Genomic DNA, 57,094 nt, shown 5'->3' on the forward strand with positions numbered 1-57,094 from the left:
TGTCCAGTGAATCACCGGTTTTCACCACGTTGAAATTCCACTCCGGGTGATGGTGATGCCCGTTGATAGAGTCAATGGCGTTGGCTGTGCAGTAAATCGGCGTATCCGGGATGCAGGACATCAGCTCGGTCAGCGCCCCGGCATGGTCTTCTTCCGCGTGGTTAATGATGATGTAGTCGATATCCGCGAGGTCAATTTCACTGCGCAGGTTCTGCACGAATTCACGGCTAAACTTGTGGTCTACTGTATCGATCAGGACATTTTTTTCTTCACGGATGAGATAGCTGTTGTAGCTGCTGCCGCGCAGCGTTTTGTATTCAGTCCCGTGGAAATCACGAACTTCCCAGTCACGTTGGCCAACCCAATGAATGTTATTTTTAACCAGAATAGACATAGCAACCTCAGTAATTAATTCAGCGTTTTTCTAAAAAAGATGTTTTGCTTATTGCAGGTTGCGTGCCAACTTTTTATTTTATTGATTTTAATGGGTTTATTGTTTTCTGCTTATTAAGTGGTAGTCAAAATGACTATTCATTTTATTGTCAATATGACAATATGAATTGTCAAAATGACAATGAGGTAGTTATGAGCTTTTCCGTAGACGTGCTGGCGGGCATCGCCATTGAATTACAAAGCGGTATTGGACATCAGGACCGTTTTCAACGCCTGATAACCACCTTGCGTCAGGTGCTGGAGTGCGACGCGTCGGCGCTATTGCGCTACGAGTCGCGACAGTTTATTCCGCTGGCGATCGATGGGCTGGCGCAGGATGTCCTCGGCAGGCGCTTTACTCTGGAAGGGCATCCGCGTCTGGAGGCGATTGCCCGCGCCGGAGACGTGGTTCGTTTCCCTGCCGACAGCGATTTGCCAGACCCATATGATGGTCTGATTCCGGGGCAGGAGAGTCTGAAAGTGCATGCCTGTATTGGGCTGCCGTTGTTCGCCGGTCAAAATTTGATTGGTGCGTTAACCCTGGATGGCATGGAGCCCGATCAGTTCGATGTTTTCAGCGATGAGGAGCTTAGGCTGATTGCCGCGCTGGCGGCGGGCGCGCTGAGCAATGCGCTGCTGATTGAACAACTGGAAAGCCAGAATATGCTGCCAGGCTCATCAACGGCTTTTGAGCAGGTGACGGAAACCCAGATGATTGGCCTGTCGCCCAATATGATGCAGTTGAAAAAAGAGATTGAGATTGTGGCGGGGTCCGATCTCAACGTGCTGATTAGCGGCGAAACAGGGACCGGGAAGGAGCTGGTGGCTAAAGCTATCCATGAAGGTTCGCCGCGCGCGGTGAATCCACTGGTGTATCTGAACTGTGCGGCGTTGCCGGAAACCGTAGCCGAAAGTGAGCTGTTTGGTCACGTAAAAGGCGCATTTACCGGGGCTATCAGCAATCGTAGCGGTAAGTTTGAAATGGCCGACAATGGGACGCTGTTTCTCGACGAGATAGGCGAACTCTCGCTGGCGCTACAGGCTAAGCTGCTGCGCGTATTGCAGTACGGCGATATTCAGCGCGTGGGTGACGATCGCAGCCTGCGCGTGGATGTGCGGGTGCTGGCGGCGACGAACCGTGATTTACGCGAAGAGGTGCTGGCCGGGAATTTCCGCGCGGATTTGTTCCACCGTCTGAGCGTCTTCCCCCTTTCTGTACCGCCTCTTCGTGAGCGCGGCGAAGATGTGGTGCTGCTGGCCGGCTATTTTTGCGAGCAATGCCGACTGCGGCTGGGTCTTTCCCGCGTGGTGCTAAGCCCTGGCGCGCGTAGCCATCTGCTGAATTACGGCTGGCCCGGAAACGTGCGCGAGCTGGAGCATGCCATTCACCGGGCGGTTGTTCTGGCCAGGGCTACCAGGGCAGGGGATGAAGTGGTGCTGGAGGCGCAGCATTTTGCCCTGCAGGACGAAGGTCCGACTCCGCAGGCGGCGGAAGTTGTTGCGGAGATCCCGCAACATCACAATCTGCGTGAAGCAACAGAGTCGTTCCAGCGGGAGATGATCCGCCGGGCATTGGTGCAAAATAATCACAGTTGGGCGGCAAGTGCGCGGGCGCTGGAAACAGACGTCGCCAACCTGCACCGGCTGGCGAAACGTCTGGGTCTGAAGGATTAGATAATACCGGCCTGATAAAAATCCTGCAGGTTGATAGCACCGGTGAGTTTACCGTTTTCATCGACCACCGGTGCGGCAGTGATTTTACGCTTCATCAGGATCTCTTTGGCGTCAATCGCGCGGCTCTGCGCCTGTAGCGTAATGCCATTCTGAGTCATAGCTTCGCTAACCTGGGTGGTAAGCGCTCCGCCGCCAACCAGCCAGCGGCGCAGGTCGCCGTCGGTAAAGACCCCTTTCACCAGTGACTGATCGTCGCAGACCGCGACCAGGCCAAGACCCGTGCGGCTGAGTTCCAGCATCGCGTCCATCACGCTGGTGGTGAGCTTCACCTGAGGTATGGCATCGTCACGGCGCATCAGATGATGCACTTTATTCAACAGACGAGCGCCCAGCGCACCTGCCGGATGTGAGCGGGCAAAATCTTCTTCGTTAAAGCCGCGCGCCTGCATTACGGCGATCGCCAGCGCGTCGCCCATCATCAACGTATTTACGGTGCTGGACGTCGGTGCCAGGCGCATCGGACAGGCTTCGCGCTCAACGGAAATATCCAGCACGGCTTTGGCTGCCAGACCCAACGGTGAGGTCGGTTTTCCGGTCATTGCCAGCAGTGCGACGGATTTGTCTTCCAGGCGTGGGATGATGAGATCCAGCTCTTTCGCACCGCCGGAGTAGGAGATAAACAGCATGACATCACGGCTTTCGATCATCCCTAAGTCGCCGTGCAGCGCTTCCGCCGGATGCACAAAAAAGGCGGGTGTGCCGGTACTGGCGAGGGTCGCCGCAATTTTTTTGCCAATATGACCTGATTTACCAATACCGGAGACAATGACTTTGCCTTCACAGTGGATAATCGTATTGGCGGCGCGGACAAAATCATCGCCCAGGCGTTCTGGCAGTCGGCTGGCTTCCTGTAGTTCCAGCATTAACGTCTGACGGCCCGCGTTCAGTAGTGCATCACTCATTGGTTTCTCCGGTTATGATCACTTCAATCCCTTTTGCTTCCAGCGCCTGACGAAACGCAGGGTCGATGCCCGCATCGGTAATCAGCTTGTCGACGCTTTCCAGACTGCATACAACATTAGGGCTTTTGCGCCCAAATTTTGACGAGTCAGCCATCAGAATCACTTCGCGAGCGGCATTGCACATCGCTTTACTGACGCTAAACACCTCATTAAAGGTGGTCACGCCGGCATTGAGGTCAATGCCGTCGGTGCCCATGAAGAGTTTATCAAAGCTGAACTGCTCAAAGGCGTTTTCTGCCAGCTGACCGTGAAATGACGCAGATTTTTTGCGAAAGGTCCCGCCGGGCATCAGGATAGTTTGCTCGTTGTCCAGCTCCGAAAGGGCGTTAACAATGTGCAGACTGTTGGTCATGACGGTGATGTTGCTAAAGCGCGTGAGCATCGGCACCATCTGCAGTACGGTGCTACCCGCATCCAGAATAATAGAGTCGCCATCGTGTATAAAACGGACGGCGGCTTCGGCAATCTGCTCTTTTTTATGCGTATTGATTAGCGTTTTGTGATCGATTGGCGGGTCGGATTCGTCTTTATTTAATACTACGCCGCCATAGGTACGAATGACGGTTCCGGCATTTTCCAGAATGACCAGGTCTTTGCGAATGGTCGTGCCGGTCGTGTCAAAGTAGTGGGCCAGTTCTTCAACCGAGCATTTTCCCTGCTTTTGCAGATGCTCCAGTATGGCAGCCTGACGCTGACGAGGTTTCATAGGCGTGATTACCCTGACTTAATAGGTTGCAAAATGATAATTTCGCAAGCTATTAGCATTCACAACGAAATTACCCATGTTTCAGTTTAAGCGCCAATGATAGTGCATTCTGCGCTAATGGATCATGGGGAAAGATCACATCAGGCTGTAAATCATCAAGATGTTTGCCCATTATTGTGGCAATTTTGCCGGGTCTGGCGAATACCGTAAGACCTTTCATAAATAACGTATCGGTAACCCGTTGCTGCTCATCCAGCGCAATGGCTACCACCACGCGTGGTTTAAAACGCCCACCGGAGCGACCAACACCAACCCGACCTTGCTGGCAGAGTTGATCAAACGCCCGGTTAAAGCGGGATATTTGCCAGCCACCAAGCGCCAGTTGCAGGCACCAGGCGATAGCGGCGACGGTAATCAGTGCGGAAACCATTATGTACTCCTTTGATTTTGCCGGATAAGCGCAGCCGCCATCCGGCAATTCAACATTAAAACATCACCTGACCGCCGGTCACGTTGATGGACTGCCCGGTGCAGTAAGAGGCTTTTGGACTGGCGTAAAACAGCAGCATGTTCAGTACGTCCTGATAATCGCAGCCGCGCTTGAGCGGAACCTTATCAATGTAATACTGCTCAACTTCGTCTGGCTTAAGGCCAAGCTTGGTCGCATATTGCGGCAATAACGACTGAAACATCGGTGATTTCAGCAGATTACCGAGCATCAACGAATGCACGGTAATCCCGTATTCCGCCAGATCCAGCGCCAGCGACTGGGTTAGGCCCACGCCGCCAAATTTTGCCGCGCTATAACCTGAGTTGTGTTTACTGCCCACTTTCCCTGATTTGGAGTTGATCTGGATAATGCGTCCCTGCACGCCATCGCGGATCATCAGGCGTGAAAATTCACGTGCACAGAGGAAGTAGCCGACCAGATTGACCTGCAGCGAGCGGTCGAAATCCCCAAGCTGAAAGTCGCTGATAAACGCGGCTTTAGCGATACCCGCGCTGTAAACCAGAAGATCGACACGACCGAATATTTCATCCACTCCGCGCGACAGCGCCAGCACGCTCTGTTCGCTGGTGGCATCTGCGCCAAAACCGTACGCGGTACCTTCGCCAAACTCGGCGTTAATTTCTTGCGCGACGTTGGCAGCTTTATCGCTTTGAATATCCACCACCGCGACGCGGTATCCTTCTGTCGCAAGCCCACGGCAAAGGAATGCCCCCAGGGTCTGGCCTCCACCAATGACAACGGCAACCTGATTCATTTTTATCTCCTTCAATCTTAAGCAACAAACTTCAAAATACAGCCCGGGGCGATACCGTCCGGGACGGGGCCCGCAACGTGTACAGTGCCGGGGAATTCCGCTCCGCTCTGCCCGTCAAAGCGCAGGGTTATATGCCCGAGTTCACGTAAGTTTTGTTCCGCAACGCTGCCAACGGCGGTGACCGGGTAGTGGTGCTGGCCCAGTTCAAACTGGATCCCGGCTTGCAAAGAGCCGTTCAGCTCCCCGTGGCAATGGATGAAACAAAACTCTTCGATATCCGCTGGCGCGCCTTCACGAAAGGTAATCAGCATCTGGTCGCACAGTGCATCCGGGGCGCTCTGGCCGATACGGGTAATGGTGGTTTGATAAATTACGGTCATTTTTGAGTGCCCCTTATTGGTAAATAAAGCCAGAAACAAACCAGGCGATGAGAACGGTAGGCGCGCCGGTCAGAAAACGGCTCACCAGTACGGATGGCACGCCGACGCGGACCGTGTCCTGACGCGCTTCGGCCAGCGACAACCCAACCGGAATAAAGTCACATGCAGCCTGGGCGTTAATGGCGAACAGGGCAGGTAGCGCCAGATGCGGAGGAATGTTCCCCAGACCAATCTGTACACCGATCAGCACGCCGATAACCTGGGCGATAACCGCACCGGGGCCGAGGAAAGGCGACAGCAGCGGGAAAGAGCAGATCAGCGCCAGAGTAACCAGTCCCAACGGATGGCTGGCCAGCGGCGCGAGTCCATGGGCAATCCAGTCTCCCAGACCCGAAGCCATAATGATGCCGATCAGTGCCGAGACGAACGCCATAAATGGCAGAATAGTTTTCAGGACGGTATCGATGGTGTCGCGCCCGGACTGGAACAGAACCGCAACGGCTGAACCCATGCCCATTCCCACTTTTGCCAACAGGCCGTCGCTTTGTTCGGTAATCTTTTTACTGGTGTCGTAATCGCGACCGATAGTGCTGCTGGCAGGTTGCGGCGCAGCGGATGCATCGCCGACAATCGTGATGTTTTCTTCTTTCACGCCAGAGACATAGATATCTTCGACAATGTACTGAGCCAGCGGGCCGGATTTACCAGTAGCGTGAATATTCACCGTCGGTATACGGCGTTTGGGATAGATCCCACAGCGCAGCGTGCCGCCGCAGTCGATGATCGCCACACCAATTTCGTTCTCCGGCGGCTCGCCTTCTTTGAAGCCATCAATAGCCTGCCAACCGGTCAGGCTTGCTATCCTGTCGACTATTGCGGGGCGAGTTCCGGCGGTGATATAGACAATGTTCTTGCCCGGTTCGGCATCTAGTTCAAGCGGGCCGCCCCAGCCGCCGGTGCCTTTTTCAATACGAATACGCGTCATGATGTTGCTCCCGCCAGATGCACTTTCTGCTCAAGTTGAATGCCCATTTTTTTCTCAAAGATGGCGGTGGTGAAATCAGTCACCCAGCCGCGGAAGAAGTTGGTCACCAGACCGACCAGCAAATAGCTCACCGCTAGCGGGCCAAGCGGAAGCCCCAGCGTGGTCAGTCCGCTGGCGATCCCCAGATAGACGAACAGTTCACCAGGGTTGATGTGTGGGAATAAGCCGTTCATGGAATGGCAACTGTATGAGGCGGCGGCGTAGTAGCTGGGCTTGTACTTTTCTGGCATAAAGCGGCCCAGGCTCAGCGTCATTGGGTTACAAAACACAAATGTGCCGATGCACGGCAGCAGCAGATAGCGGGACAGCGGGTTTCCGGCGCAGCGCTGGGCAAAACGTTCAATGCGCTGCTGACCGATAAAGTTAATTAGCGCATTCATGATGACCAGCAGACTGATCAGCAGAGGCAGAATACCGGTTACCATGCCGGTAAAGACCTCTCCGCCTTTCTGGAACAACCCGATAAACCACTCAGCACCGAGTGTGATGGTGTCGATCATTATTCTCTCCTGTAGGGTTTTTAGTTATCTTGCCAAACGGTAACTAATTTTAATCAGATCGAAAGATTTAAAAGTGTTATTTTGATCTCAAAATGAAAGATAAATATTTTAATTTGAAAGGTTGTGCGTAAGAGATCGCAAATGTGCCGGCCGGGGGGGCAAGAGGGGGGAAATTCTGTGAAGGAGAGTGACTACTACTTCCTTGTATGGAGGAGGATGCTTTACCATACTTCTCCCAGGCTGAATTTGTTTAATGGATGTCTCATGTTCAAGCGTCGTTATGTAGCGTTACTCCCCCTTTTCGTACTGCTCGCTGCCTGTAGCAGCAAACCTAAACCTTCAGAGACTCAAACGACTACGGGGGCGCCATCCGGCGGCTTCCTGCTTGAGCCACAGCACAACGTCATGCAAACGGGCGGTGATTTTGCCAATAATCCGAACGCGCAGCAGTTCATCGAGAAAATGGTGAACAAGCACGGCTTTGACCGCCAGCAGTTGCAGGAGATCCTGTCGCAGGCCAAGCGTCTGGACTCGGTATTGCGTTTGATGGACCGCCAGGCACCGACGACTCAACCGCCAGCCGGTCCTAACGGCGCATGGCTGCGCTACCGCAAACAGTTCATCACGCCTGACAACGTGCAAAATGGCGTAGCCTTCTGGAATCAATATGAAGATGCGCTGAACCGTGCGTGGCAGGTATATGGTGTTCCGCCGGAAATTATCGTTGGCATTATCGGCGTTGAAACGCGTTGGGGCCGCGTGATGGGCAAAACCCGTATTCTGGATGCGCTGGCGACGCTGTCGTTTAACTATCCTCGTCGTGCGGAATACTTCTCTGGTGAACTGGAAACCTTCCTGCTGATGGCGCGAGATGAAAGCGACGATCCGCTCGATTTGAAAGGTTCTTTTGCCGGCGCGATGGGGTACGGCCAGTTTATGCCGTCTTCCTATAAACAATATGCCGTTGATTTTAATGGTGATGGCCACATTAACCTGTGGGATCCGGTTGATGCCATCGGTAGCGTGGCGAACTATTTCAAGGGCCACGGCTGGGTGAAAGGCGATACGGTCGCGGTTCCGGCAAATGGTCAGGCACCAGGGCTGGCGAACGGCTTTAAAACCCAGTACAGCATTTCTCAGCTTGCTGCCGCGGGTCTGACGCCACAGCAGTCGTTGGGTAATCATCAGCAGGCCAGCCTGCTGCGCTTGGATATTGGTACCGGCTATCAGTACTGGTATGGATTGCCGAACTTCTACACCATCACCCGCTACAACCACAGTACCCACTACGCGATGGCCGTGTGGCAACTGGGTCAGGCGGTCGCGCTGGCGCGCGTGCAGTAACCGCTCCACCGGCCTACAGGACGATATCGCTTGTAGGCCGGATAAGATGCCCTGACATCGTCATCCGGCAGGTCTTATTTCTGCAACGGAGCAATTTTTGGAATCCCCCTCGTAAAACGTTCTCTCCATCCCCACATTGGTTATGAAAGTGCTATCTTGTCCGGCATATTTTTTAACTGACAGAGGCTGAAATGACTGACAGTGAACTGATGCAGTTAAGCGAGCAGGTTGGCCTGGCGCTGAAAGCGCGTGGGGCGACCGTTACGACGGCGGAATCCTGCACCGGCGGCTGGGTGGCTAAAGCGATTACGGATATTGCTGGAAGCTCCGCCTGGTTTGAACGTGGGTTTGTGACCTACAGCAACGAAGCTAAAGCACAGATGATTGGCGTGCGCGAAGAGACGCTGGCCCAGCATGGGGCGGTGAGCGAGCCTGTAGTGGTGGAGATGGCGATTGGCGCGCTAAAAGCTGCCCGCGCGCATTTCGCTGTTTCGATAAGCGGTATTGCGGGACCGGATGGTGGCAGTGAAGAAAAGCCCGTGGGTACCGTATGGTTCGCCTTTGCCAGCGCGAACGGCGAGGGGATTACGCGTCGGGAATGCTTCAGCGGCGATCGCGACGCGGTACGTCGGCAGGCGACCGTCTACGCGTTACAAACCCTGTGGCAACAATTTCTACAAAATACTTGATACTGTATGAGCATACAGTATAATTGCCTCAACAGAACATTATCTATCACGTTTCGCGGTTTAACCCGAAAGCGGCATGACAGGAGTAATTAATGGCTATCGACGAAAACAAACAGAAAGCGTTGGCGGCAGCGCTGGGTCAGATCGAAAAGCAATTCGGTAAAGGCTCCATCATGCGCCTGGGTGAAGACCGTTCCATGGATGTGGAAACTATCTCCACCGGTTCGCTTTCTCTGGATATTGCTTTGGGCGCGGGCGGTTTGCCAATGGGCCGTATCGTCGAAATCTACGGGCCTGAATCCTCCGGTAAAACAACGCTGACCCTGCAGGTTATTGCCGCTGCGCAGCGTGAAGGTAAAACCTGTGCATTTATCGATGCGGAACACGCGCTGGATCCGGTCTATGCCCGTAAGCTTGGCGTTGATATCGACAACCTGCTGTGTTCTCAGCCGGATACCGGTGAACAAGCGCTGGAAATCTGTGATGCGCTGGCGCGCTCCGGTGCGGTTGACGTTATCGTTGTCGACTCCGTTGCCGCATTGACGCCGAAGGCAGAAATCGAAGGCGAGATTGGCGACTCTCACATGGGCCTTGCGGCGCGTATGATGAGCCAGGCGATGCGTAAGCTGGCCGGTAACCTGAAGCAGTCCAACACGCTGCTGATTTTCATCAACCAGATCCGTATGAAGATTGGCGTTATGTTCGGTAACCCGGAAACCACCACCGGTGGTAACGCCCTGAAATTCTATGCGTCTGTTCGTCTGGATATCCGTCGTATTGGCGCGGTGAAAGAAGGCGACAACGTGGTCGGCAGCGAAACTCGCGTTAAGGTTGTGAAAAACAAAATTGCAGCGCCGTTCAAACAGGCTGAATTCCAGATCCTTTACGGTGAAGGCATCAACTTCTACGGCGAACTGGTTGACCTGGGCGTGAAAGAGAAGCTGATTGAAAAAGCCGGTGCATGGTACAGCTATAACGGTGAGAAAATCGGTCAGGGTAAAGCGAATGCGACCAACTGGCTGAAAGAGAACCCGGCAACTGCGAAAGAAATTGAGAAGAAATTACGTGAGTTACTGCTCAATAACCAGGATTCAACGCCTGATTTCTCCGTTGATGACAGCGGCGAAGACGTAAAAGAAACGAACGAAGATTTCTGATAATCTGTTTTGAATCGCATGTTGTGAATCACATATAGTAAAGGGCTGCATATCATGCAGCCCTTTTTCATTTCTGAAGGCTTACTATGACAGAAGCAACTTCCCGCCGTTCTGCTTATTCCCGACTGCTTGACCGCGCCGTACGTATTCTGGCGATGCGCGACCACAGCGAGCAGGAACTGCGGCGCAAGCTGGCCGCTCCGGTGATGGGGAAAAATGGACCAGAAGAAATTGATGCCACGCCGGAGGATTACGACAAGGTCATCGCCTGGTGTATTGAAAGCCGTTATCTGGATGATGATCGTTTCGTGCGGCAGTTTATCGCCAGCCGTAGCCGCAAAGGTTATGGACCAGCCCGAGTGCGCCAGGAATTAAACCAAAAAGGGATCGCACGTGAAGCTATCGAGCGGGCCATGCGTGAGTGCGAAGTTGACTGGGCAGTGCTTGCACGCGAGCAGGCCATTCGGAAGTACGGTGAACCTTTACCTGTCGATTTTTCAGATAAGATAAAGGTCCAGCGTTTTTTGCTCTATCGCGGCTATCTGATGGAAGATATTCAGGCAATATGGCGAAATTTTGACGATTGACCGCATACGGGATTTTACTTCCCAGTAAAGAAAACTTATCTTATTCCCACTTTTCGATTGCCAGAGGCGCAGTTTGCGTGCCGATGCTGGTAATGACATTTCGTTAGCTTGATTTCTTCAGGATAATTATGAGCAAGAGCACCGCTGAGATCCGTCAGGCGTTTCTCGATTTTTTCCATAGTAAAGGACACCAGGTAGTTGCCAGCAGCTCCCTGGTACCGAACAATGACCCTACTTTGTTGTTTACCAACGCCGGGATGAACCAGTTCAAGGATGTTTTCCTTGGCCTCGACAAGCGTAATTATTCCCGCGCAACCACCTCGCAGCGTTGTGTACGTGCGGGCGGTAAGCACAATGACCTGGAAAACGTCGGTTACACTGCACGTCACCACACTTTCTTCGAAATGCTGGGCAACTTCAGCTTCGGCGATTACTTCAAACACGACGCTATTCAATATGCATGGGAACTACTGACCGGTGAAAACTGGTTTGCCCTGCCAAAAGAGCGTCTGTGGGTAACCGTCTATGAAACTGACGATGAAGCCTATGAAATCTGGGAAAAAGAAGTCGGTATTCCGCGCGAACGTATCATCCGTATCGGTGATAACAAAGGTGCGGCTTATGCTTCAGACAACTTCTGGCAGATGGGTGATACCGGTCCTTGCGGTCCATGCACAGAAATTTTCTACGACCACGGCGACCATATCTGGGGTGGACCTCCGGGAAGCGCAGAAGAAGATGGGGATCGCTACATTGAGATCTGGAACATCGTCTTCATGCAGTTCAACCGTCAGGCTGACGGCACCATGGAACCGCTGCCGAAACCGTCCGTGGATACCGGTATGGGTCTGGAGCGTATTGCGGCCGTGCTGCAACACGTTAACTCCAACTATGAAATCGACCTGTTCCGCTCATTGATCGAATCCGTGGCGAAAGTCACTGGCGCAACCGATCTGAGCAACAAGTCTCTGCGCGTTATTGCCGACCATATCCGTTCCTGTGCATTCCTGATTGCCGATGGCGTTGTCCCGTCGAATGAAAACCGTGGCTATGTGCTGCGCCGTATCATTCGTCGCGCGGTACGCCATGGCAACATGCTGGGCGCGAAGGATACCTTCTTCTACAAGCTGGTTGGTCCGTTGGTGGACGTCATGGGCTCTGCAGGTGAAGAACTGAAGCGTCAGCAGGCTATGGTTGAACAGGTTCTGAAAACCGAAGAAGAGCAGTTTGCGCGTACTCTGGAGCGTGGTCTGGCGCTGCTGGACGAAGAACTGGCAAAACTGTCTGGCGATACGCTGGATGGTGAAACCGCATTCCGTCTGTATGACACCTACGGTTTCCCGGTTGACCTGACGGCAGACGTTTGCCGCGAGCGTAACATCAAGGTTGACGAAGCGGGCTTTGAAGCTGCAATGGAAGAACAGCGCCGTCGTGCGCGTGAAGCCAGCGGTTTTGGCGCAGACTACAATGCAATGATTCGCGTTGATGGCGCCTCTGAATTTAAAGGCTACGAGCACCTGGAACTGAACGGCAAAGTGACTGCGCTGTTTGTTGATGGTAAAGCGGTAGACGCAATTAACGCAGGTCAGGATGCCGTTGTCGTACTGGATCAGACTCCGTTCTATGCGGAATCTGGTGGTCAGGTTGGCGACAAGGGTGAGCTGAAAGGCGCAGGCTTCGCGTTTGCCGTTAGCGACACGCAGAAATATGGTCAGGCCATTGGCCACATTGGCAAGCTGTCTGCGGGTTCTCTGAAAATCGGTGATGCGGTACAGGCTGATGTGGATGAAGCCCGTCGTGCGCGTATTCGTTTGAACCACTCCGCAACGCACCTGATGCACGCGGCGCTGCGCCAGGTTCTGGGCACGCATGTGGCGCAGAAAGGCTCGTTGGTTAACGATAAACTGCTGCGCTTCGACTTCTCTCATACCGAGGCAATGAAGCCTGCTGAAATCCGTGCCGTTGAAGATCTGGTGAACGCGCAAATCCGTCGCAACTTGCCGATTGAAACGAACATCATGGATCTCGAAGCGGCAAAAGCCAAAGGCGCAATGGCACTGTTTGGCGAGAAATATGACGACCATGTGCGCGTTCTGAGCATGGGTGATTTCTCTACCGAACTGTGTGGCGGTACTCACGCCAGCCGTACAGGTGATATCGGTCTGTTCCGCATTGTGTCCGAGTCAGGTACTGCGGCAGGCGTTCGTCGTATTGAAGCCGTAACCGGTGAAGGTGCTATCCAAACCGTGCATGCTGAGAGCGATCGCTTAAGCGATATTGCGCAGCTGCTGAAAGGCGATAGCCAGAATATTGGTGACAAAGTTCGTTCCGTGCTGGAGCGTACACGTCAACTGGAAAAAGAATTGCAGCAATTGAAGGAACAGGCTGCGGCGCAGGAGAGTGCAAATCTTTCCAGCAAAGCGGTTGATATCAACGGCGTGAAGCTGCTGGTCAGCGAACTCGCGGACGTTGAGCCGAAAATGTTGCGTACCATGGTTGATGATCTGAAAAATCAACTGGGGTCTACCGTTATCGTTCTGGCAACGGTAGTGGAAGGTAAGGTTTCTCTGATTGCGGGTGTGTCTAAGGACGTGACAGATCGCGTGAAAGCAGGGGAACTGGTTGGAATGGTCGCTCAGCAGGTCGGCGGCAAGGGTGGCGGTCGTCCGGACATGGCGCAAGCCGGTGGTACGGATGCAGCGGCTCTGCCTGCAGCGTTAGCCAGTGTGAAAGGCTGGGTCAGCGCAAAACTGTAATAATTATAAGCGTAAGTCGACGCTGCGGACTTCAATCCGCAGCGTTTGTATCAACGCTATCGACAACGATAAAGTCAGGTTGAAGTTGTGTATATCGGCTAAACTTAGGTTTAACAGAATGTGATGCCGTGACTGCTTACACTTAGGTGTTTGTCATCGCTTACTTTTTGGCGTTATATGATGGATAATGCCGGGATACAGAGAGACCCGACTCTTTTAATCTTTCAAGGAGCAAAGAATGCTGATTCTGACTCGTCGAGTTGGTGAGACCCTCATGATAGGCGATGAGGTCACCGTGACAGTTTTAGGGGTGAAGGGCAACCAGGTGCGCATTGGCGTAAACGCCCCGAAAGAAGTTTCTGTCCATCGTGAAGAGATCTACCAGCGTATCCAGGCTGAAAAATCCCAGCAGTCCAGTTACTAAGGTTTTCGCGTCTCACCTCTCTGGTGAGGCGCAACCTGATTGAGTGACCCTTTTTCTTCTCTTTTCTTCTTCGTCTTCCCCATTTTTTCGATTCCACTGCGCGTAATGCCTTTTCCTGCGAAGTTTCCGTTTGCTCACTCCTTCAGGAAATTGCCAATTTATCTGTTGATAAAACACTCTTTTTGTCGTTTTTGCAGACTAATTGCGCGTGAAATGTGCAAACGATAAAAGCTCTGGAAAAATTGTTTGACTTATAAGTCCCAGAAAGTAATATGTGCGCCACGCAGCGACGATGAGCAGAAACAAGTTCTTCGAAGCACTCGCAAGAGGCGTGTTGGTGAGGTGGCCGAGAGGCTGAAGGCGCTCCCCTGCTAAGGGAGTATGCGGTCAAAAGCTGCATCCGGGGTTCGAATCCCCGCCTCACCGCCATTTGCATCCGTAGCTCAGCTGGATAGAGTACTCGGCTACGAACCGAGCGGTCGGAGGTTCGAATCCTCCCGGATGCACCATATTAATTGATAGCGCTTTAGCAGCGACATCAAATCTGCAGTAAAGTAAGTTTCCCTGATGCATCCGTAGCTCAGCTGGATAGAGTACTCGGCTACGAACCGAGCGGTCGGAGGTTCGAATCCTCCCGGATGCACCATCTCTTACTTGATATCGCTTGTCATGATATCAATATCGGCAGTAAAGCAAGTTTTCCGATGCATCCGTAGCTCAGCTGGATAGAGTACTCGGCTACGAACCGAGCGGTCGGAGGTTCGAATCCTCCCGGATGCACCATCTCTTACTTGATATCGATTATCACGGTATCAGTATCGGCAGTAAAGCAAGTTTCCCGATGCATCCGTAGCTCAGCTGGATAGAGTACTCGGCTACGAACCGAGCGGTCGGAGGTTCGAATCCTCCCGGATGCACCATCTTCTCCTAAATAACAGCGAAACTGTTGTTTCATGGTCTGCGAGATAATCGCGAGCACCAGGGAGGATAACGTTGCTTCAGCAACGGCCCGCAGGGCGAACACGAGTGAGTAATCCTCCCGGATGCACCATCTTCTCCCTCCCTCTAAATCATTTCCACATACTCTCTGAACACCCCTCAATTCGCTGTCAGCGACAAAATCAATCAATTACGATAAAATAACGTCTGGTCACTCGGCTTGTGAGAAGACGATGTACGAACGTTATGCGGGTTTGATTTTTGATATGGATGGTACCATCCTGGATACCGAGCCTACGCATCGTAAGGCGTGGCATGAGGTATTGGGGCATTATGGACTACGGTTTGATGAACATGCCATGGTCGCCCTCAATGGCTCCCCAACGTGGCGTATTGCGCAGTCGGTAATTGAATTGAACCATGCCGATCTTGATCCTCATGCACTGGCACGTGAAAAAACCGACAAGGTGAGAAGCATGCTGCTGGATAGCGTCCAGCCTTTGCCGTTGGTTGATGTCGTGAAAGCCTGGCATGGTCGTCGTCCTATGTCGGTAGGTACGGGTAGTGAAAGCGCAATTGCAGAAGCGCTGCTCGCTCACCTTGGTCTGCGTCGCTATTTTGATGCTGTAGTCGCAGCCGATCACGTACAGCACCATAAACCGGCTCCTGATACGTTTTTGCTTTGTGCCGAACGTATGGGGGTTGTTCCGGCTCGTTGCGTCGTGTTTGAAGATGCCGATTTTGGAATACAGGCGGCGCATGCCGCGGGAATGGATGCCGTGGATGTCCGGTTATTGTGAGTGATGGACTGTCGCTCCTGTCACTGTTTGCCAGCAGTTTTCTCAGTGCCACGCTATTACCCGGTAATTCGGAAGTTGTTCTGGTTGCTTTGTTGGTCTCCGGGGTCAGTCATCCCTGGGTCTTAGTCTTAACAGCAACAATGGGTAATAGCCTTGGAGGGTTAACTAACGTTATCCTTGGGCGTTTCTTTCCATTGCGTAAAACATCGCGCTGGCAAGAAAAAGCCACTGGCTGGCTGCGGCGCTATGGCGCTGTCACACTATTATTAAGCTGGATGCCGGTTGTGGGGGATTTGCTGTGCCTGTTAGCCGGGTGGATGCGCATCTCGTGGGGCCCAGTTCTCTTTTTCTTATGCCTTGGCAAGGCGCTGCGCTATGTTGTTGTCGCAGCGGTTACGACACAAGGCATTATGTGGTGGCACTAATTGTGTTGTGGGATAGCCTTCAGGGTAACCAATACCATTATGCTAATTAAAACGATTTTGACAGGCGGGAGGTCAATTTGATCCCGGACGTATCACAGGCGCTGGCCTGGCTGGAAAACCATCCTCAGGCATTAAAGGGGATTCAACGTGGTCTGGAGCGCGAAACGCTGCGTGTTAATGCAGATGGGTCATTAGCAACGACAGGCCATCCTGAGGTGTTAGGCTCAGCGCTAACGCATAAGTGGATAACCACTGACTTTGCCGAAGCATTGTTGGAGTTCATTACTCCACCCGGTGACGACATTGAGAAAATGCTCACGTTCATGCGCGACTTACATCGTTATACCGCCAGAAACCTTGGCGACGAGCGTATGTGGCCGTTGAGCATGCCTTGCTATATTGCCGAAGGTCAGGATATCGAACTGGCGCAGTATGGTTCGTCGAATACCGGTCGCCTGAAGACGCTGTACCGTGAAGGCCTCAAAAACCGCTATGGCGCGTTGATGCAGACAATCTCGGGCGTACACTACAACTTCTCGCTGCCTATGGCTTTCTGGCAGGCGAAATGCGGTGTAACCGAAGGTGAGGATGCTAAAGAGAAGATCTCCGCGGGCTACTTCCGTCTGATCCGCAACTACTACCGTTTTGGTTGGGTGATCCCGTATTTGTTTGGTGCCTCTCCGGCCATTTGTTCCTCATTCCTGCAAGGAAAACCAACAACTCTGCCGTTTGAAAAAACCGACTGTGGGATGTATTACCTGCCGTACGCAACGTCGCTGCGCCTGAGTGACTTGGGCTATACCAATAAGTCGCAAAGCAATCTCGGAATTACGTTTAACGATTTGCATGAGTATGTGGCAGGATTAAAGCGCGCGATTAAGACGCCTTCCGAGGAGTACGCGGCGATCGGTCTGGAGAAAGACGGTAAGCGTCTGCAAATCAACAGCAACGTTCTGCAGATTGAAAATGAGCTGTATGCGCCTATTCGCCCGAAACGCGTCACTCGTCGTGGAGAAACGCCATCAGATGCGCTTCTGCGTGGCGGTATCGAGTACATCGAAGTACGCTCGCTGGATATCAATCCGTTCTCGCCTATCGGCGTGGACGAGCAGCAGGTGCGCTTCCTCGATCTGTTTATGGTCTGGTGTGCGCTGGCTGATGCCCCAGAAATGAGTAGCGATGAATTGCTGTGTACGCGTAAAAACTGGAATCGCGTGATTCTCGAAGGGCGTAAGCCTGGGCTGACGTTAGGTATTGGCTGTGAAACAGCCCAGTTCCCGCTGCCTAAGGTTGGGAAAGATTTGTTCCGCGATCTGAAACGCGTGGCACAAACGCTGGACAGCATCGATGGGGGAGAGGAGTATCAGAAGGTCTGTGATGAACTGGTTGCCTGTTTTGACAATCCTGAACTGACTTTCTCTGCCCGGATCCTACGGTCTATGATTGATGAAGGCATTGGCGGCACGGGCAAAGCGCTGGGTGAGGCTTACCGAAATCTGCTGCGTGAAGAGCCGTTAGAAATAGTGCAGGAAGCTGAATTTATTGCTGAAACCGAGGCTTCAAAGCGTCGTCAGCAGGAGATCGAAGCGGCTGATACTGAGCCGTTTAGTGTGTGGCTGGAAAAGCACGCTTGATACAAAAGAAAAAGGCCACTCGGGAGTGGCCAAAATTTCATCTCTGAAAACAGGGATGATGATAACAAATGCGCGTCTTTCATATACTCAGACTCGCCCCGGAACAAAGAGTTCAGATTATTTTTAAAAAATTTATCGGAGGTGGCTAAATGCCGTTGTTAGATAGTTTTACTGTCGATCACACCCGGATGGAAGCTCCCGCGGTCCGGGTTGCAAAAACGATGAACACCCCGCATGGCGACGCAATCACCGTGTTTGATCTGCGTTTCTGCATTCCGAACAAAGAAGTGATGCCTGAGAAAGGTATCCATACGCTGGAACACCTGTTTGCAGGTTTTATGCGTAACCACCTTAACGGTAACGGCGTTGAGATTATCGATATCTCTCCGATGGGATGCCGTACCGGCTTCTACATGAGCCTGATTGGTACGCCGGACGAACAGCGTGTAGCCGACGCGTGGAAAGCGGCAATGGCGGACGTGCTGAAAGTACAGGATCAGAACCAGATCCCGGAGCTGAACGTTTACCAGTGCGGTACGTATCAGATGCACTCTCTTAGCGAAGCACAGGATATCGCGCGTCATATTCTGGAGCGTGATGTACGCGTGAACAGCAATGAAGAGCTGGCGCTACCGAAAGAGAAACTGCAGGAACTGCATATTTAGTCTTATTGATTAGCTGTTCTAGTATTTATATTAACCCCGGTTTATGTCCGGGGTTTTTTATTGCTTAATATAATGTGTGCTTATTATATTTGCGGCGAGAATACATTTTAATTTAAGTGATGCCTGACCTGTCGAATAATAAAGTGTGATCTGGTAAACAGAAAGAGGCGGGTAATTAACGATGCCAGAGTGTATTGATCACATAAACTAAAAAACATAAATAATTAATAGAAAAACATAATGGAATGTGCCAGATATCCGGGTAATAACAAGACTCTTTTAATAGCCGGTAGATAGGGCTTTTATCAAATCTTATCTGGTATACATTAAACTTTAGGGATGAAAATGAAGGCTAAATATTTGGCGCTGATGATCGGTGCTTGCTTTTCTCATAACCTTTGGGCAGCAAATAATATCACTATTGAGCAGCGTCTGGCTGAACTGGAGCAACGTGTTGTTAATGCCGAAAAACGGGCATCCGATGCTGAGGCGCAAATTCGCTCGCTGAAGCAGCAGCAGGTCGCTGCTGCGCCGACGGTGAATGTCCAGTCTGCCGAGCCGATTGCAGCAGGTGAAACTCCGCCTAAGCTGACATTATCTGGCTTCAGCGATATTAAGTTCTATGGCGATGTCGAATTTAATATGGATGCGGCAAGCCGTTCCGGTAGCCTGACATCGACGAGAACATCAGCGAATAAAGATTGGGCACCAGGAACCAATGAACGCTGGGATATTAACGGACGCCTGTTGCTGGGCTTTGACGGCTACCAGCGGAGGGACAACGGTAATTTTGCAGGGTTCTCGGTACAGCCTCTGGCGGACTTGACCGGAAAAATGAACCTCGATGATGCCGTTTTCTTCTTTGGTCGTGAGAATGACTGGAAAATTAAGGTTGGTCGTTTTGAAGCCTACGATATGTTCCCGCTGAATCAGGATACGTTTGTTGAATATTCGGGGAATACAGCGAACGATCTCTACAGTGACGGTTACGGCTATATCTATATGATGAAAGAAGGACGGGGACGTAGCGACAGCGGGGGTAACTTCCTGCTGAGCAAAACCATCGACAACTGGTATTTCGAAGTTAACACATTGCTGGAAAATGGCAGTACGTTATATACCGAGAAGCAGTACCACGGAATGGATTTAACCAACGATAAAAACGTGGCTTACGTCCGTCCGGTTATCGCCTGGCAAAACGGGCGTTTTTCAACGGCGATAGCGATGGAAAGTAACGTCGTTAACAACGCCTACGGCTATTACCAAAATGGGACGTGGATCGATCAGTCAGATCGTACGGGCTATGGTTTTACCATGACCTGGAATGGTCAAAAAACGGACCCGGAAGATGGCGCAGTGATTAACCTGAATACCGCCTATATGGATGCGACCGATGAGACAGATTTTACCGCTGGGGTGAATGCGTTGTGGCATCGATTTGAACTGGGTTATATCTATGCGCATAACAAAATCGAAGCCTTCAATGCTACCAATATCGATACCGTTTGTGAGGACGATTGCTGGATCACCGATCCCGGCAATTATGACATTCACACTATTCATGCCTCATATTTATTCCCCAATGTGATGGATATGAAAAACTTTAACATCTACCTCGGCGCCTATGCTTCATGGGTAGAGGCCAATCCGAATAATGGTGATAACAGCGAAGATGCGCGTTACGGCGGGCGTCTGAGATTCAAATATTACTTCTGATTGTAGGTCTAATAAAAAAGGGATCCGCAGATCCCTTTTATCAGATAGTTAGTGTGCGCCACCACCACCGCCGCCCGCACCGAAGGGCGGTTTGGCGAACCACACCAGGCCAAGCAGGACCAGGAAGATCCCCGCCGACATCCAGAAGATTTCGTTAGCGGAAATAATCAGCCCCTGATTGGTGATCTGCTGAGCTATCCAACCTGAAGCCTGCTGGTGCGTCATCCCTAAATCCTGCAGCTTATCGTACATAGCCTGTGCATTTGGGTTGTAGGGGTTAACAGATTCCGTTAGCTGAGCATGGTGCAGCGACTCGCGGTTCGTCCACATTGTCGTCGTAATCGATGTACCGATGGAACCTGCCAGCGTTCGCGTAAAGTTCGACAAGCTGGATGCCGCCGCCAGACGTTCAGGCGGTAAACCGGACAGCGTAATGGTGGTTAGCGGCATAAAGAAGCAGGCTACCGCGAACCCCTGAATAAACTGCGGCCAGGCCGATGCGCCAAAGTCCATACCCGGCTCGAACGTCCACGCACGCCAGTAGAAACAGACGGCGTACATTATAAAACTGAACGTCACTAGCCGACGTATATCCAGCTTGTGCGCGAAGCGGCCGATAATCGGCGACAGGATCACCGGAATCACCCCAACCGGCGCTGACGCCAGACCAGCCCAGGTTGCCGTATAGCCGTATACCTCCTGCAGCAGCTGCGGCAGCAGGACGATTGCGCCGAAGTAGAGCATATAGGCCAGACTGATACACAGACAGCCGATGGTAAAGTTGCGCGACTTAAACAGCGAGAGATCGACAATGGGGTGCTCGTCGGTAAGCTCCCAGACGATCAGGAAGCTGATAGCGACAACGGCGACCACCGTCAGGATGATAATCTCCTGCGAGGCGAACCAGTCCAGCTCTTTGCCGCGGTCGAGCATAATCTGCAAACTGCCGATACCGATGACCAGCAGTGCCAGACCAATGGCGTCAATGCGCCGCTGCTCGGTTTTGGTTTCCCGACCGCGCAGGGTTTGCAGGGTCATCAATACCACCACAGCCCCGATTGGCACGTTGATAAAAAATATCCAGCCCCAGTGATAGTTGTCGCTGATATAGCCCCCAAGAATAGGACCACATATCGGGGCAACAATCACCGTCATCGACCATAGCGCGAGGGCGATGGAACGCTTGGCGGGTGGATAGTTATTCAGCAACAGGCTCTGTGACAGCGGAATTAATGGACCGGCAACAATACCCTGGATTACGCGGAAGAAAATCAGCATGTTCAGGCTGGTGGACATCCCGCATGCCCATGACGCAATGACGAAGGCGATAGTTGACCACATAAAGAGTCTTACTTCGCCAAAGCGTTTTGCCAGCCAGCCGGTGATCGGAATAGAGATAGCGTTCGCCACCCCGAATGAGGTGATCACCCAGGTTCCCTGGCTCAGTGAAGAGCCGAGGTTCCCGGCGATAGTGGGGATCGCCACGTTAGCAATGGTGGAGTCCAGCACCTGCATGAATGTCGCCAGGGACAGCGCGATCGTCATAATGACGAGCTGCGCGCCTTCCAGCGGTTTTTGCTGTTGCATCACACGCACCTTTGAATTAGCCCGCGTTGGCCCGCACGATCTCTTCGATCATCTTATTGACCGGAGCAAGGTTGATTTCACGTGCATTACTTTCTGATACCGGCGTGGTACGAACCTGGCATGCCAGAATTTGTCCGTCACGATTTGAGGTATCTACCGTAACCAGCGTAGACAAACCAATACGTAATGGATGCTGTGCCAGTTGCTGCGCATCCAGTTCGATACGTACCGGCAGACGCTGGACGACTTTGATCCAGTTGCCGGTTGCGTTCTGCGCTGGCAGCAGGGAGAACGCGCTGCCCGTACCCATATCGAGACCGACAACTTTACCGGTATATTTTACGTCATCGCCGTAAATATCGCTGATAACGGTCGCCGGTTGGCCGATACGCATGTGCGCGAGCTGTGTTTCTTTGAAGTTGGCATCTACCCACAGGTTAGTGGCCGGAACAACCGCCATCAGCGGTGTGGTTGGGCTAATTTGTGCACCAGGCTGTACGGCGCGACGGGATACATAACCGGTCATTGGGCTGACAATTCTGGTACGTTCCAGCGCCAGCCAGGCATTGCGCACTTCGGTAGCAGCCTGTTGCACAGCGGGTTGATCTTCCAGCTTGCTACCCAGAATCATCGCCTGGTTAGCATTATATTGTTGGATCGCGACATCAAGCTGGGCCTGAGCGCTGGCGACGGCATCACGAGCGTGTTGCAGCTCTTCGCGGCCAATCAGGTTGGCATTGCCCAGCGGAACTCGGCGATTAAAGTCGCTTTGTGCTTGCGCCAGCGCGGTTTTCTGCACTTCAATGCTTGCCTGTAACTGCTTGCTGTTGATCATCAACTGGTGCGTCTGACGCACGCTGGAAGCCAGCGCAGTTTTGGCTTTTTCAAATGCCTGCTTTGCGTCTGTCTGGTCGAGGGTGACCAGCACATCGCCTTGTTTTACAAAGTCAGTGTTATCAGCCCAGACTTTCGTCACGCTGCCTGATACCTGAGCCATGATTTGAACCTGGTTCCCTGCCACGTACGCATCGTCTGTCTCTTCGACATGACGAAGTACTAAAAACCAATAAATCCCATATGCCACGGCAATGATAATAAAGAGCAAGGTCAGAAGGAGCAGCATACTTTTACGTTTGCCATTCTTCTTGACCGGTTGCTGCGGGGTTTGAGTCTCCGCATTTGCGCTCATGTTGTTCTCCACGATCTTATTTTTTTCACATCGGCTGAGCCGACCTGTTTATCAGACAGGCCAGCAGTATGCGTGCTGGCCTGTCGGTTTTTTCATTTATAAATCTGGATTTCTGAGCGAGTCGGCGCGTTAGCGCAGCGCTTCTAACACCGCGCCATCCTGCTCCATCTGATCAAGACGGGTCAGAAGTTTACGGGTAATTTGCTCAAGCTGATCTTTTTCGGTGGTGCTAAGAGACGACCAGAGCTGATGCAGGCAGTTATGCTGAGGCGGTAACACCTCTTGCAAAAAAGCATGGCCTTTCTCGGTCAATTGCAGATGCAGACAGCGGCGATCGTTATCGCTTTCACGACGTTCGATCCAGCCACGTTTTTCTAACTCATCCGCAATGCGGGTAGCGTTAGTGCGTGACGAGCCAAGCGCGCAACTCAGTTCAGAAGGCTGAATACTGTGGTTTTCCTGAGACTCCAGCGTAATCAACGCCATAAACAACGTCTCGTTAATCCCTTGAGCTTTCAGCATCTTATTGCGGTTTTCCAGCAGCTTGCCCTGCATGTGCATGCATAGGCGAGTCAGAAGCACTTCCTGATAAGGGAACTCTTCGTAGCGGCTGGCGCGAAATTTTAGCATTTGTTCAATGGGCGTAAACGAACTATCCATTTGGGTATAACCTCATTAATTTCAGCCGATATAGTAACGACAGTGACAAATAAAGTAAATGTATTATTTCTTTAAAATGATTGTTTTTATCTATAAGCCAACAAGCATTTTCCAGGCTAATCCATAGCCCAGAGCACTCAGTAACGTTGGAATGATGATGCTGCGGGTCTTATAGAAGCTTGCGCCCAGTATGACAAACCCCACCAGCGTAGGCACGAACCGACGAGCGTCGTGCATCACTTCTGGCGCGGTAGACACCACCAGCAGGGCGCAAATAGATGCAATGCCAATAGTGTCGAGTAATATGCCCGTCGCGCCGCGCTTCGTCGGGCGAACATTGCCCACCCCAAGACGGAGTGGCAAATAGCGAAAACAGTAATTAACGCAGCCGACCAACAGGCCAAGTAGCAGAACCTCATAGCTCATCAGGACCTCCCTGCCAAAATGACTGGATGAGCGCCGTCAGGCATCCGCAGACAATACCTGCAAGGATAGCGGCAGGGATGGAAAACAGCATGACGCCAGCCAGCGCCCCGGCCAGGGAGGCAGTCACGCAGAGCGCTTGTTTACGTTGGAATGACGCGAGCAGGAAGCTCATAAACAGCGCCGGGAGCATGAATCCCAGTGCCGCTTCAACCGCCGGGTAATCCTTGAGTAAACCACTGCCGGAAAACGCGCCGATCACCGTACCAAACACCCAGGAGGCCCAGGAGCACAGTGCGATGCCGATCATCCAGTTTTCACTCCAGCGCCGATTATCCCGGACCAGTTTTGCCGTTGCGGCGGCAAAGACTTCATCGGTAAGGCCAAAAGCCCACAGTGCACTTTTGGGTTTACTCAGTCGCTGGGCTATTCGGCTGCGCAGGGAAGGGCCGTACAAAACATGGCGGACATCCATGGCCATGACGGTAAGGGCGGCGACCCACAGCGAACTGCCCGCAGCGAGCATGGTGGTAATGACAAACTGGCTGGCTCCCGCATAGATAATGCAGGAGAAAAAGACGCTTTCAACCGGCGTAAAGCCAAGGCGAGTGGCATTGAGACCAAATGCAAAAGCGACCGGAATATAGCTGATGACTATTGGCAGGCTGTCTTTGAATCCTTCCGTTAACGTTGCCGAACAGGATTCAGACTGGGGTACAGGGCTTTCCATAGGGTTATAGGTTTCATTACCGAAATTAATATAACTTGGTTCAATGAGTTATAACCTTAGCAGACTGATGGGCTCCTTAACACCCTGTGGAGCCCAATCAGCGGTAAACATGCACTATACGCTTAATTTACGGCTTCCTGACGGTGAAAACCTCGCCACCAGACCACCAGGTTGAGTACGGCAACGGTCGTACCCGCCAGACAAACGCCAGCCCACCCGGCATGCTGCCAGGCGGAGGCTGAAATTAGCGAACCTGCCGCTCCGCCAATAAAATAGCTGGTCATGTATCCGGCGGTCAGGCGATTACGCGCATCCGGATGAATGCGATAGATAACCGTCTGGTTGGTGATGTGTACTCCCTGAACGGTGAGGTCCAACACCAGAATACCGATAATCAGCATGGGTACTGAAGCGTGCCCAAACCAAATAGCAAGCCAGGAGAGCAGCAGTAATAGCAGCCCCATGGTTGTGGTCAGGTGGGATTTACCTTTATCGGCAAAACCGCCCGCCGGACGTGCGCCTAACGCCCCTGCGGCACCCGCCAGACCAAACAGACCAATCATGCCTTCTGAATAGTTAAACGGCGGTGCGGCGAGCAAAAACGCCATTGATGTCCATAGGATACTGAAATTGGCAAAGGTCAGACAGCCCAGCATCGCGCGGGTACGCAGCAGTTTATCGTGGATAAACAGGCTGAATACCGAACCCAGAAGTTGCGGGTAGTTAAGATGCGTTTCTGATTTCATCTTCGGCAGACCGCGCCACAGCGCAATCGCCATCAGCGCCATTAATACCGATGCCACCCAAAACACGGTGCGCCAGCCGCCCAAATTGGCCAGTAATCCCGCTACGGTGCGTGCCAGCAGAATGCCCAACAGCAGGCCGCTCATAATCGTGCCGACAACTTTACCGCGCTTGTCTGGCGTGGCAAGTGTCGCCGCCAGCGGAACTAAAATCTGTGCGACTACAGAGAACAGTCCGGTCAGAGCGGTGCCGAGGATCAGCATACCCAGTGACTGACTGCTGGCGGTAATCAGCATGCCACCAGCTGCGAGCAACGTCATGGAGACGATCAGCATCCGACGTTCGAACATATCGCCAAGCGGGACTAAAAACAGCAGACCGGCGGCATAGCCGAGTTGGGCCGCGGTGACGATAAACCCTGCGGTACTGGCAGATAGCGAAAAGTTGCGCGCGATGGTGTCGAGCAGCGGCTGCGCATAATAGTTACTGGCGACGGCGAGGCCGGTGGCAATAGACATTAACAGGATCAGCGAAGGGCTAAGTCCCTGAGTAGTTTTCGTCATTGTTTTCAACTGAGTAATGGGTTGCAGAAAACAATCATAACGGAAGTGATTAAATGTTGCTGATTTGTTGAGTGATGGATTGTGCGATTGGGGGAGGGAGGATAGGCCGGATTAGGTGCATCGCGCCACCATCCGGCATTTATGCGGTTACAGGCCTGATGGCGCTACACTCATCAGGCCTGTGAGTGGATTATTTCTGCGCGGCCAGCGCTTCGTTCACCCAGCCGTCAAACTGCTGCTGGTGGGCTTTGATCCAGCCGTCAACGTGACCCTGCACGTCGGCTTCAGACGCTTTCCCGTCGTGCATCATTGCGTTCTGCGCGTTGATATCCGCCAGCGGCAGCTTCATGATGGCAAACAGTTTCGCCGCAGCCGGGTTTTTCTCCGCCCAGGCTTTATTGGCGACAATATGCATAGTGTTCACCGGGAAGCCGTAGTTGGCACCGTTTGGCAGTTTGGTATCAATATCTTTCTGCTCACCTGGTAGGGAAGAGAACGGTACCTGCAGCCAGACCACATCTTTACCCGGCTTCATTACGTCGCTGACCCAGTACGGTGTCCAGGTGTAGTAAAGAATGGGTTTACCTTCTTTGAAGCGGGTAATGGTGTCGGCCATCATCGCCGCATAGTTACCGTGGCTGACCTCGACGGTTTTTTCCAGATCGAAAGCTTTGTTCTGGTGGTTGATTACTGCTTCACAGCCCCAGCCCGGTGAACAGCCCATCATATCGGCTTTTCCGTCACCGTTGGTGTCAAAGATTTTGGCGATCTTCGGATCTTTTAACTGGGCGATATTGGTGATTTTATACTGCTCAGCGGTTTTCTTGTCGATCAGATAACCCTGTGCGGCACCTGTAACGAATACCCCCTCGCGATAAAACTTTTTGTCTCCGCCCGCAGCGGCGTACATATCATCATGCAGCGGCTGCCAGTTCACGGCGGTAAAAGTTGCATCGCCAGAGGCAATGGAGGTATAGCCGACGTTGTAGTCAACTTCGCTGGTTTTGTTAACGGTGTAACCCAGTTTCTCCAGCGCACGGGCGACTAACTGCGTCTGGAAGGATTCTTCAGAGATAGTGCTCTGGATTGGCTGTACGGTGATGCCTTTGCCCGGCAGGTCGGCAGCGAAAGTGCTGGTGGAGACAAGGGTGGCAAACGCTGTGGCAATAATTACTTTCTGTCGCATCGTTGTTCCTTATTACACATTCATCCTGAATGATTTTGTGCAAGTTAATGAATTGTAGGCCCGGTAAGCATGCGCCACCGGGCAACGGGTGAATTACTTCGTGAATGGGCGAGTGATAAGCCCAATGGGACCGGTGGTGTACCAGCGACGGTTGCCACGACTACGCGAGTCGCGACCGACGGCCTGCGTCAGGCGATCCAGGATGATGGCGAGGATCACAATCCCAACCCCGCCGACGGTGGCAAGCCCCATATCCAGACGACCGATTCCGCGCAGAACCATCTGACCCAGTCCGCCGACGGCAATCATCGACGCGATGACGACCATTGAGAGCGCCAGCATCAGCGTCTGGTTAACCCCAGCCATAATGGTGGGCATTGCCAGCGGGAGCTGCACTTTAAACAGCATCTGACGCGGGCTGGCGCCAAACGAGCGCGAGGCTTCAATCAGATCGGCTGGCACCTGGTTAATCCCCAGAATAGTCAGACGCACGATTGGCGGCAGGGCGAAGATAATCGTCACCACTACGCCCGGGACGTTACCAATACCAAACAGCATGACAATCGGCACCAGATAGACAAACGCGGGCGTGGTTTGCATGGCGTCCAGCAGCGGGCGAACAATTTTTGCTGCCCGTGGACTGCGCGCCAACCAGATTCCCATCGGCAGACCGATCACCACGCAGAACAGCAACGCGGTCAACACCAGCGCCAGGGTTATCATGGCCTGCGACCACGCGCCGATGGCACCGATGGCAATTAAGGAAATCAGCGTAGCAACGCCCATCCCCACGCCGGAAATCTGCCAGGCAATCAGCGCGAACAGGATAATCGCTACCGGGGCTGGCATACCTAACAGCAGCTGTTGAAAGCCGTTGAGAATGTAATCCACCGGGACACGAATGCCCTGGAAGACCGGACGGAAATGGGTAACGACCCAGTCGATCCCCTCTGTGACCCAACTGTCCAGCGGGATCAGCGTTTTATGGAACGGATCCATAATATTGAAATGCTCTGGTGCCGGCGCGGGTGCGCTGGTCAGCCAGTCCGCGCCACCGCCGTCAGTGGGCGCGCCTGATGGCGTACTCCAGGCATCAGCATTTTGTGCGGCACTGTTGGCCGCTGGTGTGGTGTCCCACGGATTAGTTTGATCAGCCATTGTTTACCCCCTCACGATCTAAAGCCTGTAACAGCATGCGTTTTGAAATGACGCCCACATACTGCTGTTCCTCATCTACAACCGGCACCGCGCACGGGGCCTGACCGACATGAGAAAGCAACTCGCTGAGAGGGGTTTGTGCATCAACGGCTAACGGCTCATCGATCAATGCCGCTTCAATACCTTGCGCCTGACTTAATGCTGTTTTTAATGAGTCGATAGAAACAACGCCAACGAATTTATTGCCACGTTCAATCACGTAACCATATTCGCGATCTTTGTCCTGCAATAATTGCAGCGCCGAACGTGGACCCACCCCGGGGTTTTTACGAATTAAACCTTCGGGACTACGGCGTGAAATATCTTTCGCGCTAAAGACCTGGCTAATATCAACGCCACGGAAGAAGGTGCGTACATAATCGTTGGCCGGATTATTCAGGATTTCATCCGGCGTACCGACCTGGACCACTTCACCGTTTTGCATAATGGCAATTCTGTCGCCAATGCGCATGGCTTCATCGAGGTCATGGGAAATAAAGACTACGGTACGTTGATGTTTCGCCTGTAGCTTTACCAGCTCATCCTGCATCTCGGTACGAATTAACGGATCGAGGGCTGAGAAGGCCTCATCCATTAATAAGATGTCAGGGTTAATGGCTAATGCGCGGGCGAGGCCCACACGCTGGCGCATCCCCCCGGAAAGTTCATCCGGGTAACCGTGAGCATAATTCTCCAGACCAACCTGGCGCAGCGCATCTAACGCTTTTTCACGACGTTCATCCGCACCAACACCGGCTAATTCCATGCCGAATGCCGTATTGTCCAGGACCGTCATGTGTGGCATCAGGGCAAAGGACTGGAACACCATCGCAATCTTTTTTCTGCGCACCTCGCGAAGCTCAGCATCGGATATCCGGGCGATGTCTACGCCGTCAATCAATACCTGCCCGCGGGTGGGTTCAATCAGGCGATTGAGAAGGCGTACCATTGTGGATTTACCCGAACCGGATAATCCCATGATGACAAATATCTCGCCTTCTTCAATGGCCAGACTGGCGTTCTTAACGCCAAGCGATAGCCCCGTTTTATCCAGAATCTGCTCTTTTGAAAGTCCTTTTTCAATATATTTGAAGGCTCTCTGGGGATGCTCTCCAAATATCTTATAGAGATTTTTAACTTCTAATTTAATTGCCATGCAATAGAATGATTCCTGTTATTTGTTTATATCGATATATTACCTGATGGAAATAGTGACCTTTTTCTACCCTAACATACTGAGAATCTGAGACAACCCTGAATTTGGTTGTGGCATGAATATTGCCAAAGGCCAGATGGCGGGACTTCCCGTGATATAAGGGCTGAGCGCGAATGTGAGCGGGTTAATATTTTTTGTAAATGCCAATGAAAAATCGCCTGAATTGCTGGAATGCAGGCGAATAATGCGGCTGATATTGAGTGTAGATCACACAATTATATTTGCACGACAAAAGTGTGATCCTGTTAAAATATTTCCGCGAAAAATGTACGGTATTTCCCGCAGAATTGATTGCTAGAAATTCCAGTCGTCGTCTTCGGTTTCGACCGCTTTTCCCATCACATAGGATGAGCCAGAACCCGAGAAGAAATCGTGGTTTTCGTCAGCGTTGGGCGACAGCGCGGCAAGGATTGCCGGGTTAACCTCCGCCATTTCAGGTGGAAATAGCGCCTCATACCCCAAATTCATCAATGCCTTATTGGCGTTGTAGCAAAGGAAGGCTTTGACGTCATCCACCCAGCCTGTTTCTGCATACAATTCTTCCGTATAGCGCGCTTCGTTATCATACAATTCCATCAGCAGATCGAAGGCAAAGTTCTTTAACTCCTCGCGTGCGGACTCGGAAATATGCTCCAGACCTTTTTGATATTTATAACCAATGTAATACCCATGAACGGCCTCATCACGAATAATCAGGCGAATAAGATCGGCTGTATTGGTCAATTTTCCGCGGCTGGAAAAATACATCGGTAACCAGAAGCCGGAATAGAACAGGAAGGATTCCAGAAACACGCTGGCAATTTTCTTCTTCAACGGTTCGTCGCTGGCGTAATGTGCCAAAACGATCTGCGCCTTGCGCTGGAGTGGGGTATTTTCTTCACTCCAGGCGTAAGCTGCATCCACATCTTTGGTCTGGCAAAGGGTGGAGAAAATAGAGCTGTATGAACGGGCGTGCACCGCCTCCATAAAGCTGATATTCGACAGCACCGCCTCTTCATGCGGTGTTAACGAATCAGCCATTAACGCTGGTGCTCCGGCAACATTCTGAATGGTGTCGAGCAGCGTCAGCCCGGTAAAAACGCGGATTGTTAGCTGCTGTTCGGCGGCGTTCAACGTTTGCCAGGCCGGAATGTCATTGGAGAGCGGGACCTTTTCCGGGAGCCAGAAGTTACTGGTCAGACGGTTCCATACCTCAAGATCTTTATCATCCTCAATCTTGTTCCAGTTGATGGCGCTCACGCGGGATAATGTCATTTTCTCCTCCTTACAGCGCGCATGACACGCAGCCTTCTATTTCGGTGCCTTCCAGCGCCAACTGGCGTAGTCGGATGTAGTACAGGGATTTGATGCCCTTACGCCAGGCGTAAATCTGCGCTTTGTTGATATCGCGCGTGGTGGCGGTATCGGGGAAAAAGAGCGTCAGTGAAAGCCCCTGATCGACATGGCGTGTTGCTTCTGCGTAGGTATCAATGATTTTTTGTGGACCGATCTCATAGGCATCCTGATACAAGGCCAGATTCTCATTGGTCATAAACGGGGCAGGGTAGTAAACGCGCCCGGTTTTGCCCTCTTTGCGAATCTCCACTTTCGACACGATCGGGTGAATGCTTGACGTGGCATGATTGATGTAGGAGATAGAACCGGTGGGGGGAACCGCCTGTAAATTCTGGTTATAAATGCCGTAGCGCATCACATCTTCACGCAGCTGTGACCACATCTCGCGCGTCGGCAGCGTAATGCCGCTGGCGGCAAACAGCGTGCGAACCTTGTCGGTTTTTGGCTGCCAGTCGCCCTGCAGATACTGGTTAAAATATTCGCCGCTGGCGTAGCGCGACTGTTTGAATCCGGCAAAGGTTTGACCGCGCTCGCGGGCGATCTTCATTGACGTATTCAGCGCATGCCAGGTGATGGTATAGAAATAGAGATTGGTAAAATCCAGCCCTTCCGGTGAACCGTAGGCGATCCCTTCCCGCGCCAGATACCCGTGCAGATTCATCTGTCCAAGACCAATTGCGTGCGATGCGCTGTTCCCGGCCTCAATCGAGGGCACGCTGCGGATATGGCTCATGTCCGAAACGGCGGTTAAGCCACGAACCGCCGTTTCCACGGTACGACCAAAATCGGGTGAATCCATGGTATGGGCAATGTTCAACGAGCCGAGATTGCAGGAAATATCGTGCCCGGTCTGCGCGTAATTGAGATTTTCATCGTAGGTAGAGGCACTGTTAACCTGCAAAATCTCCGAGCACAGGTTGCTCATATTGATCCGACCGGCAATCGGATTGGCGCGATTCACCGTATCTTCAAACATGATGTAAGGATAGCCAGACTCAAACTGGATCTCGGCCAGCCGCTGGAAGAAATCGCGGGCGTTAATGAATTTTTTGCGCACACGTTCGTCGGCAACCAGTTCGTCATACCGCTCACTCACGGCGATATCACCGAACGGTTTGCCGTAAATCCGTTCCACGTCATACGGTGAGAACAGCGCCATTCGGGCATTTTCTTTCGCCAGTTGAAAGGTAATATCCGGGATCACCACGCCAAGCGAGAGCGTTTTGATGCGGATTTTCTCGTCGGCGTTTTCGCGCTTAGTATCGAGAAAACGTAATCTATGGTCACTCCCGTTTTTGCAACACCGATTTTGACGACAAGTTGGCTTGCTTGAATCTATCCGGCGTCTGAATGGGATTTTATTCCCGCGCCTTGATGAGTTCCGCGCCTGATGAACCTCCAGAAAATATACGGCTTCAATGAGCCTTTCCGTTTTACAGGTTCCTCAACAGGCCGGTGGGCCGTTAGTATCATCAATATCAGTATTCGCAAAACCAGATCAGTAATTCTTTAAACCGGTGTATTTCTGCCGTTATGCTACATAAGTTTGCTGTCGTGCCGTTAGGGCCCAGGCTATTCTGGCCAGCTTGTTTGCCAGAGCACAAGTGACGACAAAGTTGCTTTTCCGGCACAGTAAATCCCTGACCCAATCGGCCAATTTGCCAGACTGGTGTTCCAGTTTTTGTATGAATACCCTGGCACATTGAACCAACAAAGTTCGGATCTTTTTATTACCTCGCTTACTAATTCCCAGCAATGTCGTCCTACCTCCCGTGCTGTACTGCCGAGGTACAAGCCCTGTTGCCGCCGCAAAGTCACGGCTGCTGGCGTACTGCTTCCCGTCGCCAATCTCAGTTGAAATAGTACTCGCTGTCAGTGTTCCGACGCAGGGAATGCTCAGCAAGCGCTGTCCAACCTCATCTTCGTCCAACTTTCGTTTCAACTGGGATTCCAAATCTTTAATCTGCTCAACAAGATAGTGATAATGCTGTTGTAATTTCAGCAATAACTGGCTGAGGTAAAGAGGCAAACTATTATCCTCAAGAATGGTACTCAGTCGGCTAATAACGGCAGCTCCTCGGGGAACGCTAATGCCAAATTCCAGCAGAAAAGCATGCATTTGATTGGTTGTTTTTACCTTATCCTGAACCAGGGATTCACGGACACGATGCAGAGCCCGCATTGCCTGCTGAGATTCCGTTCTGGGCTGCACAAAACGCATAGACGGACGCGATGCAGCTTCACAAATAGCTTCGGCGTCGACAAAGTCGTTTTTATTGCTTTTAACGAACGGGCGGACAAATTGTGGTGATATCAGCTTTGGGGAATGCCCCAACTCTTCCAACTTGCGTGCCATAAAGTGAGAACCGCCACAGGCTTCCATTGCGATGGTTGTAGCGGGGCATGTCGCCAAAAATTCGATCAACTTTGGCCGGGTAAATTTTTTACGGTAAACAGCCTTCCCGCGACGATCCTGGCAATGAATATGGAAAGAGTTTTTACCCAGATCGATACCAATGAGCGCAATGTTTTCCATGATAGTTCTCCGAATGAAAGCCTGTCCTCAGCATAGTACCGGGAAGGAGGGAGTGACCATCTCATTAAATATCCGGATGGTGTGCGTGCAGATATACCGCCCCCGCACCCTGACGTGCCCCGAGTTGATTCGCATAAGAAAACGCATCTTCCAGCATTTTCATTACCGGGATCACCCCAGATGACTGGTTCTCAATGCGTTTAATGGGCGCACCAGCCTCGCGCAGGTTGGAGAGCAAAAATGCCACGCCGCCGCCGCGTTTGGAGAGCTGAAGTGCGGAGTTGACCGCCCGACCAATAGACTCCATGTTGTCTTCAATACGCAACAGGAAGCAGGAGACCAGCTCGCCGCGTTGCTGTTTGCCGCAGTTTAAAAAGGTTGGTGTGGCGGGCTGAAAGCGCCCGGAAAGCATTTCATCGGTCAGCTGCATCGCGAGCGTTTCATCGCCCTGCGCCAGCGTGAGCGCCACCATTGTGACCCGATCCTCAAAGTCTTCGAGATAGCGCTTACCGTCGAACGTTTTCAGCGTATAGCTGGTGTAGAACTTCCATGCGCCGAGGAACGTCTGGAAACGGAATCCGCTGGCGTGGGCGTGAGCGAATAGCTTCAGCACGAACGCGCGATTGTAGCGGGCTAACACGCTGGCATCGTAATAGCCTTCATCCACCAACCTTTCCAGGCGCTCCTGCTGGCTGGCAAACGCCACCGAGTTGGGGCGGACGTGGGCGGCAAAGAAAGCCTCCACCGCCTGATGGTCTTTGTCGAACTGAATGCGCCCGGCTTTATCGTACAGATTCAGCATGGCGTTCAGGGCGTGATAATCCAGCGTTGGCTGCATTACACGTTCTGCGGTTGTCGTTGCCAAAATTCGCTCACTCCTTTTCGAACGTTGTCGATATCGCTTTGGGTGCCCATCAGCTCAAAGCGATAGAGCCACGGCACGCCGCATTTTTGTGAGATGACATCACCCGCGCGACCGTAGGCGTCACCGAAATTACGATTGCCGGAGGCGATCACTCCACGGATTAACGCCCGGTTGTGCGTATCGTTTAAAAAGCGGATCACCTGTCTTGGGACCGCGCCAGCAGTGCCGCCGCCGCCGTAGGACGGCACGATTAATAGGTAAGGTTCGTCTACCCGGATCCGCTCGCGTTCGTTAAGCGGAATGCGGATGGCTGGCAGCCCCAGACGCTGCATAAAGCGGTGCGTATTTTCGGAGCTGCTGGAGAAGTAGACGAGCTGACTCATGCGCTGGCCACACGGTGTTCCGGATGCAGACGGTTGATCATGTCCGGGCGAAACCCTGACCAACTGGTTTCACCCGCGACCACGACCGGTAGCTGGCGAAACCCCTGATCGCGCAGGCTATCAGCCAAATCGGGCTGTAAATCGACATTTACCATCTCAAAGTCAAACCCACGGCTTTCCATTGCCCGTTTGGTGGCGTGGCACTGAACACAGTTATTGCGAGTGTAAATAATAATGCGCATGATTCGTATTTCCATTTAAAAATAAAAGATCGGCGCGATAGAGGGCGTCGGGTTGTGTGTGTCCTGATAGGAGAGATACTAGATGTAGTTTTAAAAAGATTCAACCATACAAGATATGGGAATTTTAGATTGATGATGAGCTGGGTGATGAGCGTGGCGGGGGAAGTGATATGTACCATCGCAGGTTGCCGGATGACGACGCGTCGCGTCTAATCCGGCCTACAGGAAAGTACTTCCCGGGCCGGATAAGGCATTTATGTCGCCATCCGGCAGCGCAGAATCACATGCGCATCCCCACCGCCAGACGGTTAAAGCAGTTCATCAGGCTAATGGCAAATGTCAGGTCGCTAATTTCTTTCGCGCTGAAATGGTCTAGCAGCGGCAGATAAACGTCATCTTCGGCGTGAGTAGTGGCAATCTGGGTGAGCGATTCGGCCCACGCCAGCGCCGCACGTTCCTGCTCGCTGAAGTGGTGACTCACCCGCCAGCCTGCCAGTGCGTCCAGTTTGGCCTGCGCAACACCGGATTTGCGCAGTGCTTTACTGTGCATTTCCAGACAAAAGGCGCAGCCGTTGATTTGCGAGACCCGCAGGTAAATCAGTTCCGTCAACGTAGGTTCCAGCGCGCAGTTTTCCAGCGCTTGGCTTGCCTGAACCAGAGCGTTATAGATTTCAGGACTGAGTTCGTAATAGGGCTGGCGTAACATTGTCATGGTATTTCTCCTCGTTTGGATGACCCGCAATGTAGCACTATAATGGACTGCAACAGAGGGCCATATTGTTGCCAAAAAAGCAGACCATAAATGCCACGTTATCAGCAAATCGCCCGTCAGTTAAAAAACGCAATTGAGAAAGGCGAACTCAAGCCTGGCACCAGATTGCCCTCCAGCCGGACCTGGGCCCAGGAGCTGGGAGTATCACGCTCGACGGTGGAAAATGCCTATGCAGAGCTGGTGGCGCAGGGCTGGCTCGCGCGGCGTGGACAGGCAGGAACGTTCGTCAGTGAGCAACTGCGACCAGAAAGGGCGCCTGAATCTCCTGCCATCTTCGCCGGAGAAAATCCCAGACCGCAACCTTTTCAGATGGGATTACCCGCACTCGATCTTTTTCCACGCGAGGTCTGGGCGCGGGTGATGGGACGGCGTATACGCACCCAAACGCGTTTTGATCTGGCGGTGGGCGATGTGTGTGGCGAACGGGTGTTACGCCAGGCAATTGTTGATTACCTGCGTGTTTCACGCAGCATTGAATGTCAGCCAGAACAGATTTTTATCACTTCAGGCTATGCGGCATCAATGACGTTAATCCTGCGCGCTCTGGCGCATCCCGGTGAGGGAATGTGGGTCGAAGATCCCGGTTTTCCGCTGATCCGGCCCGTGGTGGCTCAGGAACGCATTAAGTTGATGCCGGTAGCGGTGGATGCCGATGGTCTGGATGTCAGCGCCGGGATCCGCGACTACCCGCAGGCGCGTTTTGTACTGCTCACTCCCGCACATCAAAGTCCGCTGGGTGTGGCCCTGTCATTAGACCGTCGCCACCAGTTGCTGGAGTGGGCGACTCGCGCGCAGGCGTGGGTAATCGAAGATGACTATGACAGTGAATTTCGCTACCACGGCAAACCGTTGCCGCCGCTAAAAAGTCTGGATGCGCCCCAGCGGGTGATTTATGCCGGAACGTTCAGCAAATCGATGTTTCCGGCTTTGCGCACGGCGTGGCTGGTGGTGCCCCCGACTCAGGTAGAATATTTTCGTCAGCAGGCGGCGCTAACGGCCTGTAGCGTTCCGGTTTTATGGCAGCAAACGCTGGCAGATTTTATGCAAGATGGCCACTTCTGGCGGCACTTAAAACGTATGCGCCAGCATTATGCTCTGCGACGTCAATGGATGGAAAATGCTCTGACCGAACAAGGATTTAGCGTTATTCCTCAGGAAGGTGGGATTCAACTGGTGATGAGTGTCGACGGAGATGATATTGCGCTAGTGCGCAAAGCGAATCAGGCTGGGCTGGCGGTTCAGGCGTTAAGCCGCTGGCGAATGACTTCAGCAGGAAAGGGAGGAATATTGCTGTCATTTACCAATATCAGCTCGGCGGAAATGGCGCAACAGGCGGCGTATCAACTGCGGTTGGCGCTGACATAAATCTGTACGGTTCTTAAGATATTTGTCTCATCGTGTTCACTCGTTTATGGACTTTTCTGAAAGCGTTGCTAATGCTGAATCAGGTAAGGTAAGCCCGCAGTAAAAGATAACGAGGAAAATAATATGTATTTACGACCTGATGAGGTGGCGCGCGTACTTGAAAAAGTGGGCTTTACCGTTGATGTAGTGACGCAGAAAACGTACGGCTATCGGCGTGGCGAAAATTATGTGTATGTTAATCGTGAAGCTCGCATGGGACGTACCGCATTAATTATCCATCCCACGTTGAAAGAACGTAGCTCTTCGCTGGCGGAACCGGCAACGGATATTAAAACTTGCGATCATTACCAGCAATTCCCGCTGTATTTAGCCGGAGAGACTCATGAGCATTATGGTATTCCGCACGGCTTTAGCTCGCGTATTGCGCTTGAACGTTATCTGAGCGGGCTGTTTGGCGACGTTAGTTCAAACTAATAACGCGACTGGCAGTGCCAGTCGCGAAGAAGCGTGTCAGGCTTTAGCCTGATGATAGCTGCTGACCTTAAACAAGCGGCGGCAATAATCAAGAAAGTAGCCATAGACAGCGCCCATCAGCATTGACACCACGATGTTCGAACTTACTGCAGCTGTAATCTGATGCCAGTCTGCGCCAACCGTCAGCAGAATAATCACATACACCGGCGACTGGAAGGTGACATAAGCCAGCACATCCGCCAGATTTTTTGCCCATCCTGCCTGCGTGGCTTTACGGGCCGCGCGCATGAACAAATCACGATACATGCCGTATGGCCACGCGATCAGTATGTTGACAGGGATAGCGACTAATCTGGAATACAGCGACTGTTCGAAGCTCATTCCAGAAAGGAATATTTCGATCAACATGTTCACGACAGAACAATAAACAACCATCGCGAACGTGTCTGCTACTGCATGACGCAAGCGTGACTGCGGAGAGAACATGTTAATGCTCCTTGTAAAAAGGGGAAAAAAGGTTTTGAATACCTTAACTGCTAGTGATTTGTCTTGCTGCTTTCGCGTTTTAATAGGATATCTGCCTGGATAATAACTAGCAACTAGCTGAAAATTTTTATTTATTGTCTTTTTGTCGATAAAATGCTCTGCAATGGTTTGTTTTTTGTTCGTTTTGGTATTTTCGTTGCTGTATTAATTAAAGTCTTTTTAGATCAAAGAGTTATTGTTGCTTGTTTTTCTGAATTTTTTGCGCTCCTTTTCTGAATGTTGACTGATGTGCAATATGTATACTCGTTGGTTCCACGAGATGCTGTGGCTTGTTTCTTAAGTGGCGCGCTGAGATACCTTGCAGGTATATTCAAAGCTGCAATCAGGGTAATAGAATATATTGTCTGGGCGATAGCAGAATGGATGCTATAAATATCAGAGTTGGCTATTTGTTTAATGATAAACGAATAAATTAGACTGGAAATATAATAATCAGTTGCATACAATATTTAGCGTAATACCGTTTTTATGTTTTACGTTAAAGAGGTTTTGTTAATATGAGTTCAATGTTAAAAAACTTAAATAATATCCGCTCGCTGCGTGCAATGGCTCGTGAATTTTCCGTTGATGTACTGGAAGATATGCTTGAAAAATTCAGGGAAGTGACCAAAGAACGGCGCGATGAAGAAGAACAGCTACAGCGCCAACGTGCAGAACAGCAGGCAAAAATTAATGCCTTGCTGGCGCAGATGCAGGCAGACGGGATCAGCCCGGAGGAGCTGCTGAGCATAACACCTGCGACGGCACGTTCAGTTAAAAAACGCCAACCGCGCCCGGCGAAATATCGTTTTATCGATCTCAATGGTGAAACGAAAACATGGACCGGGCAAGGTCGCACACCGAAGCCAATTGCCCAGGCGCTGGCTGCCGGTAAATCTCTTGATGACTTTTTGATCTAATTGCGAAGGCGGTGAGGAGATCCTCACCGCTTATTTTCAGCAAACGCCGAAATCACCCTCTTCGGTATATCGCGTGACATCAGCTGCTTTCAGCGTGAATTTATCACCGCTTTCATTACTGGCTTGTACCGCCACAATTTGATCGTCATTGACTTCAACAACCTTCAGTTTTGGACCGCCCATACGCGGTTGAACCAGATCGCCAGGTTTAAACATATTGTTGCGCTCCTTTATTTATCATTTATCGCAGAACTCACCATAGATCACGTCAACCGGCGGGTACAGTGCTGTTTCAATGATTACCGCTTAATGAGTACGTCGGTTCCAGGGCATGATGTCCAGTAATCGCGCCATACCGCAAAAGCCGGTCATGCCAGCGAGAATCAGCCCGGCGCCTACAAAACCGCTCAGCAGGAAGAAGGCGCTGCTAACGCTATAGCCCAGAATAACGCCGAGTAGGGCAAGGCTGCCTGCGGCTATCTGCACCTGACGCATCAGCGGTAACGGTTGTGAACTGTCTTTCGCCACCGGCAACCCTGCGGCCTTCCAGCCGTCAATTCCACCTTCCAGCAACCAGACCTGCGCGGGTGCGGCAATGGCGCTCAGTTTTGTTGCCGCATTTTGTGTACGTTTGCCTGACTGGCAGTGAAAAATCACCTGCTCTGCGCGTAAATTCGCAGGCAGCGATCCCTGCTCAAGCGTGGGTAACGGCGCCAGATGTGCCTCAGGAATATGCTCGTGCAGATACTCGTCAGCATCGCGGATATCAATCAGTTTTGCACCCTGCGCGACCAGTGTCTGCGCCTCGCGCGGGGAAATCGTCCCAATAGTCATGATGGCTCCTTATGGGCAATACAGTGTTTTTAATGTGGCGATCAGCGAATTCACGGCCGCATTTTTAATGGAGTAGAGGATGCGCTGGGCATCGCGCTGGCTTTCTATCAGACCTTCTTCACGCATACGCGCCAGATGCTGGGATGTGGCGGAAGGGCTAAGGCCGGTAACACGGGCTAATTCGCCGGCGCTGGTACCGGGCGAACCGCAGAGCATGCACAAAATCAGCAACCGTTTCGGGTTACTCATCGCTTTTAGCAGGGCGGCAGCCTGTTCAGCGCTGGCCTGGAGTTGTTCAAGTTCAGTCATATGTATTTAAGCATAATCTAAATTAAGCATATTCTAAAATAAACAACCAACGTACGCCAGCGTAAAGAGCGTAAAGGAGGGTAAAACAGCCGCGGAATGCTGGCAGAGTTGGGTAGAATGGCTACGCTTAGAGATAAAATCTCTTTTTAAACAATGATTAATTTTTTGCTTGTAGGGAGTGTGTATGGGTTTCTGGAGAATCGTTTTTACTATTATTCTGCCCCCGCTTGGCGTACTGCTGGGGAAGGGATTCGGTTGGGCATTTATCCTCAATATCGTTCTGACGCTGCTGGGCTACATCCCAGGTTTGATCCATGCCTTCTGGATACAGACGCGTAACTAATTCCTTTCTACTACGGCGCTTTGGCGCCGTTTTCTTTGTGCCCCTTTCTCCTCTGCTACACTTTTGGGTGTTGATTGTTAATTACCGAGGTGGATATGGGACTCTTCAATTTTGTAAAAGATGCGGGTGAAAAACTGTGGGATGCGGTCACTGGAAACCATGACACAGCCGATCTGGCAAAAAAAGTGCAGGAACACCTGAACAAAACAGGCATCCCTGATGCGGATAAAGTGGATGTGCAAATTAACGAAGGCAAAGCCACTGTTTCTGGCGATGGATTAAGTCAGGAGGCGAAAGAAAAAATTCTGATCGCGATTGGTAATATCTCCGGTATTGCCAGCGTAGATGATCAGGTTAAAACCTCTGCACCCGCGAGCGAAAGCCAGTTTTATACCGTGAAATCTGGGGATACCCTGAGCGCTATTGCTAAACAGGTTTACGGTAATGCCAACCTGTATAACCAGATATTTGAAGCGAATAAACCAATGCTGAAAAGCCCGGATAAAATCTATCCTGGGCAGGTTTTACGTATTCCGGAACAGTAATATTATTCAGGCTTATTGCGTCAGCAATTTACCGGACATAGCCTGTTGAATTATCGGAATCGGCGTCAGCAAGTGCTGGCGCATTAATTCGCTGGCGTGCGCGGCATCACGTGCCAGAATCGCTTCGGTCAGCGTCTTGTGCTGATCGTGTTTGTCTTCCAGCATTTCAACCGACAGCACCGTTTTACGCAGCCAGATAAACCGGTAGCGCGCCGCCAGAGAGAACAGCCGTTCACGCATTTGCAGCAGATATTGTGAACCACAGCCGGCGACAATCGCCGAGTGAAACGCCTGATGGCGCTGATCCCACTCGTCGAGCATCTGTTCGCTGGCGTCAATGGCTTCAAGCTTACTGAGCATATGTGCGCGCGCCAGAATTTCAGCTTCCCAGGCGTCGTCGCCGCGTTCAATGGCCAGTGCGACCAACATGGCTTCCATATTGGCGCGGGCATCGAAAATATCGAGCAACTCCTGCTCTGACATCGGGGCGACACGATACCCTTTCTGATTAACCACCGTCACTAACCGCTCGGCAACTAACTGCGAAAGCGCTTCGCGCAGCGGTCCCACACCTAGCTCATAGCGTGAGGTTAGCAGGCTCATACGCAGTTTTTCATCAGGCTGATACACACCGCGGATGATGTCGTTCTTCAGCCAGCGGTATCCATCAATGGCCGTCGGTTGGGGAATGGCGGTCATGGTCATACTCCTGAAAGGATTTCCCGGCCTGCGCCGGGAACAGGTTTAATGCGTATTTTGCAATGGTGCTTTTTGCCACGATAGCAGTTTTTTCCAGCGCGACATAATGGGCACGGTGCAAATAATTCCTATGGCTAACAACCCGGTAGAGATAACTTCCAGTTGTTGTGCTGGGCGAAACAGCATGACCACCAGCACAAAGATAATAAACGCGATGACCAGCCAGGTTAGCCACGGATAGAGCCACATTTTCAGTTTAATTTCACCGCCTCGCGCCAGCAGGATTTTGCGCATCCGCAGTTGAGAAACGGCAATGACCAGATACACCAGCAGCGCGATAGCACCGGAGCTGTCGATCAGGAATTTAAATACCTTGGCCGGGGCGTAATAATTGACGATGACGGTGAGGAACGCGGCACCTGTCGACAGTAAAACCGCCACATAAGGCGTTTTGCTGCGGTTCGTTTTACCCATAAAGGCGGGGGCATCGCCACGGCGGCTCAGGGAGTAGAGCATACGCGATGACGTATACAGCGCGGAGTTAAGACAGCTGGTCACCGACAGTAAAATGACGCAGTCCATGATCAATTTCGCGTGCGGGATATGCAGTAGCTCCAGCACCGAGCGGTAAGAACCGACTTCTTTCAGGCCCGGCATATTCCACGGGATCAGCGCCACCACCACAAAAATAGAGCACAGATAGAAGATAGAGATACGCCAGATAACCGAGTTGGTGGCGCGAACGATATGTTTATCCGGGGTATCGGATTCGGCGGCGGCGATGGTAACTATCTCCGCGCCCATAAAGGAGAACATGGTGATTAACATCGCGCTGATCACGGCGCCAAAACCGTTGGGCATAAAGCCGCCCTGATCCCACAGGCGTGAAACTCCGCTAACTTCGGCATAAGGGTAGAAACCGCTAATCGCCGCCGCACCGAGGGTAATAAACGCCAGAATGGCAACCACTTTGCACAGCGCCAGCCAGAACTCGAATTCACCGTAATTTTTAACGCTCAGCAAGTTACTGCCGGTTAACGCCAGCGTGATAACCAGAGAAAACAGCCAGATAGGAATGCCCGGTACCCAGGAGTGCAGAATGATGGCGGCAATATTCGCTTCCAGAGGGATAACTAACACCCAGAACCACCAGTACAACCAGCCGATGGTGTAACCCGCCCACGGGCCAATGGCCTTATCGGCGTAAGTGGAAAAAGAACCGGTATCCGGGGTGGCAACGGCCATTTCGGCCAGCATGCGCATAATCATCACCACCAGCAATCCGGCGAACAGATAGGCTAATAATACTGCGGGACCGGCTTCTGCAATCGCCACACTTGAACCGACGAACAAACTTGCGCCGATTACCCCGGCAATAGACAGCATGGTGACGTGGCGTGATTTCAGCCCGCCCCCTAAATCATGTGATTGTGACACTTGCCCCATCTTTAAACCTCGTTATTGTTATTGACGTCGCTTCCTGCACCTTACCCGTAGGCCCGGTAAGCGTAGCGCCACCGGGCATCACAACATTGCCGGATGGCAGCGCTTGCGCTTTATCCGGCCTACAATTTCACGTTTTTATTCGGGGGTTTAACCCTGCTTTGCCTCGGCAAAACACTGGGCGATAATGTCCAGCCCCTGGCGGATTTGCGCATCTTCAATGGTCAGCGGGACAAGAATGCGCAGCACGTTGTAGTAAGGTCCGCAGGAGAGCAGGATCAGTCCTTTCTCACGTGCACGCGCCACTACTTCCGCAGTCAGTTTGGCGTCTGGTTTCGTGCGATCGCCATCTTCGAACAGTTCGATAGCAATCATCGCGCCCAGCCCGCGTACGTCGCCAATCTCACGATGGGTTTCCGCGATAGCCAGCAGGCCTTCGCGCAGGGTTTGTCCCAGCTCGTTGGCTTTTTGCAGCAGATTTTCCTGTTCGAAAATGTTCAGTACCGCCAGCGCGGCGGCACAGGCAATTGGGTTACCGGCATAGGTACCGCCCAGACCACCCGGTGGGATTGCATCCATGACTTCGGCGCGTCCGGTCACGCCTGCCAGCGGGAAGCCTCCGGCGATGGATTTGGCGAAGGTGGTGAGATCGGGCGCAACGCCCATCTGCTCCATGGCAAACAGCGTACCGGTGCGGCCCGCACCGCTCTGTACTTCATCCGCAATCAGCATGATCCCGTGTTCGTCACAAATGGCGCGCAGCTGTTGCATAAAGGAAGGAGAGGCCGCGTAAAAGCCGCCTTCGCCCTGAACGGGTTCAATCACGATGGCGGCGACGTCTTCTGGCGCGGCATCGTTTTTGAAAATGCGGTGAATGCTGGCGATAGCATCATCTTCACTGATGCCGTGCAGCGGGCAAGGATAAAGCGCACGATACACGTGGCCCGGCATCAGCCCCATTCCGGCGGAGTACGGATTGACTTTCCCGGTCAGTGACAGGGTGTAGTGGGTACGACCGTGGTAAGCGCCGCTAAAGGCGATAGTCCCCGTACGCTTGGTGGCGGCGCGGGCGATTTTCACCGCGTTTTCTACCGCTTCAGAACCGGTGGTCACCAGCAGGGTTTTCTTGGCGAAATCACCCGGCACTTTCTTATTCATGATTTCACACAGCTCCAGGTACGGCTCATAGGCCAGCACCTGGAAACAGGTATGAGACAGCTTTTTCAACTGCGCTTCTACCGCAGAGACGATCTGCGGATGCAGGTGACCGGTGTTCAGCACCGCAATACCGCCAGCAAAGTCGAGGAATTCACGGCCTTCAACGTCCCAAACCCGACAGTTTTCTGCCCGCTCGGCAAAAATAGGGTGGATCTGTCCTACGCCACGGGGAACGGCGTTGCTGCGACGTTGCATGAGTTCTTTGTTGGTGCTCATCAGGTGTTCTCCAGTATTTGTTTTATTAAAGGCCGATGCACATATATTTGATTTCTAAGTAGTCTTCGATGCCGTATTTCGATCCTTCACGGCCAAGACCGGAGGCTTTTATCCCCCCAAACGGGGCGACTTCGTTGGAGATAATGCCGGTGTTAATCCCGACGATGCCGTACTCCAGCGCTTCGCCAACGCGGAAGACGCGGCTTAAATCACGGGCGTAGAAATAGGCGGCCAGACCAAACTCGGTGTCGTTGGCCTGAGCGATGACGTCAGCTTCGTCTTTAAAACGAAACAGCGGAGCGAGCGGGCCGAACGTTTCTTCTTTGGCGACCTTCGCGTTATCTGGCACATCCACCAGGATGGTGGGCTGGAAGAAGTTACCGCCGAGCGCGTGAGGTTTACCGCCCGCGATAATGCGTGCGCCTTTATCCAGAGCATCGGCGATGTGTTCCTGCACTTTGGCAACCGCTTTCTCGTCGATCAGCGGTCCGGTGGTGACGTCAGGTTGCAGACCATCGCCGAGATGCAGCTTGCTCACCGCCTGCTGGAGTTTTTCGGCAAAACGCTCATACACGCCGTCCTGCACGTACAGGCGATTGGCGCAGACGCAGGTTTGCCCGGCGTTACGGAACTTCGATGCCAGCGCGCCCTCCACGGCTTTATCAAGATCGGCATCGTCAAAGACGATAAACGGCGCATTGCCGCCCAGCTCCAGCGATACTTTTTTGATGTCTTTGGCGCACTGCTGCATTAACTGACGGCCGATTTCGGTCGAGCCGGTAAATGACAGCTTGCGCACCAGCGGGTTGCCGGTCAGCTCGTTACCAACCTCGCTTGCAGAACCGGTCACTACGCTGAAAACGCCTGCCGGGATCCCGGCGCGATTAGCCAGTTCTGCCAGCGCCAGTGCGGAGTAAGGGGTCTGGCTGGCGGGTTTAAGCACCATCGTACAGCCAGCTGCCAGCGCCGGACCGGCTTTACGGGTGATCATCGCTGAGGGGAAGTTCCACGGCGTAATCGCGGCGGTAACGCCGATTGGCTGTTTGATGACGATCAGGCGTTTATCAGCCTGATGCCCAGGGATCGTATCGCCATAGATGCGTTTGCCCTCTTCGGCAAACCACTCAATAAATGAGGCGGCATAGGTGATTTCGCCTTTGGCCTCCGCCAGCGGTTTACCCTGTTCCAGGGTCATCAGGCGGGCGAGATCGTCCTGATGCTCAATCATCAGGTTGAACCAGCAACGCAGGATGTTGGCCCGCTCTTTGGCGGTCAGCGCACGCCAGGCGGGGAGGGCGCGGTTAGCGGCGTTAATCGCTTCGCGGGTTTCATCTGCCCCCATTTTCGGTACGCTACCCAATTGCTGACCGTTGGCGGGGTTGGTCACCGCGAGGGTCTCGCCGCTGTTGGCGTCACGCCAGTTGCCGTCGATCAGTGCCTGCTGGCGAAATAAGGTTGGATCGTTAAGTTGCATAATTGCTTCCTGTCTAAATCGTGTTAACGGGTGAATGCGGCGTGTAATGTTTCCACGCTACGTGCCGCACGCAGCGTATGTCCGGGATTACTCTGGTTCTCCAGCAGCGCATGAACTTTGCTGACAATATGTGCGCCGATAGGGATCGCCGACGTTGCCGCCGGAGAAGGGGCGTTACAGGTGTGAATTGAGCGTGGCGTGGTGACAAACAGAAAATCGTCGATAAGCTTGCCATCAGGTGATACCGCCTGTGCCCGTACGCCCGCAGGCCACGGTTGCAGATCCTTGAGCGTCAGGCTCGGGCAGTACTTTTGTACCAGCCGCAGATAACCGCTTTTGCACAGCGAATTCTTCATTTCACCAAGCCCTGAGCGCAGGTTGTTTTGCAGCACGCGGCGAATACCAGAAGAGCCGAGGATCTCCAGCGTATCGCTGAGCGAGAAGTCACGTTTACGGTAGCCTTCACGTTTAAATGCCAGTACCGCGTTGGGGCCGACGGTGACGCTGCCGTCAATCATCCGGGTCAGATGAACGCCGAGAAACGGCATCGCCGGATCGGGGATGGGGTAGATCAAATGGTTAACTATCTGATTATGTTCTGGCGCCAGGCGGAAATATTCGCCCCGGAACGGACAGATGATAAAGCCAGGTTCAACGCCGAGCATTTTTACCAGTCGGTCCGCCATCAGGCCAGAACAGCTAATCAGCGTCGCGCCTTCATATTCCTGGCCCTGACGGGTACGGACAATCACGCCCGCAGCATGCTCTTTCAGCGCGCTGACCTCGGCGTTGTAAATAATCTCCCCGCCTTTGGCCTGGAAAATTTTCGCCATCGCGGCGGTGACTTCGCGGTAGCTGACAATCCCGCTCGACGGGACAAAAATGCCGCCCAGTCCGGTGATATTGGGTTCACGCTCGCGAAGTTCCTGCGCATTCAGCCATTCGCGCTCCAGACCGTTAGCGGCGGTGCGATCCCATAGCGCGCGCATGCGCTCCATTTCAAGTGAGGAGGTGGCAACCAGCATTTTTCCGCAGACGTCGTAGCGGATGCCGTTTTGGTCGCAAAAGGCTTTTGTGGCGCGATTTCCGGCCAGGCAAAACTGTGCCTTCAGGCTGCCGGGGGTGTAATAGACCCCGGCATGAATGACGCCGCTGTTGTGGCCCGTCTGGTGACAGGCCGGGCCGGACTCTTTTTCCAGCAGCGCGATTTTGGCGTCCGGATAGACATCAATCAGTTGCATGGCGGTCGACATGCCGATAATGCCGCCGCCAATAATCACAAAATCATACATCCGCTTTTCCTTCGCGCTTACTGATGGGTCTGGTAGTGGTTGGTTGCGTACGCGAAATAACCACGCTGGCGCATCAGTTCGCGGCGCAGGTCCGGATGCGAAGTGAAACGATCGCGACCGTGCAGCCAGAACAGGTTGTTGATCAGCAGGAATTTACCTACTGAAACCGGAACGGAAATAATGCCCTTGCTGGTTTCCAGCGCATCGGACAGGTCACTCAGCCAGACGCCTTCTTCATAGTCTTTTGGCTGGACGAACTGGTCGATGTAGCGCATTACCGGGCGGCCCTGCTGGTCAACGTCAAATACCGGATGGAACACTTCCTGACTGACGTTTTTGCTTGGCGGTGCGGCAAAGCGCATGGCGCGACGCGCCAGAGGATGGGTAAAGTACTGCTCCAGATGCTCCCAGTCGTCGAGGTGCAGTAGCAGCGAGTTACCGCCGGTCATGTTCTGCTCGTCGATCTTCATCATCAGCACGTAATCGGTGATTTCTTCGAGGTAGGTTCCGTCGTTGTGCAATTCCATCACTCGGTGAGGCTGGCGCAGATAGCTGTCTGAGTTATCGACGTTTTTCACCACAAAACGAGCGTAATATTGACCGCTCATCGCATCAAAATTAGAGCGTCCGATGAGGTGCGCTACCGCCGTGGCCAGCTTGACCATCTCTTCCGCCTGCGCCACGTCGTCTACGCCAACGGCATTGATTAGCAGTGCGCCTTCGGCACGATCGAGCAGGGTTTTCAGCAGCAGGGGCTGTAACTGATTGCCGCACAGGTCGTCGAGGATCTTGCCCACTTTGAAGCGCAAGAAGGATTTGTATTCCAGCGCCTGAACCGGCCACTGCGCGACGACCTGCAGAAATTGCTCAGTGGTCTCAGCAGAAAAAGTCAGCTCCAGCAGGCGTGGGGATTGGGCTGATGGTTTCAGCGTGAAACCGCTGTAGTGCTGGGCAGGATCTTCAGCATTCGGTTTTACGGCAGTCAGTGCGTTCATCAAATCGTTCCTCTCAGTAGATTGTCAGGGAGATATGGCGCAGCTCGTTTCGTAGCCATAAATTAAAAATATCTACATTTTTGAAAAACGCGCACAGAATGAGCTTGTTTGTTTATTATTTGTGATCAAAGGCAACAATTATTTAACATTACGAATGGTGAGGATTTAGGGGCTGGTTGGATACAGAGTGGCTATTTCAGGGGTGAAAACCCCTGATTTTAAAGAGGAAGATAAGGTGTATTAGTGTTCCAGGGCGATGGCGCAGACGTGATCCACATGGGTCAGATCGTGGTATAAGTCGGGCAAGGTCATCTTTTGACGAATTACGATTTTGAGATTGACCTCAATTTTGCCCTTCTTGATATCCCTGATCGTGATGTTTTCGATAATGTTTTTCTGTTGATGAATGCGGGTTATCAGACTTTCGAGAGCGTCTCGTTCATCAAGAATAACCCGCACTTTAACTTTTCCGGGAAACTGGTTTCTGGTCTGTAAGAAAATAATGAATGGGCTTAGTTTGATCGCTAATAAAAATAAAGCCGTGGCAAAAACTGCATGAAAATAAAATCCGGCTCCGCAGGTGATTCCCACCCCTGCAGATGCCCAGACAATTGCCGCAGTAGTGAGCCCAGAGATAGCATCGTCGTGTCGGTGCAGAATGACTCCCGCACCGAGAAAACCAACGCCGCTGATAATCTGAGCCGCCAGGCGCATAGGATCGCTACGGATATTCATCGAAATTTCAGCATAGTATTCAGCAGATTGTATTGATACGACAGTTAACACACAGCTGGCTACGGATAAAATAACGCAGGTTTTGAAGCCGACCGGTTTCCCTTTCGATTCTCTTTCCAGGCCAATAATGCCACCCAGAATAAATGCAATGCTGATTTTGATGATCGTAGTTAAAGGCAACAATCCTTGCTCATTGATGATGGCGGCCAGATTATTCATGCAATTACCTTAATGAGAGAGTCTTTAACGATCAGGAGTTTGCTTTTTTCAATGTGAGGTCCGTTTTGCGTTTCGAAATATCGTCCCGGAAGAAAATCAGGAAGAATACGCTGACCACTGCGGCAACGCCTGCTGAAACTAGCCAGAATGTCTCCCATTGTGGTAACGCCTCTGGACCTTGTTCCGTCACGGTGTTGTTAAAGATTTGCCCGCATACGGTGGAGGCAAATAGCAGACCAACGCCGTTGGAGACGATAAATCGCAGGCTTTGGGCTTGTGCTTTAATCTCTGGCGCTGCTTTACGGTCAACATAAATGTCGCCCACGGTAAAGAAAAAGTCCCAGCAGAACCCTTGTAACATCAGGCCGATCAGCACAAACATCATGTTGGCATCCAGCGAGGCATTAGCAAATAATAGTGTGCGGATAATCCAGCAAACTGCGCCTAACATCAGTGTGATTTTGAAGCCAGCTTTTAGTAAGAAGAACGACAGCAGGAACATGAAAATGACTTCACAGGCGATGCCAACCTGCATCATTGAGGCGGCGTTATCGAATCCAAGCGCTTTTAAAAAAACCGGGATATAGGCGGAATAAGCCGTTTTGGGGATCATCAGGACAAAAATACTGAGCATCAAAACCGAGAAACTGCGGTCTTTGAAAAGCGCCAGAGCATCCAGACACAACAGATCGCGAAGCGTAAACACGCTTCCTTTTGCTTTCGGTGGGGTATTTGGCAACGTAAAACAGTACAGGCCGAGAACGACACCGGAAGCCGACGCAATATACCAGGTGATGGTATTTCCAGAATAACCCATTTCACCAATGATAAAGCCGATGACCATAAAGCCAAATGTGCCGAATACACGAATAAATGGGAAGTATTTTACCCCGTTAATGTGGCTGAAACTGATACTGTTCGCCAGCGCAGTTGTAGGATAAAACAGCAGACCAACAAGGAAAATCATGGTTAACGTCATACCTGTGTTTTGTGCCTCAATAAATTGCGGAACAAACAACAGTACACCAGCATTAATTAAATGCAGGATCGCCATGACTTTTTGTGACGAAAAAAAGCGGTCGGCGACCATGCCAATAAATAGCGGGGAAAGAATAGTCGCCAGGCCAAGCAAAGCATAGGATGAGCCAATAATTGTCGCCATACCATAGGTGCTCAATACCAGCCCCATGGTCATATTCCAGGCACCCTGCATGAAATATTGTATGAACATCATAATCAACAGGCGTGGTGTTTTATTAAGGTCCATATTGAATATCCTTATTGGTTGATGCTCAGGTTAAGCCCGTCCCAGGCGACAAGAATGTTTTCTTTATCGCATGCCGCAACGAGATCGTCGTGCAGCAGACCTCCGCTGTGTGAAATATGCGAGACGATAAGTTGGCTATTTTTCTCAAGGCAACCGAGTTCCGCAAGCCTATCTCTGGCGGCGAAGACGGTTTCCAGGCTCATGTGGTTATTCGTACGATTATCACCATTAAAACCGTAGGTGCATTCCAGGACAGCCAGATCGATTTTTTTCCCTTTCAGCCACTGCCATGTGAGCTCAGGAAACCAGCCTGAATCATGTCCGTAGAAAATTGACTGGCCTTCTTTTTCGATAAACCAGGTATAACAAAGCTCCCACTTGGCATGGTTAGCCAGCAGCGGAGTGATGCGGTATCCGCGAGTTTCAACGGTCACGAAGGGAACCAGGCAATGAAAAGCAAATCTTTCAGCGCTGTAGCCTGGCAGCACTTCAGCGGCACCGTTAATTGCACGGTCGTTACCAAAAATGTGCAGTGGATGAGTAATTTCGAATCCATACCCTTCCATCCGGCTAAAAAGATCGCCGACGTTGAAATGATCGGGATGAGTATGTGTGAACAATAGCGATCTGATCTCTGTTGCGTCCAGGCCATCTCGCAGCAGTTGTTGGCTGAATTCAGGTGCCACGTCAATTAGCAGTTCATCGTCGATAATCGCTGAAGAGTGTGTGCGCAAGTCTTTGCCTTTACGAATGCGGGCTTGCTGGCAGTGCTCACAACGGCAAAAAGGATTGGGGATCCCTTCAGATGCAGCGGTTCCCAGAAAATGAATCTTCATGTTTCCCTCTTAATGACAAATGCAATTGTTGTTTTTTTAGGCGTTAATGCAATAAAACGTAATTGGAACGTGTCAATTATGATTCCGGCGTTTTATATGAACAACGATCTTTTGCTTCAGAAGTGATCATCTTCAAATATTATAAAATTTATACTTATATTTCATTATGTTAATGTTTTTATATTATGAAGGGAGTCTATCAATAGCGTCAGTCTTTTATGATGACATGTTTATAAAATGCACTTTTTAATATTGTAACGTTCAAATTTAAGTGCTGAAGATAGTTTCCTAATGAGCGCCGTGCTAGCATCAAAGCATTAGGGGAAGGATGTAAAAATGCCAACTATCAAAGACATAGCAAGAATTGCCGGTGTGTCGCATGGGACTGTCTCGAATGTGCTCAATGGCAGAGGGAACGTAAGCGTCGAGAAGATTGAAGCGGTTCAACGTGCAGCCCGAGAAGTTGGCTATCAGTTGAATGCGCAGGCGCAATCGTTAAGAGCCAGCAAAAGTCAGGGAGTGGCATTGATTCTGCCTGACATCAATGCCGAACAGTACTTTCAACTCTATCGGGGATTGCATCAGGTTTGGCAGCCTTCATTAAGCGAACCAATTGATCTTTACCTGACCAACGATCTGCCCAATCTTGAGCTGGAGATTCTGCAAACGCTGGCGGCAAAGTCTTACCAGGCAGTTGTCTCGGTCAGTTGCCTGAATGACAGTCAGCCCTATTACGACTTGCTCAGGCTCTCCCCAGAAAATATTCTGTTTGCATATCGCCAGCCTGTCGGCGCAGTTTGTTATTTTAGTCTTGACTATGTGACTGCAGGCGAAGAAATAGCGAGGAGGGCGCTGGCGCAGCAGCCGGGCCATATTGGTATTTTCTGCGAACGTCTGGAATTTTCTCATAGCGCGAGCTTTACTCAGGCGATACAGGAAACCTGCCGGGAATTAAGTCCGCATACGAAGCTAACGATTTTACCTGCACATGCCAGTGAAGCTAACACCGTCGCTTTTGACTTTTTTCGCGGGGCAATTCCCGATCTGTTTATTGTCCAGGACTCTGAGAGAACGCGAGCACTGACGCAAGCAGCCTGGTTTGGAAGCTCCCAGTCCTGCCCGCCGATATTGCAACTGAGTGATAATCTCCCTGCATCCTTCGACGGGATCACAAGCTACCAGATGGATTATGGTCGCTTGGGGACAACTATTGCCTCCAGTATTCGCCTGCCCAAAAGTAAAGAAAAGCATCGTATTCTGACGAATTGCGGTTTTTCCTGGAATGGTCAGTACGTGCCGCCGCCTGAAACAGAGGCGACGCTGAATATGTTAATTTTACCGAGTCCTTCGACTGATGCGTTGAAGAAACTGTTACCCCACTTTTATCGCCAGACCGGTATTAAGGTTAATCTGGCGGTTTATCCCTATGATGAAGTTTTTGAAATCCTCTCCCATCTTCATCTACATCCTTATTACGATTTACTGCGAATCGATATGGCGTGTTTTCCCTGGTTTGCAGAGAAAGTATTATTGCCGCTGGAATCCGTCTCTTCTGAGCTTCCGTTGCTGTTGGAAAATTTCTCTGAGCAAATTCAACACCACTTCAGCATGGTGAATGGGACGGCATGGGCAATACCCTTCGATGCCAGTATGCAGCTTCTGTTTTATCGACGAGATCTGTTTGAAGACGCGACGATTAAACGGATGTTTTATGAAGCAACGGGAAAAGAGTTAACGCTGCCAGAAAGCTTTGCGCAATTTGATGAGATAGCGGCTTTCTTTAGTCAAATACATCAGCCAGAAAACAGGCAGCGCCCGATGGGAACAGCGGTGACGCTGGGAAGCTCGGGGCTTATTGCTACCGAGTATCTGCTGCGTTACTACGCACTCGGTGGGCGTTTGGTGCGTGAAGGCGAGCCGGTACAACTCGAGCCTTCACTTGCCGCAACTGCACTCGAACAATATCTACAACAGCTTTCTATCGCCGTGAATTTGCCCGGTGAGTGGTGGAGTGACGCGGTAAAACAGTTTGAGCGTGGAAATCTTGCCATGCTGATCATGTATCTCAATTTGTTTAACGATGTGGCGCATACGGCCATAGCGCCCACTATTGGCTATGCTCCCGTTCCGGGGCAACTTCCACAATTGGGGGGCGGTTCCATTGGAATGTCCCGCTACAGTAAAAAGAAAAAACAGGTTGAGCAGTTCTTTCATTGGCTTTATTCCGATGAAATTGCGCGCCATCTGGTTTTGCTGGGAGGAAATAGCGCCTGGTCTGGAATATGTCACGATCAAAACGTTCTCAATCTCTACCCGTGGTTTAATTTATTGAATGAAAAAGGCATGACGGGAATAAGGGAGTCTGAGGGAAGTAAAGGTGAACCTTTCAACCTGCGGCAGGCAGAGATTATCATCGGGCAAGGTGTGACGAATGCAATTAACGGCATTATGGATGTCACTCAGGCCGTGGAATATATCAATGCGCGAATAAGAAACGAAACGGGTGCCTGAAAATAGGCAGCGGCTTGCCTCTTACTGATGATGTAAGAGGCAAGGTAATGCTTTTATCAGTAACCGACTTTATAAATACGCCCGGTCTGGATGCCTTCCACACTGCGGCGGTAGGCGTTGGCGACGGTGGTGGCGGGCACGCTTTCAAAGCCCGGGAAGAAACTGTCGTAAGCTTCGGCGGATTCACTCAGCACGGTTGGACTTATCAGGTTAATGCGTTGACCATGGCCTAGCTCACAGGCAGCGGCGCGAACAAATCCTTCCAGCCCGGCATTAATCGTTGCGGCGTTTGTCCCCTGGGCGATGGGTTCGTGGGCGATAATGCCGCTAATTAACGTTATCGAGCCGCCATCATTCAGGAAATGCTGCCCGGTTAATGCCAGACGAATCTGGCCTAATAGTTTATCCTGAAGCCCCTGGTTAAAGTCTTGGTCGGTCATTGTCGACAGCGGCCCAAAGAACAGATTGCCGGTGGCGGAAACGATCGCATCTACCCGACCGACTTTTTCAAACAAGGCCTGGACACTCTCCTGCGAGGTGATATCGACCTGGTAATCCCCCTGAGTGCGACCCACGCGGACCACCTCATGTTTACGGCTCAATGCTTCTGTAACTGCGCGACCCACTGTACCACTGGCACCAATAATGACGATTTTCATAACCACCTCCGCAATAGTGTGAGCCGCTATTCTTTAATGAAATTGGAATCGGATAAACTGGCTAAAAGTTAGATGATTACTAACCAGGGGTTTGTAATATGGATAAACTGCGCGGCATGGAAACGTTTGTCGCCGTGGTGGAGAGTGGGAGCTTTACTTCTGCGGCGACGAGGCTCGAGATGTCTGCGGTGATGGTGGGAAAATATATCACCCAACTGGAAGCGCAGCTCGGCACGCGTTTGCTGGAGCGCAATACGCGCCGCCAGAGTCTGACCGATGCCGGACGTGTCTATTTTGAAGAAGCCCGTCGTGTGCTGGAGCAGGTATCGATAGCCGAACGTTCAGTAGAACGTCTGCGGCTGGCACCTGCGGGGACGCTGCGCATTAGCGCGCCCACTTCTTTTGGCGCTTGCGTGATCTCGCCGCTGGCCGCTGCGTTTTTACAGACCTGGCCAGAGGTGCGTATTGAACTGGATCTCACCAACCGGATGGTTGATCTGGTGAATGAAGGTGTCGATCTGGCGATCCGCATTGGCGATATCCATCAGACAGACGTGGTGGCGAAATACCTGTGTCCCTACCGTATGGCAATTTGTGCTTCGCCAGATTATCTTGCCCGCCATGGCACCCCCCGGACGCCCGCAGATCTGGTGGATCATCTGTGCCTGTCCCATACCGTGTGGACGGCTCGCAACGAGTGGATACTGCCTGGCGTGACGGGGGAGGTCAGATGGAAGCGCGATGCGATCCTGCGTTGTAACGATGGTCATGGCCTGCGTATGGCGGCGGTAGCGGGGGCTGGGCTGTTATTGCAACCTGAGGTGCTGCTGGCGCAAGAACTGGCTACGGGGAAATTGATTCGGATCCTGGAAGGGTTTACGCCGCAGCCGCGGCCAATTCATTTGCTGTGGCGACAGGATTTGCGTCCGTTGCCTAAGCTGACACGGTTTGTTGAGCACCTGCTGGAAGGAACGCGAAGTTTGCGCTGAAGATGAAAATGCCGGATGGCGTTGCGCTTATCCGGCCTACAACCGAGCCAAATTGTAGGCCGGATAGGGCGCAATAGCGCCGCCATCCGGCAATTTGTTAGCCGATATCCACCTGCGGTTTGCTGTTGCGTTTACGGATCATGCGCAGCACCGGCGGGACCACGATAACCAGTACCGCCATCACCAGCAGCACTTTCGCCACGCCGCTGGCCCACAGAATATCCATACTGCCGTTACTGATAGACAACGCCCGGCGCAGGTTCTGCTCCAGCATTTCCCCGAGAACGAAGCCCAGAATCAATGGCGACATTGGGAAGTGCATTTTACGCAGGATGTAGCCCAGCACGCCGAGGGCGACCATCAATACCAAATCGAAGGTGGTGCTGTGAACGGCGTACACGCCAACCGCGGAAACTGCCGCGATAGCCGGTACCAAAAACCACAGCGGGATGGTCAGCATGCGGGTAAACAGACCGATCAGCGGAATGTTCATCACCAGCAGCATTACGTTAGCAATCAGCAGCGCTGCAATCAGCCCCCAAACGATATCCGGCTGCTCGGTAAACATGGCTGGACCCGGGGTGATGTTGTACAGCGTTAGCGCGCCCATCATCACCGCCGTGGTACCGGAGCCCGGCACGCCGAGCGTCAGCATCGGAATAAAAGAGCCGCAGGCCGAAGCGTTGTTGGCGGCTTCTGGCGCCGCAACGCCGCGAATATCCCCCTTGCCAAAGCTGTCGCTGTTGCCGCTGAGCTTTTTCTCGGTCATGTAGGTGATGGCACTGGCAATGGTGGCGCCAGCGCCAGGCAGAACGCCGACGAAAAAGCCAATCACTGATGAACGCAGGGTGGCCCCTACGCACTGTGCGCCTTCTTTGGCGTTGAACAACATGCGGCCCGTTTTACGCACCAGCGTCTGGCCACTGCTGGTATGTTCCAGCATTAACAATATTTCAGAGACAGAGAACAGCCCAATCACCACCACGATAAACTGCACACCGTCAGAGAGATGGACACTGTCAAAAGTAAAGCGATAAACCCCGGTGTTGGCGTCTACGCCGACGGTCGCAAGTCCGAGACCGATAAGCGCTGCCAGAAATGATTTCAGCGGATTTTGCGCCATCATGCTGCCGAGACAGGCAATGGCGAAAACCATTAAGGCAAAGTATTCCGCTGGACCGAAGGCCAGCGACCATTGGGCTAACGCCGGGGCAAACAGAATGATGCCGCCGATGGCGATAAGCGAACCAAAGAAAGAGCTAACCGCCGAGATAGAGAGCGCCACGCCACCGCGTCCTTGCTGCGCCATAGGGTAACCATCCAGCGCGGTCATAATCGCCGCCGCATCGCCGGGAACATTCAACAGGATGGAGGAGATGCGCCCGCCATATTCACAGCCTATGTAGACTGTAGCCAGCAGGATCAGCGCGGATTCTGC

Annotated in this window: 56 protein-coding genes, 5 tRNA genes and 2 pseudogenes (2 of these 63 running past the window's edge); 24 read left to right on the forward strand and 39 right to left on the reverse strand. The window is 52.1% G+C overall.

The genetic code is table 11. The annotated features are described in order from the left end of the window. A protein-coding gene (norV, locus tag IB222_RS05175) for an anaerobic nitric oxide reductase flavorubredoxin (RefSeq protein WP_008785624.1) crosses the window boundary here: on the reverse strand, positions 1–394 show its beginning. 1,055 nt of this gene lie to the left of the window's left edge; 394 of the gene's 1,449 nt are visible here — the first part of the coding sequence; its start codon is at positions 392–394; its stop codon lies off the left edge, out of view. 191 nt (positions 395–585) lie between these two features. Here norV and norR point away from each other — a divergent pair, with 191 nt between their 5' ends. Then, positions 586–2,106, forward strand: a complete 1,521-nt coding sequence (norR, locus tag IB222_RS05180) for a nitric oxide reductase transcriptional regulator NorR (protein ID WP_149384673.1) — start codon at positions 586–588, stop codon at positions 2,104–2,106. On the opposite strand, the gene gutQ is transcribed toward norR, so the two are convergent. The 7 genes from gutQ to srlA all read right to left on the reverse strand — a co-directional run bounded on the left by gutQ (position 2,103) and on the right by srlA (position 7,024). After that, positions 2,103–3,068, reverse strand: coding sequence for an arabinose-5-phosphate isomerase GutQ (gene gutQ, locus IB222_RS05185; RefSeq protein WP_003825938.1), 966 nt, complete (start codon positions 3,066–3,068; stop codon positions 2,103–2,105). The two genes, norR and gutQ, sit on opposite strands and share 4 nt — an antisense overlap. Continuing rightward, the gene (locus IB222_RS05190) at positions 3,061–3,834 is read right to left on the reverse strand and encodes a DNA-binding transcriptional repressor (RefSeq protein WP_003037350.1); all 774 of its coding nucleotides are present in this window, start codon (positions 3,832–3,834) and stop codon (positions 3,061–3,063) included. Before IB222_RS05190 ends, gutQ begins: the two co-directional genes overlap by 8 nt. A gap of 70 nt (positions 3,835–3,904) precedes the next feature. Then, a complete protein-coding gene (gutM, locus tag IB222_RS05195) occupies positions 3,905–4,264 on the reverse strand; it encodes a transcriptional regulator GutM (RefSeq protein ID WP_003825941.1) in 360 nt (119 codons plus the stop codon). Positions 4,265–4,319: 55 nt separating this feature from the next. Then, positions 4,320–5,099: a sorbitol-6-phosphate dehydrogenase gene (srlD, locus tag IB222_RS05200; protein ID WP_003037345.1), complete on the reverse strand. Its 780-nt coding sequence runs from the start codon at positions 5,097–5,099 to the stop codon at positions 4,320–4,322. A 17-nt stretch (positions 5,100–5,116) separates the two neighbouring features. Continuing rightward, positions 5,117–5,479, reverse strand: a complete 363-nt coding sequence (srlB, locus tag IB222_RS05205) for a PTS glucitol/sorbitol transporter subunit IIA (RefSeq protein ID WP_149384672.1) — start codon at positions 5,477–5,479, stop codon at positions 5,117–5,119. A 13-nt stretch (positions 5,480–5,492) separates the two neighbouring features. Continuing rightward, positions 5,493–6,464: a PTS glucitol/sorbitol transporter subunit IIB gene (locus IB222_RS05210; protein WP_148361562.1), complete on the reverse strand. Its 972-nt coding sequence runs from the start codon at positions 6,462–6,464 to the stop codon at positions 5,493–5,495. Beyond that, positions 6,461–7,024 (reverse strand): PTS glucitol/sorbitol transporter subunit IIC, encoded by a 564-nt coding sequence (srlA, locus tag IB222_RS05215; RefSeq protein WP_003825953.1) that lies wholly within the window; start codon positions 7,022–7,024, stop codon positions 6,461–6,463. The genes IB222_RS05210 and srlA overlap by 4 nt, the downstream gene beginning before the upstream one ends. A 264-nt stretch (positions 7,025–7,288) precedes the next feature. Between srlA and mltB the strand changes: the two genes are divergently transcribed. From mltB to IB222_RS05295, 16 genes are all read left to right on the forward strand, one after another. Beyond that, positions 7,289–8,368, forward strand: coding sequence for a lytic murein transglycosylase B (gene mltB, locus IB222_RS05220; protein WP_003037336.1), 1,080 nt, complete (start codon positions 7,289–7,291; stop codon positions 8,366–8,368). 191 nt (positions 8,369–8,559) lie between these two features. Next, positions 8,560–9,057: a nicotinamide-nucleotide amidase gene (gene pncC, locus IB222_RS05225; protein ID WP_148361563.1), complete on the forward strand. Its 498-nt coding sequence runs from the start codon at positions 8,560–8,562 to the stop codon at positions 9,055–9,057. Positions 9,058–9,149: 92 nt separating this feature from the next. Beyond that, positions 9,150–10,214 carry a recombinase RecA gene (recA, locus tag IB222_RS05230; protein ID WP_003037330.1) on the forward strand — a complete coding sequence of 355 codons (1,065 nt, stop codon included), beginning with the start codon at positions 9,150–9,152 and terminating at the stop codon, positions 10,212–10,214. Between the two features lie 86 nt (positions 10,215–10,300). Next, on the forward strand, positions 10,301–10,801 hold the full coding sequence (recX, locus tag IB222_RS05235) for a recombination regulator RecX (RefSeq protein WP_003825957.1): 501 nt from the start codon (positions 10,301–10,303) through the stop codon (positions 10,799–10,801). A 128-nt stretch (positions 10,802–10,929) separates the two neighbouring features. Next, positions 10,930–13,557 (forward strand): alanine--tRNA ligase, encoded by a 2,628-nt coding sequence (gene alaS / locus IB222_RS05240; RefSeq protein ID WP_003825959.1) that lies wholly within the window; start codon positions 10,930–10,932, stop codon positions 13,555–13,557. 238 nt (positions 13,558–13,795) lie between these two features. Continuing rightward, complete coding sequence (gene csrA / locus IB222_RS05245) at positions 13,796–13,981, forward strand: carbon storage regulator CsrA (RefSeq protein WP_000906486.1); 186 nt, start codon at positions 13,796–13,798, stop codon at positions 13,979–13,981. Between the two features lie 336 nt (positions 13,982–14,317). Beyond that, positions 14,318–14,410 (forward strand) — tRNA-Ser (locus IB222_RS05250). A gap of 3 nt (positions 14,411–14,413) precedes the next feature. Beyond that, positions 14,414–14,490 (forward strand) — tRNA-Arg (locus tag IB222_RS05255). 60 nt (positions 14,491–14,550) lie between these two features. Continuing rightward, a tRNA-Arg gene (locus IB222_RS05260) sits at positions 14,551–14,627 on the forward strand. Between the two features lie 60 nt (positions 14,628–14,687). After that, a tRNA-Arg gene (locus tag IB222_RS05265) sits at positions 14,688–14,764 on the forward strand. A 60-nt stretch (positions 14,765–14,824) separates the two neighbouring features. Further along, positions 14,825–14,901 (forward strand) — tRNA-Arg (locus IB222_RS05270). Between the two features lie 252 nt (positions 14,902–15,153). Next, positions 15,154–15,720: a fructose-1-phosphate/6-phosphogluconate phosphatase gene (gene yqaB / locus IB222_RS05275; protein ID WP_003825960.1), complete on the forward strand. Its 567-nt coding sequence runs from the start codon at positions 15,154–15,156 to the stop codon at positions 15,718–15,720. After that, positions 15,717–16,145 carry a YqaA family protein gene (locus IB222_RS05280; RefSeq protein WP_003825961.1) on the forward strand — a complete coding sequence of 143 codons (429 nt, stop codon included), beginning with the start codon at positions 15,717–15,719 and terminating at the stop codon, positions 16,143–16,145. Before yqaB ends, IB222_RS05280 begins: the two co-directional genes overlap by 4 nt. Before the next feature lie 77 nt (positions 16,146–16,222). Beyond that, the gene (gene gshA, locus IB222_RS05285) at positions 16,223–17,779 is read left to right on the forward strand and encodes a glutamate--cysteine ligase (RefSeq protein ID WP_008785615.1); all 1,557 of its coding nucleotides are present in this window, start codon (positions 16,223–16,225) and stop codon (positions 17,777–17,779) included. Positions 17,780–17,928: 149 nt separating this feature from the next. Next, positions 17,929–18,444: an S-ribosylhomocysteine lyase gene (luxS, locus tag IB222_RS05290; protein WP_003037312.1), complete on the forward strand. Its 516-nt coding sequence runs from the start codon at positions 17,929–17,931 to the stop codon at positions 18,442–18,444. A gap of 345 nt (positions 18,445–18,789) precedes the next feature. Next, positions 18,790–20,160 carry a carbohydrate porin gene (locus IB222_RS05295; protein ID WP_126317512.1) on the forward strand — a complete coding sequence of 457 codons (1,371 nt, stop codon included), beginning with the start codon at positions 18,790–18,792 and terminating at the stop codon, positions 20,158–20,160. A 48-nt stretch (positions 20,161–20,208) separates the two neighbouring features. Here the strand turns inward: IB222_RS05295 and emrB are convergent, their stop codons facing one another. The 16 genes and pseudogenes from emrB to IB222_RS05375 form a co-directional block, all read right to left on the reverse strand. Beyond that, on the reverse strand, positions 20,209–21,747 hold the full coding sequence (emrB, locus tag IB222_RS05300; protein ID WP_149384671.1) for a multidrug efflux MFS transporter permease subunit EmrB: 1,539 nt from the start codon (positions 21,745–21,747) through the stop codon (positions 20,209–20,211). A 16-nt stretch (positions 21,748–21,763) separates the two neighbouring features. Beyond that, complete coding sequence (emrA, locus tag IB222_RS05305; RefSeq protein ID WP_149384670.1) at positions 21,764–22,936, reverse strand: multidrug efflux MFS transporter periplasmic adaptor subunit EmrA; 1,173 nt, start codon at positions 22,934–22,936, stop codon at positions 21,764–21,766. A gap of 129 nt (positions 22,937–23,065) precedes the next feature. Then, entirely contained in the window at positions 23,066–23,596 is a 531-nt protein-coding gene (emrR, locus tag IB222_RS05310; protein ID WP_003037300.1) for a multidrug efflux transporter EmrAB transcriptional repressor EmrR, read from the reverse strand. Positions 23,597–23,686: 90 nt separating this feature from the next. Next, entirely contained in the window at positions 23,687–24,022 is a 336-nt protein-coding gene (gene ygaH, locus IB222_RS05315) for an L-valine transporter subunit YgaH (protein ID WP_003825969.1), read from the reverse strand. After that, positions 24,012–24,749, reverse strand: coding sequence for an AzlC family ABC transporter permease (locus IB222_RS05320; RefSeq protein WP_003825971.1), 738 nt, complete (start codon positions 24,747–24,749; stop codon positions 24,012–24,014). The genes ygaH and IB222_RS05320 overlap by 11 nt, the downstream gene beginning before the upstream one ends. A gap of 122 nt (positions 24,750–24,871) precedes the next feature. Beyond that, positions 24,872–26,056: an MFS transporter gene (locus IB222_RS05325; RefSeq protein WP_125112814.1), complete on the reverse strand. Its 1,185-nt coding sequence runs from the start codon at positions 26,054–26,056 to the stop codon at positions 24,872–24,874. Positions 26,057–26,246: 190 nt separating this feature from the next. Next, complete coding sequence (gene proX, locus IB222_RS05330; RefSeq protein WP_003825976.1) at positions 26,247–27,242, reverse strand: glycine betaine/L-proline ABC transporter substrate-binding protein ProX; 996 nt, start codon at positions 27,240–27,242, stop codon at positions 26,247–26,249. 93 nt (positions 27,243–27,335) lie between these two features. Then, positions 27,336–28,400, reverse strand: a complete 1,065-nt coding sequence (gene proW, locus IB222_RS05335) for a glycine betaine/L-proline ABC transporter permease ProW (protein WP_148361567.1) — start codon at positions 28,398–28,400, stop codon at positions 27,336–27,338. Further along, a complete protein-coding gene (gene proV / locus IB222_RS05340) occupies positions 28,393–29,595 on the reverse strand; it encodes a glycine betaine/L-proline ABC transporter ATP-binding protein ProV (RefSeq protein ID WP_003825980.1) in 1,203 nt (400 codons plus the stop codon). The genes proW and proV overlap by 8 nt, the downstream gene beginning before the upstream one ends. 354 nt (positions 29,596–29,949) lie before the next feature. Beyond that, the gene (gene nrdF, locus IB222_RS05345; protein WP_063940983.1) at positions 29,950–30,909 is read right to left on the reverse strand and encodes a class 1b ribonucleoside-diphosphate reductase subunit beta; all 960 of its coding nucleotides are present in this window, start codon (positions 30,907–30,909) and stop codon (positions 29,950–29,952) included. A gap of 10 nt (positions 30,910–30,919) precedes the next feature. After that, positions 30,920–32,266, reverse strand: a pseudogene (gene nrdE / locus IB222_RS05350) (class 1b ribonucleoside-diphosphate reductase subunit alpha); the annotation flags it as partial. A 255-nt stretch (positions 32,267–32,521) separates the two neighbouring features. After that, positions 32,522–33,526, reverse strand: coding sequence for an IS110-like element IS4321 family transposase (locus IB222_RS05355; RefSeq protein WP_000427623.1), 1,005 nt, complete (start codon positions 33,524–33,526; stop codon positions 32,522–32,524). Positions 33,527–33,593: 67 nt separating this feature from the next. After that, positions 33,594–34,391 (reverse strand): annotated as a pseudogene (locus IB222_RS05360) (ribonucleotide reductase N-terminal alpha domain-containing protein); the annotation flags it as partial. After that, the gene (gene nrdI / locus IB222_RS05365) at positions 34,364–34,774 is read right to left on the reverse strand and encodes a class Ib ribonucleoside-diphosphate reductase assembly flavoprotein NrdI (protein ID WP_149385112.1); all 411 of its coding nucleotides are present in this window, start codon (positions 34,772–34,774) and stop codon (positions 34,364–34,366) included. The pseudogene IB222_RS05360 and the gene nrdI, both read right to left, overlap by 28 nt. Beyond that, positions 34,771–35,016 carry a glutaredoxin-like protein NrdH gene (nrdH, locus tag IB222_RS05370; RefSeq protein ID WP_048236625.1) on the reverse strand — a complete coding sequence of 82 codons (246 nt, stop codon included), beginning with the start codon at positions 35,014–35,016 and terminating at the stop codon, positions 34,771–34,773. The genes nrdI and nrdH overlap by 4 nt, the downstream gene beginning before the upstream one ends. Positions 35,017–35,296: 280 nt before the next feature. Further along, positions 35,297–35,728 carry a carboxymuconolactone decarboxylase family protein gene (locus IB222_RS05375; protein WP_148361570.1) on the reverse strand — a complete coding sequence of 144 codons (432 nt, stop codon included), beginning with the start codon at positions 35,726–35,728 and terminating at the stop codon, positions 35,297–35,299. A 90-nt stretch (positions 35,729–35,818) separates the two neighbouring features. On the opposite strand from IB222_RS05375, the gene IB222_RS05380 reads away from it, so the two are divergent. Then, on the forward strand, positions 35,819–37,153 hold the full coding sequence (locus IB222_RS05380; protein WP_148361571.1) for a PLP-dependent aminotransferase family protein: 1,335 nt from the start codon (positions 35,819–35,821) through the stop codon (positions 37,151–37,153). A 123-nt stretch (positions 37,154–37,276) separates the two neighbouring features. After that, positions 37,277–37,627, forward strand: a complete 351-nt coding sequence (locus IB222_RS05385; protein WP_061068432.1) for a DUF2002 family protein — start codon at positions 37,277–37,279, stop codon at positions 37,625–37,627. A 36-nt stretch (positions 37,628–37,663) separates the two neighbouring features. On the opposite strand, the gene alaE is transcribed toward IB222_RS05385, so the two are convergent. Beyond that, positions 37,664–38,113, reverse strand: a complete 450-nt coding sequence (gene alaE / locus IB222_RS05390) for an L-alanine exporter AlaE (protein WP_003037259.1) — start codon at positions 38,111–38,113, stop codon at positions 37,664–37,666. 557 nt (positions 38,114–38,670) lie between these two features. On the opposite strand from alaE, the gene stpA reads away from it, so the two are divergent. Further along, positions 38,671–39,072, forward strand: a complete 402-nt coding sequence (gene stpA / locus IB222_RS05395; protein WP_148361573.1) for a DNA-binding protein StpA — start codon at positions 38,671–38,673, stop codon at positions 39,070–39,072. 36 nt (positions 39,073–39,108) lie between these two features. On the opposite strand, the gene IB222_RS05400 is transcribed toward stpA, so the two are convergent. The 3 genes from IB222_RS05400 to IB222_RS05410 all read right to left on the reverse strand — a co-directional run bounded on the left by IB222_RS05400 (position 39,109) and on the right by IB222_RS05410 (position 40,215). Then, positions 39,109–39,288 carry a hypothetical protein gene (locus IB222_RS05400; protein ID WP_003825999.1) on the reverse strand — a complete coding sequence of 60 codons (180 nt, stop codon included), beginning with the start codon at positions 39,286–39,288 and terminating at the stop codon, positions 39,109–39,111. A 90-nt stretch (positions 39,289–39,378) separates the two neighbouring features. Then, complete coding sequence (locus IB222_RS05405; protein ID WP_126317519.1) at positions 39,379–39,906, reverse strand: rhodanese family protein; 528 nt, start codon at positions 39,904–39,906, stop codon at positions 39,379–39,381. Between the two features lie 9 nt (positions 39,907–39,915). Further along, positions 39,916–40,215 (reverse strand): metalloregulator ArsR/SmtB family transcription factor, encoded by a 300-nt coding sequence (locus IB222_RS05410; RefSeq protein ID WP_003037247.1) that lies wholly within the window; start codon positions 40,213–40,215, stop codon positions 39,916–39,918. A 184-nt stretch (positions 40,216–40,399) separates the two neighbouring features. Between IB222_RS05410 and IB222_RS05415 the strand changes: the two genes are divergently transcribed. Then, on the forward strand, positions 40,400–40,558 hold the full coding sequence (locus IB222_RS05415; protein ID WP_003037242.1) for a YqaE/Pmp3 family membrane protein: 159 nt from the start codon (positions 40,400–40,402) through the stop codon (positions 40,556–40,558). A gap of 95 nt (positions 40,559–40,653) precedes the next feature. Continuing rightward, positions 40,654–41,103 carry a peptidoglycan-binding protein LysM gene (lysM, locus tag IB222_RS05420; RefSeq protein WP_003037241.1) on the forward strand — a complete coding sequence of 150 codons (450 nt, stop codon included), beginning with the start codon at positions 40,654–40,656 and terminating at the stop codon, positions 41,101–41,103. Positions 41,104–41,115: 12 nt separating this feature from the next. Here the strand turns inward: lysM and csiR are convergent, their stop codons facing one another. From csiR to IB222_RS05465, 9 genes are all read right to left on the reverse strand, one after another. Next, positions 41,116–41,802: a DNA-binding transcriptional regulator CsiR gene (csiR, locus tag IB222_RS05425; RefSeq protein WP_148361574.1), complete on the reverse strand. Its 687-nt coding sequence runs from the start codon at positions 41,800–41,802 to the stop codon at positions 41,116–41,118. Positions 41,803–41,847: 45 nt separating this feature from the next. Beyond that, positions 41,848–43,248: a GABA permease gene (gabP, locus tag IB222_RS05430; protein WP_032944690.1), complete on the reverse strand. Its 1,401-nt coding sequence runs from the start codon at positions 43,246–43,248 to the stop codon at positions 41,848–41,850. Positions 43,249–43,395: 147 nt separating this feature from the next. Then, positions 43,396–44,679, reverse strand: a complete 1,284-nt coding sequence (gene gabT / locus IB222_RS05435) for a 4-aminobutyrate--2-oxoglutarate transaminase (protein ID WP_149385111.1) — start codon at positions 44,677–44,679, stop codon at positions 43,396–43,398. 25 nt (positions 44,680–44,704) lie between these two features. Continuing rightward, positions 44,705–46,153, reverse strand: a complete 1,449-nt coding sequence (gabD, locus tag IB222_RS05440) for an NADP-dependent succinate-semialdehyde dehydrogenase (RefSeq protein WP_149385110.1) — start codon at positions 46,151–46,153, stop codon at positions 44,705–44,707. A gap of 23 nt (positions 46,154–46,176) precedes the next feature. Continuing rightward, complete coding sequence (gene lhgO, locus IB222_RS05445; protein ID WP_149385109.1) at positions 46,177–47,445, reverse strand: L-2-hydroxyglutarate oxidase; 1,269 nt, start codon at positions 47,443–47,445, stop codon at positions 46,177–46,179. A gap of 17 nt (positions 47,446–47,462) precedes the next feature. After that, entirely contained in the window at positions 47,463–48,440 is a 978-nt protein-coding gene (gene glaH / locus IB222_RS05450; protein WP_149385108.1) for a glutarate dioxygenase GlaH, read from the reverse strand. A 240-nt stretch (positions 48,441–48,680) separates the two neighbouring features. After that, positions 48,681–49,394 (reverse strand): MgtC/SapB family protein, encoded by a 714-nt coding sequence (locus tag IB222_RS05455; RefSeq protein ID WP_123268103.1) that lies wholly within the window; start codon positions 49,392–49,394, stop codon positions 48,681–48,683. A 31-nt stretch (positions 49,395–49,425) separates the two neighbouring features. Beyond that, positions 49,426–50,661 (reverse strand): MFS transporter, encoded by a 1,236-nt coding sequence (locus IB222_RS05460; protein ID WP_043017297.1) that lies wholly within the window; start codon positions 50,659–50,661, stop codon positions 49,426–49,428. Positions 50,662–50,672: 11 nt separating this feature from the next. Beyond that, the gene (locus IB222_RS05465; RefSeq protein WP_043017296.1) at positions 50,673–51,497 is read right to left on the reverse strand and encodes an MBL fold metallo-hydrolase; all 825 of its coding nucleotides are present in this window, start codon (positions 51,495–51,497) and stop codon (positions 50,673–50,675) included. A 336-nt stretch (positions 51,498–51,833) separates the two neighbouring features. Between IB222_RS05465 and IB222_RS05470 the strand changes: the two genes are divergently transcribed. After that, positions 51,834–54,008, forward strand: coding sequence for an extracellular solute-binding protein (locus IB222_RS05470; RefSeq protein WP_149281771.1), 2,175 nt, complete (start codon positions 51,834–51,836; stop codon positions 54,006–54,008). A gap of 56 nt (positions 54,009–54,064) precedes the next feature. Here IB222_RS05470 and IB222_RS05475 read toward each other — a convergent pair whose 3' ends face one another. Next, positions 54,065–54,667 (reverse strand): short chain dehydrogenase, encoded by a 603-nt coding sequence (locus IB222_RS05475; RefSeq protein WP_149385107.1) that lies wholly within the window; start codon positions 54,665–54,667, stop codon positions 54,065–54,067. Between the two features lie 98 nt (positions 54,668–54,765). On the opposite strand from IB222_RS05475, the gene IB222_RS05480 reads away from it, so the two are divergent. After that, positions 54,766–55,656: a LysR family transcriptional regulator gene (locus tag IB222_RS05480; RefSeq protein ID WP_003826023.1), complete on the forward strand. Its 891-nt coding sequence runs from the start codon at positions 54,766–54,768 to the stop codon at positions 55,654–55,656. A gap of 97 nt (positions 55,657–55,753) precedes the next feature. On the opposite strand, the gene IB222_RS05485 is transcribed toward IB222_RS05480, so the two are convergent. Beyond that, positions 55,754–57,094: the 3' portion of a tripartite tricarboxylate transporter permease gene (locus tag IB222_RS05485; protein ID WP_003826025.1), read on the reverse strand. The gene runs 174 nt beyond the window's last position; the window shows 1,341 of its 1,515 coding nt (coding positions 175–1,515); its start codon lies beyond the right edge, outside the window — the gene reads right to left on this strand; its stop codon occupies positions 55,754–55,756.

It is taken from the genome of Citrobacter sp. C13 (assembly GCF_014596815.2).
Taxonomy (GTDB): Bacteria; Pseudomonadota; Gammaproteobacteria; order Enterobacterales; family Enterobacteriaceae; genus Citrobacter; species Citrobacter portucalensis.

Coding starts and splice junctions, on each gene's coding strand:
- proV (WP_003825980.1), bottom strand. CDS start 29,595: ATGGCAATTAAATTAGAAGTTAAAAATCTCTATAAGATATTTGGAGAG.
- IB222_RS05325 (WP_125112814.1), bottom strand. CDS start 26,056: ATGACGAAAACTACTCAGGGACTTAGCCCTTCGCTGATCCTGTTAATG.
- gutQ (WP_003825938.1), bottom strand. CDS start 3,068: ATGAGTGATGCACTACTGAACGCGGGCCGTCAGACGTTAATGCTGGAA.
- IB222_RS05385 (WP_061068432.1), top strand. CDS start 37,277: ATGTATTTACGACCTGATGAGGTGGCGCGCGTACTTGAAAAAGTGGGC.
- alaS (WP_003825959.1), top strand. CDS start 10,930: ATGAGCAAGAGCACCGCTGAGATCCGTCAGGCGTTTCTCGATTTTTTC.
- IB222_RS05210 (WP_148361562.1), bottom strand. CDS start 6,464: ATGACGCGTATTCGTATTGAAAAAGGCACCGGCGGCTGGGGCGGCCCG.
- IB222_RS05470 (WP_149281771.1), top strand. CDS start 51,834: ATGCCAACTATCAAAGACATAGCAAGAATTGCCGGTGTGTCGCATGGG.
- pncC (WP_148361563.1), top strand. CDS start 8,560: ATGACTGACAGTGAACTGATGCAGTTAAGCGAGCAGGTTGGCCTGGCG.
- srlD (WP_003037345.1), bottom strand. CDS start 5,099: ATGAATCAGGTTGCCGTTGTCATTGGTGGAGGCCAGACCCTGGGGGCA.
- IB222_RS05410 (WP_003037247.1), bottom strand. CDS start 40,215: ATGACTGAACTTGAACAACTCCAGGCCAGCGCTGAACAGGCTGCCGCC.
- nrdH (WP_048236625.1), bottom strand. CDS start 35,016: ATGCGCATTATTATTTACACTCGCAATAACTGTGTTCAGTGCCACGCC.
- IB222_RS05415 (WP_003037242.1), top strand. CDS start 40,400: ATGGGTTTCTGGAGAATCGTTTTTACTATTATTCTGCCCCCGCTTGGC.
- csrA (WP_000906486.1), top strand. CDS start 13,796: ATGCTGATTCTGACTCGTCGAGTTGGTGAGACCCTCATGATAGGCGAT.
- mltB (WP_003037336.1), top strand. CDS start 7,289: ATGTTCAAGCGTCGTTATGTAGCGTTACTCCCCCTTTTCGTACTGCTC.
- gutM (WP_003825941.1), bottom strand. CDS start 4,264: ATGGTTTCCGCACTGATTACCGTCGCCGCTATCGCCTGGTGCCTGCAA.
- IB222_RS05295 (WP_126317512.1), top strand. CDS start 18,790: ATGAAGGCTAAATATTTGGCGCTGATGATCGGTGCTTGCTTTTCTCAT.
- stpA (WP_148361573.1), top strand. CDS start 38,671: ATGAGTTCAATGTTAAAAAACTTAAATAATATCCGCTCGCTGCGTGCA.
- IB222_RS05460 (WP_043017297.1), bottom strand. CDS start 50,661: ATGGACCTTAATAAAACACCACGCCTGTTGATTATGATGTTCATACAA.
- norR (WP_149384673.1), top strand. CDS start 586: ATGAGCTTTTCCGTAGACGTGCTGGCGGGCATCGCCATTGAATTACAA.
- yqaB (WP_003825960.1), top strand. CDS start 15,154: ATGTACGAACGTTATGCGGGTTTGATTTTTGATATGGATGGTACCATC.
- IB222_RS05320 (WP_003825971.1), bottom strand. CDS start 24,749: ATGGAAAGCCCTGTACCCCAGTCTGAATCCTGTTCGGCAACGTTAACG.
- IB222_RS05355 (WP_000427623.1), bottom strand. CDS start 33,526: ATGGAAAACATTGCGCTCATTGGTATCGATCTGGGTAAAAACTCTTTC.
- IB222_RS05455 (WP_123268103.1), bottom strand. CDS start 49,394: ATGAATAATCTGGCCGCCATCATCAATGAGCAAGGATTGTTGCCTTTA.
- alaE (WP_003037259.1), bottom strand. CDS start 38,113: ATGTTCTCTCCGCAGTCACGCTTGCGTCATGCAGTAGCAGACACGTTC.
- IB222_RS05480 (WP_003826023.1), top strand. CDS start 54,766: ATGGATAAACTGCGCGGCATGGAAACGTTTGTCGCCGTGGTGGAGAGT.
- IB222_RS05400 (WP_003825999.1), bottom strand. CDS start 39,288: ATGTTTAAACCTGGCGATCTGGTTCAACCGCGTATGGGCGGTCCAAAA.
- ygaH (WP_003825969.1), bottom strand. CDS start 24,022: ATGAGCTATGAGGTTCTGCTACTTGGCCTGTTGGTCGGCTGCGTTAAT.
- lysM (WP_003037241.1), top strand. CDS start 40,654: ATGGGACTCTTCAATTTTGTAAAAGATGCGGGTGAAAAACTGTGGGAT.
- IB222_RS05475 (WP_149385107.1), bottom strand. CDS start 54,667: ATGAAAATCGTCATTATTGGTGCCAGTGGTACAGTGGGTCGCGCAGTT.
- recX (WP_003825957.1), top strand. CDS start 10,301: ATGACAGAAGCAACTTCCCGCCGTTCTGCTTATTCCCGACTGCTTGAC.
- recA (WP_003037330.1), top strand. CDS start 9,150: ATGGCTATCGACGAAAACAAACAGAAAGCGTTGGCGGCAGCGCTGGGT.
- nrdI (WP_149385112.1), bottom strand. CDS start 34,774: ATGAGTCAGCTCGTCTACTTCTCCAGCAGCTCCGAAAATACGCACCGC.
- proW (WP_148361567.1), bottom strand. CDS start 28,400: ATGGCTGATCAAACTAATCCGTGGGACACCACACCAGCGGCCAACAGT.
- IB222_RS05465 (WP_043017296.1), bottom strand. CDS start 51,497: ATGAAGATTCATTTTCTGGGAACCGCTGCATCTGAAGGGATCCCCAAT.
- gabD (WP_149385110.1), bottom strand. CDS start 46,153: ATGCAACTTAACGATCCAACCTTATTTCGCCAGCAGGCACTGATCGAC.
- IB222_RS05375 (WP_148361570.1), bottom strand. CDS start 35,728: ATGACAATGTTACGCCAGCCCTATTACGAACTCAGTCCTGAAATCTAT.
- emrR (WP_003037300.1), bottom strand. CDS start 23,596: ATGGATAGTTCGTTTACGCCCATTGAACAAATGCTAAAATTTCGCGCC.
- gabP (WP_032944690.1), bottom strand. CDS start 43,248: ATGGGGCAAGTGTCACAATCACATGATTTAGGGGGCGGGCTGAAATCA.
- srlB (WP_149384672.1), bottom strand. CDS start 5,479: ATGACCGTAATTTATCAAACCACCATTACCCGTATCGGCCAGAGCGCC.
- proX (WP_003825976.1), bottom strand. CDS start 27,242: ATGCGACAGAAAGTAATTATTGCCACAGCGTTTGCCACCCTTGTCTCC.
- luxS (WP_003037312.1), top strand. CDS start 17,929: ATGCCGTTGTTAGATAGTTTTACTGTCGATCACACCCGGATGGAAGCT.
- srlA (WP_003825953.1), bottom strand. CDS start 7,024: ATGATCGACACCATCACACTCGGTGCTGAGTGGTTTATCGGGTTGTTC.
- IB222_RS05380 (WP_148361571.1), top strand. CDS start 35,819: ATGCCACGTTATCAGCAAATCGCCCGTCAGTTAAAAAACGCAATTGAG.
- nrdF (WP_063940983.1), bottom strand. CDS start 30,909: ATGACATTATCCCGCGTGAGCGCCATCAACTGGAACAAGATTGAGGAT.
- csiR (WP_148361574.1), bottom strand. CDS start 41,802: ATGACCGCCATTCCCCAACCGACGGCCATTGATGGATACCGCTGGCTG.
- IB222_RS05190 (WP_003037350.1), bottom strand. CDS start 3,834: ATGAAACCTCGTCAGCGTCAGGCTGCCATACTGGAGCATCTGCAAAAG.
- glaH (WP_149385108.1), bottom strand. CDS start 48,440: ATGAACGCACTGACTGCCGTAAAACCGAATGCTGAAGATCCTGCCCAG.
- gabT (WP_149385111.1), bottom strand. CDS start 44,679: ATGAGCACCAACAAAGAACTCATGCAACGTCGCAGCAACGCCGTTCCC.
- emrA (WP_149384670.1), bottom strand. CDS start 22,936: ATGAGCGCAAATGCGGAGACTCAAACCCCGCAGCAACCGGTCAAGAAG.
- emrB (WP_149384671.1), bottom strand. CDS start 21,747: ATGCAACAGCAAAAACCGCTGGAAGGCGCGCAGCTCGTCATTATGACG.
- lhgO (WP_149385109.1), bottom strand. CDS start 47,445: ATGTATGATTTTGTGATTATTGGCGGCGGCATTATCGGCATGTCGACC.
- IB222_RS05405 (WP_126317519.1), bottom strand. CDS start 39,906: ATGACTATTGGGACGATTTCCCCGCGCGAGGCGCAGACACTGGTCGCG.